A 55,314-nucleotide genomic window follows, 5' to 3' on the forward strand; every position below is an offset into this window, starting at 1 on the left:
CGCACTGCTGCCGGCCGCGCTCCGCGACGACAACCCGCTCGGCATCTTCCGCCAGCACGACGGCCAGCTCGCTCGCGACTAGACCTCGACTCGATCAGACCCGACAGAATCAGACCCGACAGAACAGAGACCCGCAATGATGCCTAACTCGACAATCGAGAGCGCCACCCGCACTTCGGGCCCAACCATCGAGTCGATGCGGGTGGTGCCGGTCGCCGGCCACGACAGCATGCTGCTCAACCTCAGCGGCGCCCATGGCCCGTTTTTCACCCGCAACATCGTGTTGCTGACCGATTCCGACGGCAACACCGGTGTCGGCGAGGTGCCCGGCGGCGAGCCGATCCGGCGCACTCTCGAGGACTCCCGGGAACTCGTGGTCGGCGCGGGCCTCGGCGACTACCTCAACACGCTGCGGCGCGTGCGCCTGCAGTTCAACGACCGTGATTCCGGCGGTCGGGGCGCGCAGACCTTCGACCTGCGCACGACCATCCACGTCGTCACCGCGCTCGAGGCCGCGCACCTGGACCTTCTTGGCCAGCACCTCGGCGTGCCCGTGGCCGCCCTGCTCGGCGAGGGCCAGCAGCGCGATGCCGTCGACACCCTCGGCTATCTTTTCTTCGTCGGCGACAAGCACCGCACCGACCTGCCCTACGTGGAGACCGCCCCGGGAACGGATGCCTGGTCCCAGGTTCGCCACGAAGCCGCCATGAACCCGGAGGGCGTCGTGCGCCTGGCCGAGGCCGCCTACGAGCGCTACGGTTTTCGCGACTTCAAGCTCAAGGGTGGCGTGCTGCCGGCCTGGGAGGAGGCCGAAGCCATCAAGGCCCTGGCCACCCGGTTTCCGGAGGCCCGCGTCACCCTCGACCCGAACGGCGGCTGGCTGCTCGAAACGGCCGTGGCCGTTGGCCGCTCGCTGCGCGGCGTGCTCGCCTACGCCGAAGACCCCGTCGGGGCCGAGGGGGTCTACTCCGGGCGCGAGATCATGGCCGAGTTCAAGCGGGCCACCGGCTTGCCCACCGCGACGAACATGATCGCGACGGACTGGCGGGAACTGGGCCACACCATCCGCTCGAATGCGGTGGACATTCCCCTGGCCGACCCGCATTTCTGGACGATGGCCGGGTCCGTGCGGGTGGCCCAGATGTGCAACGACTGGGGGCTTCAGTGGGGCTCGCACTCGAACAACCACTTCGACGTGTCCCTGGCCATGTTCACCCACGTGGCCGCGGCCGCGCCGGGAACCCCGACCGCGATCGACACGCACTGGATCTGGCAGGACGGCCAGAACCTCACCTCGAATCCGCTGCAGATCCAGGGCGGCCAGATCGCCGTGCCGACCGTGCCGGGCCTCGGCGTGACCATCGATGAGGAACGCCTGCAGGCCGCACACGAGCTGTACCTCAGCCAGGGCCTCGGCAGCCGGGACGACTCGGTGGCGATGCAGTACCTGATTCCCGGCTGGGGCTTCGACCCGAAGCGGCCCGCCCTCGACCGCTAGCCGAAGGCTTCGACGACCGGACGAAACTTCATCTTGGTCTCGGCCAGCTCGTGCTCCGGGGTCGAGTCGAGCACGATTCCGCACCCGGCGTAGGCGGTGACGTCACCGGTCGGGGTGACCTGCGCGCAGCGCAGCGCGATCGCCCATTCGCCGTCGCCGTCGGCGCCGACCCAGCCGACCGGCCCGGCATACCGGCCGCGGTCGAAGGGTTCGAGCTCGCGGATGAGGGCGAGCGCGGCGAGCGTCGGGGTTCCGGCGACGGCCGCCGTCGGGTGCATCGCCGCGATCAGGTCGAGCGAGGTCGACCCGTCGCTGAGCGTGCCCTCGAGGTCGGTCGCGAGATGCCACAGATTCGGTAATTTCACGGTGAAGGGGATCTCGCTCGTGGCGAGCACCGAGGTGTGCGGGCGCAGCGACTGCAGCACGCTCTGCACGGCGAACTCGTGCTCGTCTCCGTCTTTCGCGCTGGTGGCCAGGGCGAGGGCCGCCTCGAGGTCGGCGGCGGCATCCGTTCCCCGGCTGATCGTGCCGGCGAGAACGCGGGCGTTGACCTCGCCGTGGTCCACTCGAATCAGGGTCTCGGGGCTCGAGCCGACCAGGCCGTCGACCGCGTAGGTCCAGCAGTCCGGGTACCCCAGCGCGAGCTTGGTGATCGCCCGCCGCAGGTCGCTCTCAGCGGGCAGGTGCCCGGTCAGGTCGCGGGCCAGCACGACCTTGTTCAGGTCCTGCTGGGCGATGCGACGGATGCCCTCGGCTACCGCATCGGTGAATCCGGCGGTCGTGAGGGTGCCCGGTCGCAGCGAGATGCGGTACTCGTCGCCCGGCGGGCGCGCGGTCAGCGGAAGAGCCGGGGCCGCGCCGCCGGTGGGCCAGATGCGGGTCACCCAACACTGGCCGTCTTCGCGACCCACGATCACCTCCGGCACGATCAGCACGCTCTGTTGGGCGGAGGAATCATCGAAGGCGAAGGTGCCGAAGGCCAGCAGCCCGGTGCCCGTTCGGGCCAGCGGGTCGGTGACCGTCGCGTTCGCGACGACGGCGCGCCAGGCGGCCGCGGCATCCGTCATGCGGGTGGGGCCGGAAAACTCGAGGCGCAGGGCAGTGCCGATACCGGCGAGGCCCTGATTGCGGCGCATCCAGAGCAACGGTTGCCGTTGATCGAGCAGCGGAATGAGTTGGCGGACATCGGCAATCGGGGTGGTTTCGACCGTCAGGGCCTGCGCATTCACGTCAGTAGCCTACGCCCCGCGTGGGCCGGGGCCGGGGCCGCCGCCTGTGGGAGTGCCGGACGTGCGCCCCCGGGCGGCCGCCCGGGCCGCGGAACATCCTAGACTGGACGAGTGAATAGAGCAGACCTCAATAAACGGCCCGCCCAGGTGGCGGCGATGTTCGACGAGGTCGCCGCGCACTACGACCTCACCAACGCCCTGCTGTCCGCGGGCAACGCCTCGCTCTGGCGTATCGCCACGACGCGTGCCGTGGCCCCGCAGGCCGGTGAACGCATCCTCGACATCGCCGCCGGAACCGGCACCTCGAGCGCGGCGATCGCCAAGAGCGGCGCCCACGTCGTGGCCGCCGACTTCAGCGAGGGCATGATCAACGTCGGGCGCGAGCGTCAGGCAGGCAACGCCAACATTGAATTCGTGCAGGCGGATGCGACCGCGCTGCCCTTCGCCGACGGGGAATTCGATGCCGTCACGATCTCGTTCGGCCTGCGCAACGTGGTCGAGCCGAAAAAGGCGCTCGCCGAGTTCTACCGGGTCACCAAGCCCGGCGGCCGCGTGGTCATCTGCGAATTCTCGACCCCGCCGTTGACCCCGGTGCGGGTGGGCTATTTCGCCTACCTCAACCGCGTGATGCCCGCCGTGGTGCGCCTCGTCTCCTCGAACGCGGAGGCCTATGACTACCTCGGCGAGTCGATCGCGGCGTGGCCCCAGCAAACGATCCTGAGCGGATGGCTGCGGGACGCCGGCTACGACGCCGTCGCCTACCGCAACCTCACGCTCGGCATCGTGGCGCTTCACCGCGGCATCAAAGCGGCCGGCTAGGCCATCGGCGCCGTGTTTGCCCGGGTGCGGTCCATCCCCGTGCGCGTGTCGTCAGCTGCGTTCAACCACCAGCGACTCATCGGTAGGCTGACAGAGTGAAATCGAGACCACCCGTCGTGCGCCGCAGCCCGTCGATCACATCGCAGGCCGGCATTGCCGACCGCATCTTTTCGACGAAAAACGACCGCGGCCTCGCCGCGAACATCGACGCCGGAATCGTGCAGGTCGAGACCGGCCTCGTGGCCGAGTCCGTCTTCGCGAACGAGATCGCCAACGTCACCGGCCGCTACCTGCTGAACGCCGGCGGTAAACGCGTGCGCCCAATGCTCGCCCTGCTCACCGCGCACCTCGGCCGGGGCGTCGTGCCCGAGGTCATCACCGCCGCGACCGCCATCGAACTCACCCACCTCGCCTCGCTCTATCACGACGACGTGATGGACGACGCCGACAAACGTCGCGGCGTGCCGAGCGCCCAGATGGTGTGGGGCAATTCCGTCGCGATCCTCACCGGCGACCTGCTCTTCGCCCGCGCCAGCCAGCTGATGGCCCGTCTCGGCGAACGCGCCATCCGACTACAGGCGGTCACCTTCGAACGCCTCGTGCTCGGCCAGTTTCGCGAGACCGTCGGCCCCGCCGTCGGGGAAGACCCGGTCGAGCATTACATCCAGGTGCTCGCCGGCAAGACCGGCTCGCTCATCGCCGCCGCGGCCCAGGCCGGCGTCGTCTTCGGCGAGGCCCCGCCCGAGTACGAACAGCCCGTCGTCGACTTCGGCGAGAAGATCGGCGTCGCGTTCCAGCTCATCGACGACGTGCTCGACCTGTCGCCGCAGCCGCAGGAGACCGGCAAGGTGCCCGGCACCGACCTGCGCGCCGGCGTCGTCACCCTGCCCCTGCTGCGCCTGCGCGAACGCGCCGAAACGGATGCCGCCGCCCGCGACCTGCTCTCCCGTCTCGACCGCGACGTGATGAACACCGCCGGCACCGATCTCACCCCAGAGCTGGCCGAGGCCGCGGACTCCGCGATCACCGCGCTGCGCGAGCACCCGGTCACCGCGGAGACCCTCGCCGAGGCGCACGCCTGGGCGCGGGACGCGGTGGCCGCCCTCGATCCGCTGCCGCAGGCATCCGTCAAAAAGGCATTGACCCGCTTCGCCGAGACCATCGTCGAACGATCCAGCTAGACCCACGCTCCAGCCAGACCCGCTCCAGCCAGACCCATCCCGCTAGAACAGAGGTTCCCTTGACGAAGTTGCGATTGGCCATTGTCGGTGCGGGTCCGGCCGGAATCTATGCCGCCGACATCCTGCTCAAGGCGGAGCGCAAGTTCGAGGTCTCGATCGACCTCTTCGACCACCTGCCGGCCCCCTACGGGCTCGTGCGTTATGGGGTCGCTCCCGACCACCCCCGGATCAAGGGCATCATCACCGCCCTGCGTGACGTGCTCGACCGCGGCGACATTCGCGTGTTCGGCAACGTGCGGTTCGGCATCGACCTCACCATCGACGACCTCAAGAAGCACTACAACGCGGTCATCTTCGCGACCGGCGCCGTGCGCGACGCCGACCTGCTCATTCCCGGCGCCGACCTCGTGGGTTCCTACGGCGCCGCCGAGTTCGTCAGCTGGTTCGATGGGCACCCCGATTTTCCCCGCACCTGGCCGCTGGAAGCACGCGAAATCGCCGTCATCGGCAACGGCAACGTCGCCCTCGACGTGTCGCGCATGCTCATCAAGCACGCCGCCGACCTGCTTCCCACCGAGATCCCCGGCAACGTCTACGACGGCCTCGCCGCCTCGCCGGTGACCGACGTGCACGTCTTCGGGCGCCGCGGACCGACCTCGGTCAAATTCACCCCGCTCGAACTGCGCGAGATCGGCGAACTGAACGACGTCGACATCATCGTGCACGAGGAAGACTTCGACTACGACGATGCCGCCCGCGCCGCCGTCGCCGGCAACAAGCAGGTCTTCGTGATCGACAAGGTCATGACGGCTTGGCGGAAGCGTGAGGTTGGCGCCGCTTCCCGGCGCCTGCACCTGCACTTCTTTGCCAAGCCCCTCGAAATCCTCGACGACGGCCACGGGCGGGTCGGCGGTATCCGCTGGGAGCGCACCGCGCCCGACGGCGAGGGCGGCGTGGTGGGCACCGGTGAGATTCGCGAGCTGCCGATCCAGGCGCTGTACCGAGCGGTGGGCTACTTCGGCTCGCCCCTGCCGGGTGTTCCCTTCGATAAGAAGCGCGGCATCATTCCCAACCGCGAGGGCCAGGTGCTGCGCCGTGACCCCTCGGCCGGCAGCGGCGGCCTGTTCAACCAGCAGATGTACGGCGTCTACGCGACCGGCTGGATCAAGCGCGGCCCGGTCGGCCTGATCGGCCACACCAAGAGCGACGCGATGGAGACGATCAAGCACCTGATCAACGACGCCGGCAACTGGTGGCGGCCCGAAGCGCCCGAGGAGGACGCGATCGTGGCGCTGCTCGACTCCCGCGGCATCCGTTACACCGGCCTCGATGGCTGGCACAACCTCGACCAGCACGAACTCGCCCTTGGAGAAGCGGCCGGCCGGGTGCGGATCAAGGTCGTGCCGCGCGACGAAATGGTCGACATCTCCCTCGGCCGGTAGCGGCAGATGGCGTCGACGGATGCCCCGGCCGACCCGGCCGATGCGAGCTGGGGCCCCGACCTGCTCGGGGACGACTTCGAGAGCACCACGCTCGACCTCGAGGCCGACGCCGAGGGGCCCGTGGTGGCGACCCTGGTGCGGCACCGGCCGGGACGGCTGCGGCATCCGCTCTCACCGATCGGCCCGGCCACCGGAACCGACGTGCTGTACCTGCACGGCTGGTCCGACTACTTCTTCCAGGGTCATCTGGCCGAGTTCTGGCACTCCGTCGGGGCTCGCTTCTATGCCCTCGACCTGCGCAAGTATGGTCGCAGCCTGCGCGAGCACCAGACGCCCGGGTACATCACCGACTTCGCGACCTACGACGAAGAGATCGAAGCGGCGCTCACGCGGATGGGCCACGGCCGTGGCGGCGCCGACCGACCGTTTCGCCGACGCCTGGTCGTGATGGGGCATTCGACCGGTGGACTGATCTGGAGCCTGTGGGCCGCCCGGAATCCCGGCCGGGTCAATGCCGTCGTGCTGAACAGCCCCTGGCTGGAACTGCAGACGGGGGGAGCGGGGCGGGCATTCATCGCGCCGCTCGTGCAGCTCGGGGCGCGAATGCAGCCGCTCGGCAACCTGCCGCAGATCGACCTCGGGTTCTACTCGCGGTCGATCTCGAAGCTGACCGGCGGCGACTGGTCGTTCAACCCGCTCTGGCGGCCGGAACGGGGCTTTCCCGCGCACCGGGCCTGGTTCGGCGCCGTGATCGCCGGGCAGACCCTGGTGCAGGCGGGCCTCGCGATCGATGCTCCCGTGCTCACGCTGCTCTCGGCGCGCTCAACGATCCTTCTGCGGTGGACCGAGCAGATGCGCACGTCCGACAGCGTGCTGGTCGTCGATGATATCGCCCGGCAGGCCACCCACCTCGGCCCGAACCTGACCGTGGTGCGGCTGGAGGGCGCCGTGCACGACATCTTCCTCTCGCACGAGGCGGTGCGCGAGGAGGCCTACAGGCAACTGCGGCGCTGGCTCCGCGGCTACCTGTAGTTGCGCAGCCGGCGGATGCCGACGCCGGGCGCCTAGCGGAAGTTGACGAACTGCAGGGCGACGGCGAGGTCCTTGCCCTTGAGCAGCGCCATGACGGCCTGCAGGTCGTCGCGGCTCTTCGAGCTGACCCGCAGCTCGTCGCCCTGGATCTGGCTCTTGACGCCCTTGGGGCCCTCATCGCGAATGATCTTGCCGATCTTCTTCGCGTTCTCCTGGTCGATGCCGGCCTTCATGGTGGTCTCGATGCGGTACTCCTTGCCCGAGGCGAACGGCTCCCCGACCTCGAGGCTACGGAGAGAAATGCCGCGCTTGATGAGCTTCGCCTCGAAGACCTCGAGGATCGCCTTGACGCGCTCTTCGGTGTTCGCCTTCATGAGCACCTTCTCGCCGCTCATCGCGATCGACGCGCCCACATTCTTGAAGTCGTAGCGCTGCGCGACCTCCTTGTGAGCCTGGTTGAGGGCGTTGTCGACCTCCATCGGGTCGACCTTGCTTACGATGTCGAAAGTTGAATCTGCCATAGCTGCCATGGTACCGGGACCGGCCGGGAGCGACTTTCGCCCGGTTGATTCCCGGTTGATTTCACACTGGGAGCTTTGCCGGGTAATGTTAACCCGCGTGTCCGGTCAGGTGAATACATCTGGGCGGGAACGTCTGGCGAGTTACCCAAGCGGCCAAAGGGATCTGACTGTAAATCAGACGGCGTAGCCTTCGTGAGTTCGAACCTCGCACTCGCCACCAGCACGACAGCAGCAATAGGCGGACCTCTGGTCCGCCTATTGGCGTTAACCCCTATGTCGTAACCTGCATGTCGTAGCCTGCACAGATGACTGAATCGGCAGCACTGACTGAAATGCTCGGCCTCGCCCGCGAGACGGCACTGACCGCGGGAGCGCTCGCGAAACAGCGCCGCGCCGAAGGCGTCGAGATCGCCGCCAGCAAGTCCTCACCCGAAGACGTCGTGACGCAGGCCGACCGGGAAACCGAGCGGCTCATCCGTCGCCTGCTCGCCGAAGCCCGGCCGAACGACGGGTTCTACGGCGAGGAGTCGGAGGGGACGACCGGAACCAGCGGCCTGACCTGGGTCGTCGACCCGATCGACGGCACCGTCAACTATCTCTACGGCATCCCCCTGTATGCGGTGAGCATCGCCGTCGTCGAGGGGGAGCCGGACCCCGCCAGCTGGCGCACCCTCGCCGGCGCCGTGTACAACCCCGCCCTCGACGAGCTCTACACCGCCGCGGCCGGGCAGGGGGCCTTTCTCGGCGCCCGTCGCCTGCAGGTCAAGACGGATGTCCCGCTGGCCCTGGCCCTGGCCGGCACGGGATTCGGATACCAGGCTCCCCGGCGACAGTGGCAGGCCGACGTGGTGCGCGACCTCATCGGCGAGGTGCGGGACATCCGTCGCCTGGGTTCGGCCGCCCTCGACCTGTGCGGGGTGGCGGCCGGCCGGCTCGATATCTACTATGAGCGCGGGCTGCATCCGTGGGACCACGCCGCAGGCGCTCTGGTCGCCCGGGAAGCCGGGGCCCGGGTCGGCGGCTTCGGCGGCGACCGCGAGGGTGAAGACCTGCTGATTTCGGCCGATCCGGGCCTGTATTCGCGGTTTGAACCGGTACTGGCAAAAATCTTTGCCCGGCACGCGGCAACCGCGGTCTGACCGCTCAGGGGCTGGTCGGAGCGCATTTCTCAGTTTCCGAGAGACACCCCCTTTCGGGGGTCATTCGGTGCGCACGTCTGGCCTTCCGGGCCTCGCGCGTTAGTGTTGACTGAATCGTTCTTCTGGCAAGGCCCACGAGGAGCTCCATTCTCCCCTGTCCGCCACGCCGAAAGATTCCCTTTGACACATCGCGACCCAGCCCTGGACACTTCTGTGTCCGCTGAGCGTGATGCAACGTCCCCGGCGGTGCCCCTGGTGGCCCTGACCCGTCGTGAACTGCGTGAGCAGGAACGCCTCGCTAACGTAGCGACGGCGCTCACCGCCGAGGCAACCGGCGTCGTGGCGGCCGAGCTGGCCTCTCCCGACGTCGAAACGGCTGTACTTCCCGAGGGATCGTCGGCGAAGACGGCTGTCGATCCCGTCGCAGACCACACCCTGCTGGCCCCGGAGTCGACCGCCACCAGCTCCACCCCGATTCCGCTCCAGAGCCGCGCGGACCTGCGTGCTGACCGGGCTGACTCCCGGGCCGGGCGTCCTCGTCGCCAGCCGGCCGCCACCGCGCGCCTCGCCGACGTGGAAGCGCCGTTCGCGCCCACCCGCCGGTTCGTTCCCAGTGCGACGCCGCCCGCGGCATCCGCTCGCCCGGTGCGAGCCCCCGTGGCCCGCGCACGGCGCCTCGCCACCAAGGCCGTCACGGTCGCGGCTATGTCGTTCGTTGCCCTGATGGCCGTGGCCACGTCGCTGCCCGCCGAGGCGCTGCTGAGTTCCTCCGACGTGCAGACCGCGGTGCAGGCGTCGCAGCAGCCGACCGACTCCGAGCCGCTGCAGTCCCTCGACCTCGCCGGCGGCGACACCATCGTGCTCGAGCGTGACGGATACGCGTCCAGCACCATCGCCGATTCGGCCGCCGCGAGCGGAATCCGGATGGAAGACACCTTCACGAACAACCCGAATGGCACCATCCAGTGGCCCTTCGCCGTCGGTGTTCACATCGGGGACCAGTTCGGATACCGCAACTGCGCCGGCTGCTCGGTGAACCACGGTGGCCAGGACTTCAACCCAGGGCTCGGCGCGCCGATCCAGGCGATCAGCGATGGGGTCGTGAGCTTCGCCGAAGACGGCGAAGGCAGCCTCGGCGTGCACATGATCATCGACCACATGGTTGACGGCGAACTCGTTTCCAGTGTTTACGCGCACATGATCCACGGCTCGATGCTCTTCAAGGCCGGCGACGTCATCAAGGTCGGCCAGGTCATCGGCCAGACCGGCAGCACCGGCATGTCGACGGGCCCGCACCTGCACTTCGAGATCCGCCTCGGCGGCATCAATGGCGTCAAGGTCGACTCGCTGCAGTGGCTCTACGCCCACACCGACTAGGCACGTCCCCCGCGCTACGCCTGGGTCGTCGCATCAGCTTCTTTCGCTGGCATGCGGCCATTGTTGGCAACTGGCTCACGACATGCCAAAATATGCCCCTTGAGGCCCGTCAACCCCTGTGAGCCGCCTAAAAGCGGATGCGGCGGCATCCGCTGCCAGGTCCGGCGCCCGGCCAGGCGGCGATGGCACAGGGCCGCAGGGGCAGGCAGCTACTCGGCTGCGGGGGCCACCGGGCTGCGGCCGCGCACGAAGGCCTCGAGCAGGTTGCGCGGCAGTGGGAACGGCGGCAGCCCGGCGAAGTTGAGCATGTCGGCGTCGGCCGCGTCGCGGGGCGAGGTGTCGAGGGCGACGACCTGGTCGTGCAGAAATTCCATCTTCTCGTCGAGGCGATTGGATGCATCCGCGGCCTGCTTCAGGTCGTCGACGAGGGCGTCGGGCACCGCTCCGTCGTACTTGTAGAAGATCTTGTGTTCGAGGCTCGCCCAGAAGTCCATCGCGACGGTGCGAATCTGCACCTCCACGGTCACGGGCTGCACCCGGTCGCTCATGAACACCGGAATCGCGACGATCAAGTGCAGGCTCTTGTAGCCGTTCGCCTTCGGCGTCTGGATGTAGTCCTTCTCGAGCAGCACCGTGACGTCGCGCTGGTTGATCAACATGTCGCGCACGCGGTAGGTGTCCGAGATGAAGCTGCAGGTGATGCGGATGCCCGCAATGTCCTGGATGTTCTCCCGAATGCTCTCTAAGGCGAGCGGGTACCCCTTGCGCAGCGCCTTCTTCAGGATGCCCTCCGGCGACTTCAGCCGCGAACTGACGTGCTCGATCGGGCTGTAATCGTGGATCGACCCGAACTCCTCCTTGAGAATGTTGATCTTCGTCATCATCTCGTCGGTCGCGAACTTGTACGACATCATGAACCGCGTCAGCTCGTTCTTCAGCGCCCGCAGCTCGGCCACGTCCACCGTCGACGTCGCATCCGCGGCCGCCTCGGCGATCGCCTCGACCGCATTGCTCGCGGCGGTCACCGACATCGGGCCGGCGGGTGCCTCCACCCCGGCACCCGTGTCCCCGATCGTCCCCCCGACCGTGGTCACGCGGAACGCAGCCAGACCGTCGTATCGTTCGGCAGAATACGCTCGCCGTTCGGTCCCGTGAGAATCGGTCCGCTGGCCAGCAGCAGGTCGCCGGCGGGCAGGGCGACGGATGCCGCCCCCGCGTTGCCGATGACGGTCACGTCGCCGTTCACGAACGCGACGATCTCGGGGCCGAAGCCGCCCAGCCAGGCGACCGTTCCCGGCCCGAGCAGGTGCTCGCGGCGCAGGGCCAGGGCCAGTGTGTACAGCTCGAGGGTGGAGCCGGCCGTGCCGCGCTGCACGTCGCGGGCGAGGTGCGCCCACTCGGCGGGCTGGGGCAGCCAGCTGGCGCTCGTGGGGCCGAAACCGTAGGAGGGGGCGGCGGCTTCCCAGGGGAGGGGCACGCGGCATCCGTCACGGCCGTAGCGTTCGCCGTTGGTGCGGAACCAGGTCGGGTCTTCGCGGGCCTCGTCGGGCAGGTGGATGACCTCGGGCAGGCCGAGCTCCTCGCCCTGGTAGAGGTAGCTGGAGCCGGGGAGCGCGAGCATGAGCGTGCTCGCCGCACGGGCGCGGGCCAGGCCGAGCACGGGGTCGGGCAGGCCCAGCGACTTCGGGCCGATGCCGTGGCCCTGCAGGTTCTCGCCGGTCAGGGCGAGGCGGGAGGCGTGGCGCACCACGTCGTGGTTGGAGAGCACCCAGGTGCTCGGCGCTCCGACGTCGCCGAAGGCCTTGAGGGAGTCGTCGATGACCCGGCGCAGGGCCGGCGCGTTCCACGGGGTTTCGAGGTAAGCGAAGTTGAACGCCTGGTGCATCTCGTCGGGGCGCACCCATTCGGCCACCCGGGTGAGCGGATCGACCCAGGCCTCGGCGGCCAACACCCGGTCGCCGGGATACTCGGCGAGCACCTGGTGCCAGTCGCGATAGATCTCGTGCACGCCGTCCTGCGCCCAGTACGGCGGGGTCTCGGCCGGCGGGGCATCGATGCCGGGCTCGAGCGCCGTGGCGCCGCCGCCCATGCTGCCGCCATCGGCCGGCGGGGTGTAGTCCGGCAGGCCCGCGGCCTTGATCATACCGTGCGCTACGTCGACGCGGAAACCGTCGACGCCGCGGTCGAGCCAGAACCGCAGCACGTCGCGGAACTGCTGGCGCACCCACGGGTTCTCCCAGTGCAGGTCGGGCTGGGTGGTGTCGAAGAGGTGCAGGTACCACTGGCCGGGAGTGCCGTCGGCGTTCTCGGTGCGGGTCCAGGCGAGGCCGCCGAAAACGGACTCCCAGTTGTTCGGCGGCAGTTCGCCGGCCTCGCCCTTGCCGTCGCGAAAGATGTAGCGCTCGCGTTCGTGGCTGCCGGGCGCGGCCGCGAGGGCCTCCTGAAACCAGTCATGGTCGCTCGAGGAGTGGTTGGGCACGATGTCGACGATCACCCGGATGCCGAGATCGTGGGCGGTGCGTTGCATCTCGTCGAAGTCGTCGAGGGTGCCGAACAGCGGGTCGACGTCGCAGTAGTCGGCCACGTCGTAGCCGGCGTCGCGCTGCGGCGAGGTGTAGAACGGGCTCAGCCAGATCGCGTCGACGCCGAGTTCCTGCAGGGCGGGCAGCCGGCTCGTGATGCCGGCGAGGTCGCCCATACCGTCTCCGTTCGCGTCGGCGAAGGAGCGGGGGTAGATCTGGTAGATCACCGCGGTACGCCACCATTCCGATCCGGTCGGAACGGTCATGCTGTGGTCAACTGCGTCGGGGCCGGTCAACGTGGGGCCGGTCACACTGGTGCCTGTCATAGAAGAAGGGTACGTCAAGCACCTGCGCGTCCCTGCCGCATCACTCGCTCGTGTGCCCGTCGCGGGGCGTGTGCCGGGGGGCAGCGGATGCCGCGCGCGGCTCCACAAGGCCCGTGATCGCCTGGGCGGCGGCTAACAGGCCGTGCGTCTCGGCGTAGCGGGAGGCAAGCACCCGCGCCCGCCGACGAAACCGCGGGTCGCCGAGCACTCGGCGCACCGCGAGCGTGACGTCCTCCGCGCCCGGGTCGGCGCTGTGCAGGCAGACGCCGACGCCGGCCCACTCCACCCGGGCGCTCACCTCGACGGTCTCGTCGGTGCCGCCGGCGACGATCACCGGGATGCCGGCGGTCAGAGCCTGCTGGATGCCCAGATAGCCGCCCGTGGTGACGAGTACGTCGGCGCGGGGCAGCACCTCCGAGAAGGGCAGAAACCGTTCGAGCCGCAGGTTCTCGGGCCGGCGTGAGCGGGGCAGCACCGCTTCGGGATCGATGCTTCCCGTGCAGCCGATGACGAGGGCATTCTCGGCCGCGAGTCCGCGAATGGCCGGCAACAGCAGGCGGTGGCTTTCGCTGTCGTGCAGGCCCTGGGTGAGCACGATCACCGGGCGACCGGCATGTCGGGCGGCGGCCACGTCGCCCCACCACGCCGGGGTGCGCCAGCCGCGGCTGCGGCCCGGCAGCAGCGGGCCGGTGAACTGCAGATGGGGTGACAGATCGCCGCGCGGATATTCGAATTCGGGCACGGTCGCGGCCAGGTAGCGGCTGGCGAGTTCGACATTCCAGTTGAGAAAGAAACTGTGCCGCGGCGGCAGGCCGCAGGCGCGGCGCACGCCATTCGCGGCGGCCTGAACATCGGCGAGAAGAACGTGCTCGTAGCTCCAGTTCAGGGCACGATTGCGGGCGTGTCCCGCACCGGAGGCGGCCGGGGCGAGGCCGGTGCCCACCGGGGCGGTGTCGCTCGACGGGACGGCGAGCGGTGTGGTCGAGAACGCGACGCTCGGCAGTCCCAGCTTTTCGGCCAGGAACAGGCCGGCCAGAAACCCGTGTTCGACGACGACGACCTGCGGGCGCACGCGGTCGGCCAGCGCTTCGAGTTCGTGCAGCCAGCCGGGGATCGGGTCGAGGGAGACGTGCCGGTGCGCCCATTTCTGGGCGGCAACACCCGGTTTCGGGTTGGCGACCGCGTGCATCCGCGCAACGGATGCGTCGGAGTAATCGTGTGGGGGCGACATCGGCACCGCGATCGCCCCGGTCGAGGCCACCTCGGTGGCATACGTCGACCCGGTGTACCAGGTGACCTGATGGCCGTCGGCGACGAGGCGGCGGGCCAGGGGCAGGCCGGGGCGGACAGCGTTGGTGCGGGGCATGCTGCCGAATAAAATGCGCGTCATCAGTGACTCCCGATGGGACGGTTTTCGTCAATAGCGTGGGGCGCAAATCCGCGTGAAACTGGCGTCATTGCGGGGCACAAGGGGGCGCCGAGGGGAGCGCCCGGGGCTTGTCGGAGCCATGTTATCCGGCCTCGGTAACTGGATGGCCTCAACTGGTGATAATCTAGACAGGTTGCCAAAACTGGCGGCTGCTTCGCACGGTGAAGCGTCGCCCCCTTAGCTCATTGGTAGAGCACTTCCTTGGTAAGGAAGAGGTAGTGGGTCCGATTCCCACAGGGGGCTCAGGCTTGCAGCACTAAGCTGCTGACAGGTCGTGGCGGGGTAGCTCAGTTGGTTAGAGCACACGGCTCATAATCGTGGTGTCGCGGGTTCAATTCCCGCTCCCGCTACACAGTTCTCAGAGAAATACCCCGGACTTCTGCGAAGGTCCGGGGTATTTTTTTACCCAGCGGGGGCCGCGGCCGGCTCCACGTTCAGCGTGTCGGGCGGCCAGCCCGTGTTCTAGGCGACAGGCGAGAACCAGTACTGTCCGAGCCATTCCAGAAATTCTTCCGCCTGCCGGTTGGCGTGTGCAAGCTGGACCTTGCCGGTGCTTCCGTCGAAAATATCGTCATATCCGGCCAATTGGTCCAGCGCCATACTCGAGAGCGGTCGAAAGCCCATCGTCCACCCGGGAAACTGGCGCGACGTGATCTTCTCCTCACTCACCGTGTGGATGCTGCGGTGCCGCGGGTCTGCGCGGATCACGGCGAATCGATCGCGAACTTCGTCATCGGGGCCCTCGAGGATTTGTATGAATTTGCCCTCGTGATAGATGAGGGCGCCGGTGAGGTGATGCTCGTCGTTGTTCGCCCGTGCCTGCACGAGGATCGCGGCGATGTCTTCGTCCGACAGGGGGACCGCCGAAGCGCTCACATAGGCAATTGATAGCAGGGTGTCCTCCGGACGTGAAATATGTTTCATGTTCCTCCTCGGCGAAGCGACCGAACAGACCCCAACCGAGGGGCGCGGAGTACCCGCGACACGGGCAGCTATCGTTGAGAAGAGAAATTCGTGGTGTGGTGACAAGTAGGAGGCGACCCGGTGTGACCTCCACCACCGATCGCGCCTCGATGCGCACGCGCACCTTTCGCCGCCTGGCCCGTTCCGGCTACGCGGTCAACGGTCTGATTCACTTTCTGATCGGCACCATCGCCCTCACGGTCGCTTTCGGCGGCACGCCCGCCGCGGGCGCCGATCAGTCCGGCGCCCTGCGGGAAGTGGCAGGGTCACCGGGCGGCGGCCTCCTGATCTGGGCGGCCGTCGTGGGGCTGGGGGCGCTCGGTCTCTGGCAGGTGACCCAGGCCGGGCTGATCGTCGACCCGAATCCCCTCAAGAAGTGGGGCCGCCGCGCGTCAGAGGCCGGTAAGGGTATCGCTTACCTGGCGCTCGGGTTCACGGCCATGGCGGTTGCGCTCGGCGGCCGCACGAGCTCGTCCGAGTCGATCCAGGCCGTGAGCGCCTGGCTCCTGGAGAGCGACCTCGGTGTCCTGCTGCTCATCGCGATCGGCCTGACCGTGTTCGGCGGCGGCATCGGCTTCATCGTCATTGGGCTGCGCCGGGGATTCCGCAAATTCATCCGCGTGCCGGGCGGCCGCCGCGGCCTCTTCGTTCTGCGGCTCGGCCGGTCGGGCTATATCGTGAAGGGGTTGTCTCTTGGCATCATTGGATCCCTCCTCGTGGTCGCCGCGCTCACCAGCGATGCCGCCCAGGCGGGTGGCCTCGATGGAGCCCTCCGTACCCTCGGGCAGCTTCCGCACGGGGCCATCTACCTGACGATCGTCGGGCTGGGCCTGGCGCAGTATGGCCTGTTCCTGATGATCCGGGTGCGGCTGGCCCGCTTCTGAGCCGTGACGAAAACCGGAGGAGACCGTGAAAAAGTCCCCATTCATCCGGTTTTCGATGAGAACTGCTCAGTTCATCCGGTTTTCGTCACTCCGTCGAGCTGGCCGAGGTTGATGTTGTCGCGGAAGACGTTGTGCGGGTCGACCCGGCTCTTGACCGCCTGCAAGCGCTCGAGCGTTGCCGGGGGGAAAGTGAGCCTTAGCCGCCGGGCGTCGAGCTGGGTTTCGAAGCTCAGGTACGCGCCGACCGCGTGCCGTTCGAGCGGCGCCCAGGCCGAGTCGAGGGCCGCGTTGTTCGAGCCGAGGGCCACGACGGCGAAGTTGGCGCTGCGGCCGGCGTAGGCCGTCGCATCCGCTGCCACGTCACTGACCGCCCCGCCGACGGAGCGCACGCTGAGCACCCCAGCCGTCCCGGATTCGAGCAGCGCGGCAATGTTTTGCCCGACCTCCGCGGTGAAGTGGTCGATCAGGATCGACCGGCCCGCCGGTTGGCCCTGGCCGCGGTGAGGGTCGGTTGAGGCCATCATGGCGTCGGTGTAGCGCTGCAGGCGCACGTCCTGCCCGATCAGCGGGGCGATGTCGGCGAGCGGCTGCAGCGCCGAGAGGATCTCGCCCTCGTCGTCGGAGTCGACGAGCGCCATGACGAGGGCCTGGGAGGGGGAGCCGCGGCGCGACGAGCCCATCATGATGTTGGCGGTGAGACTGCGCGGGGCCGCCTCGACGGCGCGCCCGAAGCGCTCGAAGAAACCGGCGACATCCGTCGCGTCGAAGGTCAGCTGCGCGAACGCGACCAGGCCGACCGGGTCGGCGATGATCTCGAAGGCCGTCGCGATGCCGAGGGCAGAGCCCGCGCCGCGCATGGCCCAGAACAGCTCCGGGTCATGGTCGGCGTCGACCCGCACGACCTCGCCGTCGGCCAGCATCAGTTCGACGGCTTCGATATGGTCGATCGTCAGGCCGTTCTGGCGGGCGAGCCAGCCAATGCCGCCGGCCGTCGCCAGACCGCCGACGCCGACTCCGCCGTAGTCGCCGCTCGAGACCGCCCAGCCGTAGGGGGCCAGCGCGGTCGCGACATCAGACCAGCTGGCCCCCGGTCCGATACGCACCAGTCGCCGTTCTTCGTCGATCACCTCGATCGAGTCAAGGTGCCGCAGGTCGATGACGATGCCGCCGTCGTTGGTGCTGCGGCCGCTGATCCCATGGCCGCGGCTGCGCAGGGCGAGCACGGCATCCGGATGCTTCCGGGCAAATTCCAGGGCCTCGGCTACCTCAGCGACGCTGGTCGGCTGCAGCACCACGGCGGGGGAGCCGCCGCGCAGATAGGTGGAGCGCACGTCGCGGTAGCCGGCGTCGCCGGGTTCGATCGCGGCCAGGTTCGCCGGAATGTCGTCGTAGGAGATTCCCGGGCGGCGGTGCGCGAGTGTCGCGGTGCTGCGTGCCGCGGGGCTGGCGGGGCTCGTGCCGCCGCGCTCGGCCGTGACGAGTTCGCGCACCGCGGGGGCGACGTTCTCGATGAAGCCCTGCAGCGTGCGCGGGTCGTCGCTCGCGAGAATGAACAGGCTGACCTGTTCAGTGAGCACCAGGCCCGACAGCTCCTCCGCCCAGTCCGCCGGATCGCGGCCGGGAACCGGCATGACGTTCAGCAGTCGGCGCACCTCGCTCGGGTCGCGGCCGGCGCCGACCGCGGCATCGTCGATGATCTTGTTCGCCTCGGTGAGCGTGGGGTCGCGCAGGTACGGCTGGCTGGGCAGCCAGCCGTCGGCCAGTCTCCCGGTGAGCGCGAGCATTTTCGGCTTGAGGGCGCCGACGATGATCGGAATCGGATGCTCCGGCGCCGGACCTCGTTGGGCCCCGGCCACGCGGTGGTACCGGCCGTCGACGGTCACGCCGCCGGGGGCATCCGTCTGCCAGATGCCGCGGATGATGGTGATGGCCTCCTCGAGCGCGGTGATGCCCTGCCCCGGGGTCAGCCGGGCGCCGCCCATCGACGCGATCGCGTCCCAGAACGCCCCGGCACCGAGGCCGAGATCGAAGCGGCCGTTCGAGAGCAGGTCGAGGCTGGCCGCGGCGCGCGCCACGACGGCCGGCGGGCGCAGCGGCAGGTTCAGCACGTTCGGCGCGATGCGGATGCGTTCGGTTTTCGCGGCGACGTAGGACATCAGCGTCCAGGTGTCGAGAAACGACGCCTGGTACGGATGATCCTGAAACGTCACCAGGTCGTAGCCGAGGCGCTCCACCAGGGTCGACAGTTCGACGACGGCTCCGGGCTGAGCGGCCGTCGGCGTGAGGAAAGCACCGAACTCGAGGGGGTGGTTCATCAGGCAGCCGCGAGGCGGGCGGCACGTCGGGCGGCCAGGCTCTGGCCGTGGCGCACGGCCTGGGCCTCGGCGAGGGTCTTGAGCTCGTTGGCGATCTCGGTGAACTGGTCGAGGGCTGGGTTCACGCCGACGAGGGTGAACTCGCGGGTGACGACCTCGAGGTCGAGCTGCCAGACGTCTTCGAGGATGCGGCGCATCCAACCGGTGGCGTGGTCCCAGCCCTCGCGGGGTGTGCCGGCGGAGTAGTTGCCGCCCTGCACGGTGACCAGCACGGCCGGCTGGCCCGCCGTTGCGGGAGTCGTTCCCGAGGCCATACGCGGGTCGGTCAGCACGAGGTCGACGTAGGTCTTGAAGTGCTGCGAGACGCCGAAGTTGTAGAGCGGAACGGCGAACAGCAACGCGTCGGCATCCGCTAACTCATCGGTCAGTGTGCTGGCCAGGGCCGTTGCGGCCTGCTGCTCGGGCGTGCGCTCGGCCGCCGGGGTCATCGACGCGGAGACGGCGTTCGACCAGGAGGTGGCGGGGATCGGGTCGGTACCCACGTGGCGGCGCACGGTCGAGGTGAGCGGATGCTCGGCACGCCACTCGGCTTCGACGAGGTCGCCCAGGGCGCGACTCGACGAGCCTTCGGTGCGCATGCTGGCGTCTAAACGGAACAGGGACATGACTCTCCTCGGTACTCGCCGGACCGTCGACCCGGGCTTTAGTTACCATCAGTAACTCTGAAGATAACTCTGTACGATGAGAGCCTGTAACCGCAAACGATGCCCTGTTACCCCACGGTAACCGATGGAGGCCCGCATGGATCAGGACGCCCGTTTCGAGGCGCTGCAGGACCGTCTGAGCGCATCACACCCGACCATGAGCCAGCTCTGCACGAGCGATTCTCCCGACCTGTTCCGGTCGCTGCTGTCGCGTATCGGCGACAAATGGACCCTGATCGTGATCGGGGTGCTGGGGGAGGAGCGCAAGCGCTTCACCGAGCTGGTCGACTTCATCCCGGGCATTTCCCGGCGGATGCTGACGGTCACCCTCCGAGCGCTCGAGCGCGACGGGCTGGTGTCGCGAACCGTCTATGCCGAGGTTCCGCCTCGTGTGGAGTACGAGGTCACCCCGCTCGGCCGTTCGCTGCAGGCGGTGGCCCTCACCCTCGGTGACTGGGTCAGTGAGCACCAGCACACGATCGCGCACCATCGCCGGGAGTTCGACGCGGCCACCGCGCCCTGAGCGGCGTGCCGGCGGGAGGATGAATTGCCGAGGTGTCGTCGCCGGGAGGATGAATCGGCCGGTTTTGCCGATCGCATCCTCCTTTCGCGGCGGGCTAGCGGCCGAAGAGGCGCGACAGGAACGAGCCGGACGACACGGGCGCCGGGTGGTTTCCGGGGCAGCGCTCGTTGCGCGGCACGTTGCGCATGACCTGGTCGACGTGCTGGCCGCAGCCGGCCCAGGTGGTCTTCTGGCAGGTCTTGCAGGTGACGGCTCTACACATGGGGATTGCCTTTCGGTGACGCGGTTGGTGGAGGGTGGCGAATAGAGAGGGGTCAGGACTGCGCGGCGACCTTGGCGCGCACATCGTCCATGTCGAGGGCCTGCACACCCGTGACGAGCTCCTCGAGGGTCGCGGCATTCAGCGCGCCGGGTTGGGAGAACACCAACACCCCGTCGCGGAAGGCCATCAGGGTTGGAATCGAGCGGATGCCCGCGGCCGACGACAGCCCCTGCTCGGCTTCGGTGTCGACCTTGCCGAACACCACATCGGGGTGTTTGTCGGAGGCGGCGCTGAACGTGGGTGCGAAGGAGCGGCACGGGCCGCACCAGGCGGCCCAGAAGTCGACGAGCACGATGCCGCCGGCGTTGACGGCCGCGCTGAAAGTGGTTTCGGTGAGATCAGTGGTTGCCATAGGGGAACTGTATACCCCTTGGGGTATACAGTTCAAGTTCCGAGGGTGATTCTCAGATACCCCGGTGGGTACTCTTCTGCACGAGTCCCCAGGTGACCACGATGGCGACGAGAACGAGGGCGGCAGCCCCCAGGCCCGAGTACCCCAGGAGCACGAGGATCGGCCCGGCAACCGCGCCGCCGAGCGCGCCGGCGGCGTTCATGGAGAGGTCGGAGAAGCCCTGCAGTGATGAGCGGTCCTCGATGTCGACGGCCTCCGAGATGAGCGCCGAGCCGGCGACGACGGATGCCGACCAGCCGAGTCCCAGCAGGATCAGGCTCACCGTCAGAACCGGCTGGGAGCCGTCGCCGAGCCACGCGGTGAGCAGCGCGGCGAGGAGCATCCCCTGGCCCAGCAGAATGGTCGGCAGGCGACCGAAGCGGTCCGAGAGCCAGCCGAAGACGGGGGAGAGGGCGTACATGCCGGCCACGTGCAGGCTGATCGTCAGCCCCACAATGGTCAGGCTGGCGCCATGGTCGCGCAGGTGCACCGGTGCCATCGACATCAGGGCGACCATCGTCATGTGGCTGAGCGCGACGGTGACGACGGCGAAACGGGCCAGCCCATTGGCGCGCAGAATCGTGAGGCCGCCGTGGGCGCGCCGGGCGCCGACCTGGCCCGCGCGGGCGGCGAGGGCGGTGAGCAGCGGGTCCGGCCGCAGCCCGAAGGAATAGACGAAGGCCGCGGCGACCGTGGCCGCGAGGGAGAAGGCGAAGGCGCCGGTCATGGCGGGCAGCCCCAGGGCGGCGCCGAGCGCCTCGCCGGGGCCGAACAGGTTGGGCCCGAGCACCGCCCCGATCGTGGTCGACCAGACGACGAGCGAGAGGTCCCGGGCACGAAACCGCGTGCTGGCCAGATCGGTCGCGGCGAAGCGGGCCTGCAGGTTCGTGGCCGATCCGGCGCCGAGCAGCATCAGGGCCAGCAGTAACAGCGGGAAGACGCCGATCGCCGCCGCGACGATCGCCAGCACCGCGCCGGCGCCGGCGATGAGCGACCCGGAGGCCAGCGAGATGCGCCGGCCCCGGCGCTGCGCGAGACGGGCCAGCGGAACGGCCACGACGGCCGCCCCGAGGGTGCTCATGGTCGCCGCCATGCCCGACCAGGCGCTCGACCCCGAGAGCTCGGCAGCGAGCAGCGCCCCGAGCGACAGGGTCGCGCCCATGCCGATGCCGCCGAGGATCTGCCCGGCGACGAGCACTCGCACGACCCGCTTTTGCAGGGTGGAGTGCGCGTCGGCGGGCCGGGCGCGGGCGACGGATGCGGCATCCGTCGTCATCGTCGGCCTCGGGTCGAGCAGGACAAGCGATCGGCGATCATGTGTCTCCAGTGGTGCTAGTGGCTGCTCTTGGCCAGCCGGTACATGGTGAAGTTGAGCATCAGAAAGCGCAGCAGTTGCACTCCGAGATTACTGCGCCGGGCGAGTTCGGCGGCGCCCGGAAGTGGGGCTCGGTCGATGCGGTCCTGGGTGGTGGTCATCGTGTTCTCCGTCGGTAGAAGGGGTGGGGTGGGGCGTGCGGTCATTCCGGGATCAGGTACCAGAACGGATAGGCCTTGGCCTTGTAGAGGAACATCGTGTGCAGCACCCGTTTGACCCAGTGCGCGGCCAGGCCGATCTCACCGGTCGTGGTGCGCGGGTCGCGTCCGTTGGTGTCGGGGTACCGGGCGTTGTCCGGCACGATCGGCGACATCGACATCGCCGCGGCGGTGCCCCGGCGCAGGCCGGTTCCGGTGGATGCGATGCAGGCGGCGGCCATTTCGCCCATCGACGCGTGGTGGGTCGGGGCGAGGGCGCCCTTCAGGATCATGTCGGCGATCGTCATCGCGACAACCTTGCCCATCGCGCCCGAGGGCATGCCGGTGCGCGGCGGGGCGGGCGCGACGGCGAGGCCGCCGGGCGTGGCGTAGGGGCGGGAGATGGCGTGCGGCGGCGCGAAGGCGATTCCGACGCCGAACATGTTGGCGTAGGTCGGGTTCTGGTAGGTTTTCGGCCAGTCCTCGGCGGTCCACTCGTCGAACGGCTTGGCCGTGTAGTCGGCGTCGACGCGCATGAAGCCGCTCGGCGCGAAGATCGTGTCGGTGATCTCGGCACCGGTGCGGTCGAAGGCTTTCAGGCCCACCCCGCGGAACGGCGGCAGCAGCATGGCGAAGTCGAATTTCTGGGTGTTCTCGGTGCCGTCGATCTGCGTGTAGTTGATGACGCCGGGATCAATCCGGGTCACCGCGGCCTGGGTGATGGCCTTCATTCGGCGCTCGCGAAAGAGCGATTCCATCCAGGCCTCGCTCGTCACGCGGGCACCTCCGGAGTTGAAGGTCATGCCGCCGACGCCGAAGTCGCCGAGCTCGTGCTCGTTGGTGAGGTAGATGACCTCGGCCTTGTCGCGCACGCCGGCGCCCTGCAGCTCCTGCTCCACGTTGAAGGCGTATTCGAAGGCGGCGCCCTCACAGGTGCAGGTGCCGTGGCCGACACCCACCACGAGGGTCTGCGGGATTCCCGCTTTCAGGGTCGTGATGACCTCGGCCAGGCGCTTCGCCGCGCCGACGGCGTGGCTCGGCGTGCAGACCGAGACAGTGTTGCCTGCGTCCGGCCCGAGGCCGGGTGTCGCGGCGAAGTTCAGCTGGGGCCCGGTCGCGTTGATCAGGTAGTCGTAGCCGAGGCGTTCGGTCGTGCCAACCCGGGTGGGGTCGGTGTAGACGATCTCGACCTGCCCGCGCGGGTTGTGGGCGTCGCCGTCGGGGTAGAGGGCCACGGCCTTGGCCTGGTGAAACTCGATTCTCTTGCGGCGATAGATGGGGGCGAGGGGAAACACCACCTTGTCGGCGCCCATCTTGCCGACTCCGACCCAGATGTTCGAGGGAATCCAATTCCACTTCGAGCCCGGGGAGACCACGATCACCTCGTGATCCCGGCCCAAACGCTTCTTCAAGTACAGGGCCGCGGTGTGGCCGGATACCCCTGCTCCCAATACGACGACACGTGCCATGTCAACCTCTTATCTTGTGCGGCTGCGACCGTGCAGCTGCGCTTCTGAGGCGACCCTACTCCTATACCCAATGGGGTATCTACCACGACGGATGCCGTTTTCTGCTATACCTCATAGGGTATTCATTTCCCGACATGAACAGGAGTCACAATGTGTAGTCCAATTCGGTGCAGCAAGTGCGCAAAGGTCACCTGGGTTGGCTGCGGCCAGCACGTCGACGAGGTCATGGCGGACTTCGCACTCAGCCAGCAGTGCACCTGCGTCGAGCCCGGACGGTAGCTGGTTCAGGGGCGTGCGGGACGCCGTGGAGTCCTGCGGGACTCGCATTTCCTGGAGTTTGTCAGTATGTTAGAACAATAGTCATCCGGCATCGGTGGCTACCGACTGACATCACCGAGGAGATTCCGTGCCACTGGTTCGTATCGACGTCAACGTGGGCCGCAGCCCCGAACAGCTCGGCGGCATCAGCGCCGCCATTCACGGCGCGATCCTCGCCGTCTACGGCATTCCCGAGCGTGATCTGTTCCACATCCTCACCGAGCATCCCCTGGGCCAGTTGCGCGCGCAGGACGCCGGTCTCGGCTTCGAGCGCACCGACGGCGTTGTCATGATTCAGATCTTCACCCAGGGCGGGCGTGACCAAGCGGCCAAGAGCGCCCTCTTCGACCGCATCTCGAGCGAACTGGCCGCGGTCAGCGTCGACGGAGCGGATGTCTTCATCGGCTACGTCGAGAACGGCCCCGGCGACTGGTCCTTCGGCTTCGGCCGTGCCCAGTACGTCACCGGGGAAATCGCGGTCCCCGCCTCCTGACCTCGCCTCTCGACGCGCCCGTTCTTGCCGGGGTCCAGCGAGCGCACTCCCGTCCCGCTGGTTGAGCCGCGCCCGTTCTTGCCGGGGTCGAGCGAGCGCACTCCCGTCCCGCTGGTTGAGCCGCGCCCGTTCTTGGCGCGGTCGAAACCAAGTGAGCCGACCTCCGGATCGCGGGAGGGCCGTTAGTGCTCGTGCACCGGCAGCAGCTCGGGCCGCTTGGCCGTGCGGCCGTCGCCGCTCGAACGTCCGGTCAGTCGGCGGCCGATCCAGGGCAGCACGTGGGTGCGATAGTAGTGTTCGCCCTGCACGCGCGCCGCGACCGGGGCAGCGGATGTGTCGGCGCCGGCGCCCGAAGAAATCGCCGGGTCCCAGTCGGCGGGAACGGGCACGTCGAGTGCCCGCAGTACGTTCTCGGCGACGCGGGTGTGGCCGCGGGCATTCAGGTGCAGCCGGTCGGACGACCAGTACTCGGGCTTGGCCAGGGTGATGTCTCGCCAGTTGTCGACGAAGGTGACGCCGGGGCCCGTGAACGTGGCGCGGCAGGCATCCGCCAGGCGATCGCCGCGGCGCTGGATCAGCGCGCCCATCGGCAGGTGCCGGGTGGGGTCTCCGCCGGTCAGCATCAGAACGTGGGCACCCTGCGCGGTGGCACGCTGCACGACCGTGTCGAGCAGGGCCACGATCGCGGCGTTCTCGACCCGCGGGCGCATGACGTCGTTTCCGCCGCCGCAGATCGACAGCAGCGTGGGCGCAAGGGCGAGCGCCGGCTCGAGCTGCTGCGACACGATCGGGCCGAGCAGCTTGCCGCGGATGGCGAGGTTCGCGTAGCGCACGCCGGGCGCGGCATCCGCGGCGCCCGCATCCGCTCTCGCGGAGGGGATGGCGGCCGCGAGGGCGAGGGCGACGAGGTCGGCCCAGCCGCGCTGGGTGCCGTCGGGGAGGTCGTCGCCGACGCCCTCGGTGAAGCTGTCGCCGAGGGCGACGTATCTGTCAAACCTGCCGTCCTGCATCCGTTCCCCTGACGATTGCGTGCGCGGTTGTTCCGAGCTATTCCTTCGGCAGGCCGAGGCGCTTCGCGATGGCGTCGCGGGCCTGCTGGGCCGCGCGGCGCACCTCTTTGTCGGGGTCGCGCAGGCGCACGGCGATGGTGTCGAAGTTCTCGGGCGTGCCCTGGGCGGCGAGTGCGTGCAGCGCCGCAGCGCGCACGCGCGGGGTCTCGTCGGTGGTCAGGCGCACGAGCTTGGGCACGGTCTGCAGATCGCGCAGCAGCACGACCTTGGCGCACATCTCGCGCACGCGCCAGGACTCGTTGTTCAGGCCGACCACGATGTAGGGCGCGGCGGCTTCGCTCCAGATGTGCAGGAATGCGCGGGCGCCCCACAGCTCGGGCCAGTACAGCGCGGGCGCGCCATCGAGAATGCCGAGGGCGTGGCGTCCGCCGGCGTACATGAGAAAGTCCTTGCCGGCGTTCTTGCCGCGCAGCAGGGCGATGGAGTTGTCGACGACGACGGTCTCGCCGTAGTGCGCGACGGCGGCGTGCAGGCGCTCAGCCGTGGGCAGGTCGATCGGAAGGTCGGGGTGCGGAGTCAGTTTGTTATGCATAGCAGTACCAAACTACCGCGCGGGCCTGTGAAGCCCGCTGTTCAGGCGATAACTCGCGGCCTGCGGTAGCGAAAGGAGGACGATTTGACCCGATGTCGGCACCGGGAGGACGATTTGGGCCTCTGCGAGGGCACGATCCTCCTTTCGCGACGGGTCAGACGGCGAGGGGGCGCGCGGCGGGCGCGAGCTCGAGTTCGAAGCCGAAGGCGCTGTCGTAGATGCCGTAGTTTCCGATGTCGGCATAGCCGAGGCCGCGGTACAGGGCCAGGGCCTCGGGCTGGGCGTAGCCGGTTTCGAGGCGTACCCGCAGGTAGCCGAGCTCGACCGCGATCGCTTCGAGGGCGTGCAGCACCGTGCTGGCGTGGCCCTGGCGGCGGAAATCGGGGTTGGTCCACATGCGCTTGACCTCGGCGGTTCCGGGCGCATAACAGCGGATGCCGCCCCCGGCCACCGAGATCCCCTCGTGCACCAGCACCACGAAGGCCCCGACGGGAGGGTCGAACTCTTCGGCGGCGACGTCATAGGCCGAGTCGCCGGAGCCGTCGCCATAGCGGGCGTCGTACTCTCGGTGCAGGTCGGCGAGCAGGGGGACAACTTCGGGGTCGCTCAGACGAACGCGTACGATTTTCACTCGGGATAGTCTGCCGTATGCGGCTGGGAGAACGGTGGTGGGGCATCCGTCACCGTCGCAGTCACCGCGTAAACTGGCGCGGTGTCAGTAAACCCCGAACTTCAGGGGCGGGTCTTCCCGCCGGTGCCGCCGTATCTCGTGGGCCGGGAGAAGGTGCGCGAGTTCTCGCGGGCCGTCTTCGCGACCAACCCGATCAACTTCGATGCGGATGCCGCCCGCGCGGCCGGCCACGCCGACGTCGTGGCCCCGCCGACCTTCGCCGTCGTGGTGCAGGAGGCGACCCTCGCGCAGCTGCTCGCCGAACCCGACGCCGGCATCGACTTCACCCGGGTGGTGCACGGCGACCAGCGTTTCACCTACAGCCGCCCCATCGTCGCTGGCGACGAGCTCACCGCGACCCTGTCAGTGTCGAGCATCAAGACCCTCGGCGGCCACGCCATGGTCACCGCCGAGTCCCGCGTGGTCGATGCGACCGGCGCGCACGTCGTGACCGCGATATCCACTCTTGTTGTTCGGGGAGACGAATGAGCCAGACCGTGACGACCCCGAACTTGTCCACGCTGACCGTCGGCGAGGTCGTCGCCAGCCGGGAATTCGCGCTGACCCGGGATTCCCTCGTTCGCTACGCAGGGGCATCCGGTGACTTCAACCCGATCCACTACCGCGACGAGGTCGCCGTGTCAGTCGGCCTGCCCGGTGTGCTCGCCCACGGCATGCTGACCATGGGGCTGGCGGTGCAGCCGGTCGTCGACTGGGCCGGCGACCCCGCCCGTGTTGTGGACTACCAGGTGCGTTTCACCCGCCCCGTGCTCGTCGACGGCGTGACCGGCGCACTCGTCACCGTCACCGCGAAGGTCGGCGCTCTCAACGCCGAGGCGCAGATCGTGCGGATCGACCTCACGGTCACCTTCAACGAGCAGACCGTCCTCGGCAAGGCGCAGGCCCGTGTGAGCCTGGCTGTGGCCCCCGTCAGCGTGGTGGCGTAGCCCGATGCCGATGATCGAACCCGTTGCGCTGAGCACGCTCACCACCTTTCGCGTCGGCGGCGTTCCGGCCGCGATGGTCGCCTCGCAGACCGAGCAGGAGCTCGTCGATGAGGCCCTCGTGGTCTGGAGCCTCGACGAAGACTGGATGCTGCTCGCCGGCGGCTCCAACACCGTCGCCGGCGACGAGGGTTTCGAGGGAACCGTGATCCGCATCGTGACGCGCGGCATCGAACGCCTCGATGCCACCCAGACAGCGGATGCGTCGGCGCCCGACACCGTGCTGCTGCGCGTGCAGGCCGGCGAGCCCTGGGATGAGCTCGTTGCCTACACGGTCGCCCAGGGCTGGGCCGGCATCGAAGCGCTCTCCGGCATCCCGGGCAGCTGCGGCGCCGCGCCCGTGCAGAACATCGGCGCTTACGGCCAGGAGCTGGCCGACAGCCTCGTCGCGATCAGCTTTCTCGACTACGAGACGGGCGAGGTGGTGCGCCTGACAGCGGATGCCCTCGGCCTCGACTACCGCACGTCGGCGCTGAAGCGCGGCCTGCGCGGCATCGTGCTGGCAATCGAGCTGGAGCTTCACGACACCGAGCGGGAGGCATCCGTCGTGGGTGCCGTGCTCGGGCAGCCGATTCACTATGGGCAGCTGGCCGGGGCGCTCGGCGTGCAGGTCGGGGACCGGGTGGCGCTGTCGACGGTGCGCGAGACCGTGCTCGCACTGCGAGCCGCCAAGGGCATGGTGCTCGATGCGGCCGACTCCGACACCTGGAGCGCCGGGTCGTTCTTCACGAACCCGATCGTCTCCGAGAACTTTGCCCGCTCGCTGCCGACCGCGCTGCCGCGCTGGCCGCTCGCGGTCGAGGTGCCCGACCGGGTCATCCCGCTCGACGATTACTTCGGCGTCGGGCCGGTTCCGGGAATCGACCAGGTGCAGCTCGTGAAGCTGAGCGCCGCGTGGCTGATCGAGAACGCCGGCATTCGCCGCGGGTTCTCACTGCCGGGCTCGCAGGCCGCGGTGTCGAGCAAGCACACGCTCGCCCTCACCAACCGGGGCGGGGCATCCGCCGAGCAGATCGCGGAGCTCGCCCGCTACGTGCTGGGCCGGGTGCAGGCCGATTTCGGCATCAACCTGCAGCCCGAGCCTGTCCTGGTAGGCCTGACCCTGTAGCTCCGGAGGCGGCGATGGGGCGATCTGTGACACCTCGTGAGCGAGGTGTCACAGAGTGGTTGCGGGTTGCGGGTTGCGGGTTGCGGGTTGCGGGTTGCGCCGGGCCGTTCGCGGCCGTGCCGCCTGCCAGACGCCGGGCAAGGGGCCATTTTTGGCTTTTCGCTCACGAGAAGCCAGAAACCGCCCCATGAGGCGAAGAGCCACGACGCGAAACGCCAAAATCTGCCCCTTGGGTTCGAGGTAGGACCAATCAGTCGGTGCGGCGGGTGGCGGCGGCGATGCCCGCGATCACGAGCACGAGGCCCACGCCGATCACGGCGGCGAGCAGCCACAGGGTCGGGTCGAGCGTGCCCGGGAACAGGGTCCACGCGGCCATGAACACCGCGAACCCGAGCAGCAGGGCTCCCCAGAGGATCGTCGCGAAGCGCGGCCGATGGCGAGCGGATGCCGCAGGCTGCTCCCACGCGAAGGGTGCGGCGGGCGGCGTGGCCGCGGCGGGCGCTGTGGCCGGTGCCTCTGCGCTGGTGGTCGCCGTCGCGGTTGTTTCGGTGGCGGCCGAGGCCGCCGCCGGGGGAGTGAGCGTCGGCGTGGATGAGCCGGTCGGGCCGGTCGGGCCGGTCTCACGCGCGAATAGCTCGGGAAGTACCAGCGTGGGTCCGGTCAGTGGCCGGGTCTCGGTGGAGTCCGTCGACGGTGCCTCCGTAGAGGGTGTCTCCGCGGACTGTTCCGGGGCGGTGTCGGGAGTCGGGCGAGCCGGGTTTGGAGTGTTGGTGGGGTTGGACATGACGGCTCCTAGCGGGCTTCGATGACGTCGACCTGGCCGATGAGCGACCAGACGCGGATGACGGGAATGGGAACGTCGTACTCGGCGTCATCCGCTGAGAATGTGCGGGAATCGTGCAGGAACACGCCACCGCGGTCGACGGTGTCCGCGTCGGCGGACCCAGAGCCGAAATTAGCGCCCGCGGCGTAGTCGACGGCTCCGATGAAGGTGTTGGTCTCGACCCGGATGGCGGTGTTGCTCGGCAGTTCGAGCTGGGTGACGCCGAGGCCGACCCAGACGTCGATGACGCGGCCCGCGACGTCGTCGGCATTGCGGGTGTCGGCGAGGGCGCGCAGGTCGACGGTGGCCTCACCGGCGATCATCGCGTAGCCGGGCACGGTTTCGTTCCCGAAGTCGGTCGACGAGCCGGTGGCCTCGGCGCGCCAGCCGGAGCCGCCGAAGGCCGAGAACTGGGTGCCGGCCGGAATCACACCGACGACGAGCAGGGCGACCGCGGCGAGAAAGGCGAAGCCGCCCATGGCGCCGCTGACCCGGCCGCGAATGCCCGACACGATGATGCCGAGGGCGAGCACTCCGAGGCCGACTGCGAGCCCGATCACGAGCGCGTCCGGTGACCAGGTGCCGCCGGAGAAGACGACCGCGGTCGTGGCGGCGGCGAGCAGGGCGATGCCGAGCACGATGGCGGTGAAGCCGGCGCCCGGGTTGCGGCGGCGGTAGCGGGCCGCTTCCTTCAGCCGGCGGGCCTCGCGCTGGGCACTGTGCTTTTCGGTCAGGGCGTCCCAGGAGCTTCTATCGGTGATGGGCGGGGTCGCCGTAGCGCCCGGTGCGGCGTACGCCGAACCGACAGAGGACGATCCGCCATAGCCGGAGGAGGTCGTGCCGGTGCCCGCACTGCTCGTCGGCGCTGCGTCTGCGGGGGCGAAACTGCTCGCGGTCGGGCGGGCCGGGGCATCCGCTGCCGAAGGACCCGACGGCGCACCGGGCGTCGCGGGGGGCTGCGGCGCGGAGCCGTAGCCCGAGGCGGGCGGCGTGGGTCCGGGCCGGAAGGTGGAGGCGGGCAGGTGGCGCAGCAGAACGACCACGAGCCAGATGACGCCGGCCGTGAGCAGCAGGGCCCAGCCGACCGAGAACGTCGTGGCGAGCCAGTCCGGAAGACCCCAGGCACCGGGCATGCCGTTCCACCAGAATCCGCGGAAGGCCGGCACGATGGTGAAGAACAGCAGGGCGCCAATGGCGATCATCGCCGGTTCGAAGCGCTTGCGAAAGGCCTCTTCGAGGTAGATGCGACCCTCGGAGTTGGGGATGAGTGCCCAGCCGATGGCGTACGCGAACACGAGCGGGCCGCCGAGAATCGCGATGACGATGGCGATGCCGCGCACGATCAGCGGGTCGAGCCCGGTGCGGGCGGCGATGCTGCCGCAGACACCGGCGATCCAGCGGTCGGAGCCGCGCGTGAGGCCGGAGGCTCGGATCCAGTCGAAGAATCGGGCGAGTTGGTAGCTCGCGCTGCCGGTGCGGTTGGTGTTGCCGCTGCTGGGCGGCGGCGGGGTGCCTGCAGGATCGTACGGTGTCTCGGTCATGGTTCAAGCTTCCCAGCGGGCACGGCGCACGGCCATGGGGGATCACCCTGACTGAACCCTGAGATCGCGCGCGAAGCCCGGTGAATAGGTCAGCGTGTCGGCGGGTCGTGCTTGGATAAGACCATGAGAACAGAGCGGATGCTGCGCCCCCGACTCCGCCTGATCGGCGGCGTCTGCGCGGGGTTCGCCGAGCACACCGGGCTGCCGGTCAACGCCGTGCGTACTGCGGCGCTGCTGCTCACCGTGTGCGGCGGCGCCGGGGCGTTGCTCTACGCCTGGCTGTGGGTGACCGTGCCGAGTGCCCCGGCAGAGTCGGGCCGCTTCGCGACACCGCTGCCTAAGGCAAGCCTGGCCCGCCCGGCCCGAGCGGCGGGCGCCTCGGATGGCCAGTTCCGGTCGGGGCCCGGCGCGGGTTGGGCAGGAAAGGCAGCCGGCGCGGGCTCGGAGGCGACTGCCCCGAAACTCGGCAATGCCATCCTCGAAGGCGCCTCGGCGGGCACTGCGGTGGGCGCCAACCCCCGCGCCGCCCCGATTACCGAAATCTTGCTCGGGGTGGCCCTGCTGACCGCCGGCATCACCCTCGTGGCGAGCCGGCTGGGGGCCAACATACCGCTCGCCGTCGTCGTGCCGGGCATCGTCGTGCTCGCCGGAGCCGCCCTGGCCTGGCGGCAGTTTGCCGACATCCGCAGCGGCGAGGCGCAGCAGGCATCCGCCCGGCTGGTGCGTGCCCTCGGCGCCCTCGTGCTCGTCGTCGTCGGCATTCTCTTGTTCTTCGTCACCGGCAGCGCGCCGAACGTGTGGACGGTGGTGGCGGCATCCATCGCCGTGCTGCTCGGTGTTGCGGTGGTGATCGCGCCGTGGCTGCTGCGACTGGCCCGCGACCTCGCCGACGAGCGTGCGGCCCGGGAACGCGAGTCCGAGCGCGCCGAAATCGCCGCCCACCTGCACGATTCAGTGCTGCAGACCCTCGCCCTGATCCAACAGAAGGCGGGACCGCACAGCGACGCCGCCCGGCTGGCCCGGGCGCAGGAGCGCGAGCTGCGCGAGTGGCTGTTCGCCGACACGCCGACCGGGGTGAGCGACACCGTCGACCTCGCAACCGAAGTGCGCCGGGTGTCGAGCCTGATCGAGGCCGACTTTGCGGTGCACTTCGAGTTGGTTGCGGTCGGACCGAGCGTGGCCGACGCCCCGGAGGCCCTCGTCGCGGCAGCCCGCGAGGCGATGCTCAACGCGGCCCGGCATGCCGGCGGCAGCGTCTCGATCTATCTCGAGTCGCGACCGAGCGGCATTGAACTCAGCGTTTCCGACCGCGGCCCGGGGTTTCTGATTGACGAGATTCCCGCCGACCGTCACGGCGTGCGGGAATCGATCCTCGCGCGCATGACCCGGGCCGGCGGCAATGCCCTGCTGCGACCCGGGCCCGGCGGGGTGGGTACCGAGGTTGTTCTGACCCTGCCTGCCGCCACAATCGCGGCGCCCGGAACGGCTGCACCCGGCACTCCCGCCGAGCACACGATCGAAACGAGAACCACATGACCGAGGCCACAGCGAATGTCGGGGCCGCGGCATCCGTCGCCCTGCCGGTTCTGATCGTCGATGACCACTCCATCTTCCGTTCGGGGCTGCGCGCCGACCTCGACGCCGGGCTGCACGTGCTCGGCGAGGCGGCAACCGTGGATGAGGCGATCGCGCTCGTGATCGAACTACAACCGCGGGTGGTGCTGCTCGACGTGCACCTGCCCGGCGGGCAGGGCGGTGGGGGCGCTGAGGTTATTCGGGTGGCCGCGCCGAGCGCGCCGCACACCCTCTTTCTGGCATTGAGCGTGTCGGACGCCGCCGACGACGTGGTGAGCGTCATTCGTGCCGGCGCCCGCGGCTACATCACCAAGAGCGCCTCCGGGGCCGAGGTCAGTGACGCGGCCCGACGAGTGGCCGATGGTGACGCCGTGTTCTCGCCGAAACTGGCCGGCTTCGTGCTCGATGCCTTCGGTGCCGTGGCAGGGGAGACCGCCGACACCCTCGAGGAACTCGACCGGCTCTCGGCCCGGGAAACGGAGGTCATGCGCCTCATCGCCCGCGGCTATTCGTACAAGGAGGTCGCCGGCAGCCTGTTCATCTCGATCAAGACCGTGGAGACCCACGTCTCCTCGGTGCTGCGCAAGCTGCAGCTCTCCAATCGCCACGAACTCACGGCCTGGGCGCTCGCCCGCAAGCTGCTCTGAGGTACGCGGGCCAGGCTGAATGGTCCCGGTAAAGAAAACTGGAAAGTTCTTTTTTCGTTCGGCTGGTTGAGGCTCGATTTCGGCCCGTGGTCGGGGCGGGTATGTCAGAGGTGCAGTGTTGACTAATGCTCATGAAGATTCCCGAGGATGTACCCGAGGAGGAGCCTGATGATGAGGAGACTGACGATGAGGAGTGCCCGTCTGGCAACGTTCGGCTGCTCGCGCAGACGGTCGAAGCTAGAGACGTTCGAAACTAGAGACGGTCGAGACGGTCGAGCAACTTCTGCATCGCCGTCATCGCGCCACCCAGTACGGCGGGGATGCCGCCGCCGGGGTGAACCGACGCGCCCACCCGCCAGAGCCACGGTCGGGCACGGCTCGTGTAACCCGGCCGGTGGAACGGCCCGCTCTGCCAGAGTGGGTTCGTCGCGCCGTACAGCGCGCCACCGGTCGACCCCCAATCCGAGAAGTACTGCGGATCGAGCACAACATGGTCCCGAAACAGTTCACTGATGGGGCGATCGAGTCCCACGGCCGCGCTCACCCGCGCGATCTCCGCCGCCACCCAGGGGCTCTCGAGGGTGTACTCCCGGCCGTCGGCGGGTGCGGTGAGCAGCACCGCCACGGTGGCCAGGTCATTGGGGTATACCTCATGGGGCCGGTAGTAGTTGAGAAAGGCCATCGTCTGCTCCGGCGGCACCCCCGCGTCAAGGCTGCGGTGCAGCGCCGCCGGATCGTCGGGCAGCACGACGGAATGAGTGGCGATGCCGGCGGGAAGCGGCGCGGCCAGAGTTGCGTAAATTGCCACCCCCGAGCAGGAGAGCGGGCGCGGCCGAGCCGCCGGCAATCCGAGCAGCCCGTCGATCACGCCGCGATCGAGTCCACTCACGATGACGTCGGCCGGGTAGGTGGCCGACTCCGTGACGACCCGCCCCTGGGCGACGGATATGACCGGCTCACCCAGGTGAACCTGGGCGCCGGCGTGCAGAGCGAGCCGGTGTAGGGCCCGCGGCAGCTCGTTCACGCCGCCTTCGGGCACCCAGACCCCGTCGGTGGCCATGATGGCCGGCATGCTCGCGTAGAGGGCGAGGGTCTGCCGGGGTGAGACGCCCGCGTTGAGGGTGTGGATGGCGATGACCTCGCGCAGGCCGTCGGGCATCCAGGTCAGGCCGTCGAGAAAGCTCCGGGTGGTCAGCCGGGTGCCGTAGCGACGAAATACGCCGCGCACGGCGGGGAGTGATGCCGGATCGGCCGGGTTGGTCATGAGCATGCTCGAGACGAGGGCGCCCAGGCCGCCGTGTTCCCGTTCGAACCGAGCCCAGGCGGAGTGCCACGGATGCCCCGCCGGTACCGGCAGGGTGACGCTGTCACCGCGATAGAAGTATCGACCCACTTCGGGCAAGCGTTGCAGGGTCACCCCGGCCACAGCGGCAGCCTCACGGGGCGCCGACCCGCGGGCGCCTAGCGCGTCGTATCGGGCCAGCAGCTCGTTCCAGACCGGCGGGAACGTGACCAGGGCCGGTCCGGTGTCCACCCGCTGCCCGCCGATCTCGAGCCGGCGGCTCTTGCCGCCGACCCACTCAGCGCCTTCCAGCACGGTCACCGAGTGTCCGGCTCGGCTCAGGAGCGCGGCGGCCGTGAGCCCGCCCAGGCCTGCTCCGAGCACGACGATGCGTTGTGGCTTCGTGCGCGTGGCCATGCGGGTCATCGGTAGACTCCTAGCAGAATTGCGGCTACGACCTGGGTTCCGGCAACGGAACCAGCCACGTAGGGGAACGCGATCGAGTAGCGATACAGACGTCGGGCTGTGGCCGGGGTGGGGTCCCTGCCCAGCGAGAACACGAGCCAACCCGCGATGAGCGTGTTCACGACGGCGACCGGCCAGCTCACGAACGCGAATCCGATGCTGGACAACGTCCACCAGACGCCGCTCCACACCGTGGCGCCACGGGCACCCAGGGAGACGGCCGTGGTGTGGATGCCGACGGCTTCATCTTCGTCGATGTCCTGAACCGCGTCGTAGGTGTGTTTGGCCACGCTCCAGGCCATCAACCCGATCACGGCCGGCCAGATCGGGGTCTCGCCGAGCGCGAGCGGCACAAAGGCCAGGGGGAACGCGTAGGCGGCGTTGCTGAGTGAATCCAGGTAGCGCCGGGCCTTGAACCGTAGTGGAGGCGCGGAATAGAAGATGAAGATGACCGCATAGGCGACGATCCAGGCCAGCGCGGCCGGCGGCAGGAAGAGAAAATACACGAGGAACGGCACGTTGGTCAGCACGACTCCCAGCAAAATGCTGCGCGTCTCCGAACCCAGGATGCGGGCACCCTCCAGGCCGCCCTTGCGCGCGTTGCCGGCATCCGTGTCCTGGTCGAAGATGTCGTTGATGCCGTAGATGAGCAGGTTGAACGGCAGCGTCAGCCAGAGCAGTATGGGCACCGCTTCCCAGCGCCACAGGTCCCCGATCAGCCACATGCCGATCACAGCGGTTCCGATCGTGTTCACCCAGAGCACCGGTCGTGAGATCTGGACAAGGCGCGCGAGCATTTTCTTACTCTATCGGCGTGCGCGGGAGGGATTCTTCAGAGCAAACCGATCTCCATCGCCCGGGTCACGGCGCGGGTGCGATCATTCACGTCGAGCTTCTCGAAGATGTGCACGAGATGGGTCTTCACCGTTGCCTCGCCGATGAAAAGAGTGCGGGCAATGGTGGGGTTGCTGTCGCCGCCGGCGACGAGACGCAGCACCTCGAGTTCGCGAGCCGTCAGGCGGCACGGCGTGGCCACAGCCGCTCGCAGCCCCTGTTCGCGCAGGCGCTGCACGAGTGTCGCGGCGATCGACGGTGCGAGCACGGTCTGACCGCCGGCGACCGAGCGCACCCCCTCGAGAATCTCGGCCTGCGGGGCCGCCTTCAGCAGGTAGCCGCTCGCACCGGACTCGATCGCACCGAGAATCTGGTCGTCGCTCTCATAGGTGGTCAATATCAGAACGCGGATGCTGCCGGCCACGGCCAGGATCCGCGCGGTCGCCGCGGCGCCGTCGAGCAGCGGCATGCGCAGGTCCATCAGCACCAGGTCGGGCACGAGCGTCACGGCCAGCCGCACGGCCTCCTCCCCGTCGGCGGCCTCGCCGACCACTTCGATGTCATCGGCGAGCGCGAGCAGCGCCACGATTCCGCTGCGCACGATGGGGTGGTCGTCGGCGACGAGGACCCGGATCATGAAACGTGCGCTTCGAGGGAGGCTCGGACATCCCGCGCCGCGTCAGGCCCTGTGGATACGCTGACCCGCAACAGGGTCCCGCCGCTGTCGCCGGTGCGCACCTCCAGGCTGCCGCCGACCAGCGCGAGGCGGTCACGCATGCCCGACAGCCCAAAGCCGGTCTCGCGTGCCGCGGAGTAGTCCCCGAGGCCGCGGCCGTTGTCGGTGACGTTCAGAGTGACGAGGTCTTCGGTGCGGGTCAGGGTGACGGATGCGGCGCTTGCCCGCGAGTGCTTGCGCACGTTGGCGAGTCCCTCCTGGGCGCAGCGCAGCAGTACCACCTCGAGTTCGCGGTCGATGCCGCTGACGTGCGCGGCGGCATCCACCCGGATGCCGGTCTCGCGTTCGAAACGTTCCGCCAGCCGGCCGAGGGCGTCGCCGAGGCTGGAGTCGCCGACCCGGACGGGCGACATCGCGGCAACGAGGGTGCGGGCCTCGGTGAGGGCGTCGCGGGCGTAGCTTTCGATCAGGTCGACGCTGGCCCCGGCCACGGCGGTGTCCGCGGCGACGCCGGCCAGCTCGATCCGGGTGCGCTGGGCGAGCATGACCAGACTGGTGAGGCTCTGGGCGATGGTGTCGTGCATCTCGCGGGCCAGGCGCTCACGTTCACTCGTGGCGCCCGCCGAGCGGTGCAGGGCGGCCAGTTCACCCTGGGCCGCGGTCAGTTCGGCGACGAGGGCGCGCTGCTGTTCACCGGCAACGCTGATGTGGCTGATCCAGAAACCCAGCGCGAGCGAGAATGCGAACGCGAGCATCTCGATGATGCCCGCCTGCAGCGCGGCGTCGAGGGTTCCGCCGAGGCTCGCGGTGAGGCTGGCGAACATCGTGAGGGTGAGCACCGCGTTCCAGATCACTGCCGAGGTGATCGTCGGTGCGAGCACCCAGAGCAGCGGAAAGGCCAGCGACTGCAGCGTCGCCATGCTGGGAGAGAAAGCGGTGGCGACACCACAGCCGACGACGACGACCACCCTCAGCGACAGCGCGGCACCCGCATGCCCGGGCCGGGCATCAGGTGGGAGCTCGCAGATGCCGCGGCGACCGAACCCGGCGTAAAACACGCCGATGGCCGCGAGAGTCCACAGCGCGCCGGTGCGGGCGGCATCCGTCAGGGCTGAATCGGCAACGGCCACGAGGGCCATCAGGGTCAGCGCCCCCGCGAATGCCACGTCCCACCATCGTTGTGCCGTCATGTCCTCACCTTCCCAGAGATTCGAGGCAGGTCCCGGCGAGAGCGGATGACGAGTCGGTCTGAGCGGCCCACAACGACGACCCGACCGCTCTCGCGGGACACTGCGAATGGCATGGTCAGGCGTCGCGGCGGATCCAGCGGAAGGTGACCCGGCTGAGCACCAGGCCCACCACGAGCCACAGGCCGAGGGCGACCGCCACCGCGACCAGGTCCCAGGCGCCGTTCTGCTCGGCGGCCGCGAAGCTGTCGGGCAGAAAGACGGAGCGCATGCCCTGCGCCATCCACTTCAGCGGAAAGACGCTCGCGAGGTTCTGCATCCAGTCAGGCAGGGTCGTGAACTGCAGGTAGACGCCGGAGATGAATTGCAGCACCAGCACGATCGGGGCCACGACGGCCGTGGCGCTCTTACCCGAGCGCGGCAGCGCCGAGAGTGCGATGCCGACGAAGGCACTGGTGATCACGCCGAACACGAACACCCAGGCGAAGGTGGCCCACTTCTCGGGATCACTGGGCAGTTCGATGCTGAAGAGCACCCGCGCGACGAGCAGTAAGAGCGCGGCCTGCAGCGTGGCGGTCACGAACACCTGGCCGATCTTGCCGAGGAAATAACTCAACGGCGAGAGCGGAGTGCCGCCGAGGCGCTTGAGGGTGCCGTCGCTCTTCTCTCCGGCGATGTCCACGGCGAGGTTCTGCACCCCGGAGAGCAACATGCCAGCCGCGAGCATGCCCGGCAGGTAGTAAGCCCCCACGCTGACGCCGCCCACACCGTTGTCGTCTCCACCAATGTTGCCCGCCGCACTGAACGCGGCGGTGAAGATGCCGAGCATGATGAACGGAAAAAAGAACGTGAAAAGCAGGGTATCCGGCGAGCGGAAGTACAGGCGGGTCTCGTAGCGGATGCGAGAGATGCCCAGCCGCACAGTGGTTCCGGGTCCCGGCACGCGAACGGTTGTCGTGGTCGGCCGCGGTCTCGCGGCGCTCGTCGTGGTCATGCCCGCATCTCCTTCTGGATCAGTCCCGCGGTAGTCGGAACGTCGGTGGCCGGGATTTTCGCTTCGTCGTCGCGCACCAGGCCGAGGTAGACGTCTTCCAGACTCGGCCGAATGATCTCCAGTTCGTCGGGCTCGGCACCATCGGCGGCGGCGACCAGGTCGGCGACGAGCCGGGCCGGGGAATCCGTTCGTTGCTCGCGTGGCCGACCCGATGCATCACGCCAGCGCACGAGCGGCACGCGGGCGTCGGCGCCGCCGAGCTCGTCGATGGGCCCGATCTCGATCAGCCGGCCGCCGGCGATGATCCCGGCGCGGTCGCCGAGCTGCGCGGCCTCGTCGAGGTAGTGCGTGGTGAGCAGGATCGTGGTGCCCTCGCCCTTGAGAGTGCGGATCAGATCCCAGAACTGGTGCCGCGCTTCCGGGTCGAAGCCGGTTGTCGGTTCGTCCAGGAAGAGCAGTTCGGGGCGACCGATGATGCCGAGCGCGACATCCACCCGCCGGCGCTGCCCGCCGGAAAGTTTGCTGATGCGGGTCCTGGCCTTCCCGCGCAGGCCGGCGGCGTCGATCACCTCGTCGATGTCGCGTGGGTTGGGGTAGAAACCGGCGAAGTGGCGGAGCTGCTCAGTGACGGTTGCGTTGCCGGTCTCGGCGCTGGTCTGGAGCACGATGCCGAGCCGGGCCTTCCAGTCGAGGCCGCCCCGGTGCGGGTCGACTCCGAGCACGCTCACCTCGCCGGAATCGCGGCCTCGGTAGCCCTCGAGGATCTCGATCGTGGTGCTCTTGCCGGCGCCGTTCGGGCCGAGCAGCGCGAAGGTCTCACCGGCGGCAATGGAGAAGCTGATGCCGCGCACGGCCTCGAAATTTCCGTAGGACTTGCGGAGGTCCTGCACGCGCACAACAGGGCCTGTGTTCGTCAGAGCGTTGGGTGTCATAGGTCCAGAATCCCACCGCAACCCGCCCGCGACTAGCCGTCTACCGGACGACTATGGCATCCCCCGATCGATGGATGCCCCTGCAGTCGGGTGTCAGGAGGCGAAGAGGCGCTGCAGGCGTCCGATGCCCTCGAGCAGCAAGGCGTCACCCAGGGCGTACGACAAGCGCAGGAACCCGCTCGGCCCGAAGGCCTCGCCGGGAACGACGGCGACCTCGGCCTGGTCGAGGATCAGGTCGGCCAGTTCGAGCGAGGTCGTGGGGGTGACGCCGCCCCACGTGCGGCCGAGCAGGCCGGTCACATCGGGGTAGACGTAGAACGCGCCCTGCGGGGTCGGGGTGGTGATGCCATCGATCTTGTTGAGTTCGGTGACCATCAGGTGCCGGCGGCGGTCGAAGGCCTCGCGGAACGCGACCGAGGCGTCTTGCGGGCCGTTGAGGGCGGCGATGCCGGCGCGCTGGGAGATGTTCGAGACGTTCGAGGTCAGGTGTGACTGCAGGTTCGACGCGGCTTTCATCGCGTCGAGCGGGCCGACCATCCAGCCCAGGCGCCAGCCGGTCATGGCGTAGGTCTTGGCGACGCCGTTCACAAGGATGGTGCGGTCGGCCAGGGCGGGGACGGCCTCGACGATCGAGGTCGCTCCGCTCGACGGGGCATAGGTCAGGTTCTGGTAGATCTCGTCGGAGATGACCCAGAGGCCGTGCTTCTCGGCCCAGAGGCCGATGTCGCGGGTCTGCTCGGGCGAGTAAACAGCGCCGGTCGGGTTTGACGGGCTGACGAAGAGCAGAACCTTGCTGCGCGGGGTACGCGCGGCCTCGAGCTGTTCAACGGTGACGAGGTAGCCCTGGTCGCTGCCGGCGAAGACGTTCACCGGCACGCCGCCGGCCAGGGTGATGGCCTCGGGATACGTCGTCCAGTAGGGAGTCGGCACGATGACCTCGTCGCCCGGGTCGAGCAGGGTCTGGAATGCCTGATAGACGGCCTGCTTGCCGCCGTTGGTGATGACCACCTGGTTCGCGGTGACGGCGAGCTTGCTGTCGCGCAGAGTCTTGGCGACCACGGCCTCGCGCATTTCGGGCAGTCCGGCCGCCGGCGTATACCGGTAATTCTTCGGGTCCTGCACGGCCGCCGCCGCGGCATCCACGATGTGCTGCGGGGTCAGAAAGTCGGGTTCGCCGGCCGCGAAGCTGATCACGGGGCGCCCCGCCGCCTGCAGGGCCTTGGCCTTTCCGTCGACTTTAAGGGTCGCCGACTCCGCAATGGAGCCGATCCGGGTAGAAATCCGCTTGAGTTCGTGTGCCACGCTACGAGCATACGACGCAGGCCAGCGGATGCCTACGGGCCACTCCCGCAGTCCGCCGCGGTTGCCCCTCAGCTTGCCCCTCAGCTTTACATGGTCCACCCCGGTGACCTAGACTGGCTGAAGGTAGTTGAAGTCTGCCAAACTTTTTTGCGCCCTTTTCACTGGGGTGCGGCAAGGGCGATGGATTTCTCTCCATAGGGTGGTGGCTCAATTGGTAGAGCAGCGGTCTCCAAAACCGCAGGTTGCAGGTTCGAGTCCTGTCCGCCCTGCAAGCCGGTGGTAATTCTGTCGGCCCAGGAAAGGTGTAACTGGTGGCCCGAAAAGTTGTCGACGAACCCAGTGAGGAAGTCGTCGCGAACGCGAAGATTGCCCGCGACGCCAAACGTGGACCCTTCGCTCGGCTGTCCCTGTTCTTCAAGCAGGTCATCGCTGAACTGAAGAAGGTCGTCACCCCGACCCGCAAAGAGCTCTTCAGCTACACCGGCGTCGTGCTGGTCTTCGTGGTCATCATGATGGCCATCGTGTCGGCATTCGACTGGGTGTTCGCCCTCGTCGTGACGTATGTGTTCGGAACGCCGAGCTAATACTGCCCTTGTTGCAGCTGCTCCGCCCCGAACCCGACCAACACCGAACGATAGACAAGGATTGAATTTTAGTGACTGAGACGAAGCACGACGATGTCGACTGGGCAACCGCTGCCGAGCAGTCCTCCGAAGAGGACGAAGCGCAGGAGGGCAACACCCTCGCTGCCGCCGAAGACTCCGTAGAGGCCTCAGAAGAAGCCGCCCTGCACGTCATCGACGAGTCCGCCGGTGTTGAGGTCAACCTCGACGCCGCCCTCGACGCGCTCGCCGAGTCCACCGATCCCGAAGCCGACGCGATCGTCGACGACGCCCTCGACATCGACTCCGCCGCCGAGGCGGACGCCTCCGTCGAAGCCGTCACCGATGAAGAAGAGACCGACGAAGAAGACGCCGCAGTCGAAGGCTCCGCTGACGCCGAGCCCGCTGAGGTTGACCCCTACGCTGCGTTCCGCACCGAACTGCGCATGATGCCCGGCAAGTGGTTCGTCATCCACTCCTACGCCGGCTTCGAGCGTCGTGTGAAGTCGAACATCGAGAACCGCAAGCAGTCGCTCGGCATGGAAGATTTCATCTACCAGTGCGAGGTCCCGATGGAAGATGTCGTCGAGATCAAGAACGGCCAACGCAAGATGGTCACCCGCGTACGCATCCCCGGCTACGTGCTCGTGCGCATGGACCTCAACGAGGACAGCTGGTCGGTTGTGCGTCACACCCCCGGTGTCACGGGCTTCGTGGGCAACGCCCACAACCCCACCCCGCTGCGCTTCGAAGAATCCTTCGGAATGCTCAAGGGCCTCGTCGAGATCGCCGAAGCTCCGGTCAGCAAGTCCGGCACCCCCGGCAAGAGCGCCCAGCGCGTCATTGCCGCGGAGATCGACTACGAAATCGGCGAGACCATCACGATCAAGGAAGGCTCCTTCGCGGGCCTGCCCGGCACGATCAACGAGATCAAGCCGGAGAGCGGCAAGCTCATCGTGCTCGTCTCGCTCTTCGAGCGCGAAACCCCGGTCGAGCTCAGCTTCGACCAGGTCACCAAGCTTTAGCCGATAGATGACGGATGCCCCACACCGGGGCATCCGTTTTCTGCGGTTTTTCGAACCACCGGGGCCCATCCGGGCCACCGGGAGAGCAGCTCGCCTGCTCGAACATCACAACGTAAGGAAGAACAATGGCACCGAAGAAGAAGGTTACCGGTCTGATCAAGCTTCAGATCAAGGCCGGCGCCGCGAACCCCGCACCCCCCATCGGCCCGGCCCTCGGCCAGCACGGTGTGAACATCATGGAGTTCTGCAAGGCGTACAACGCAGCGACCGAAGCCCAGCGCGGCAACGTCATCCCCGTCGAGATCACCGTCTACGACGACCGCTCCTTCACCTTCATTCTGAAGACCCCGCCCGCCGCGGAGCTCATCAAGAAGGCCGCCGGAGTCGCCAAGGGCAGCGGAACCCCGCACACCGTCAAGGTTGCCAAGCTCTCGCAGGCCCAGGTTCGCGAAATCGCCGAGCTGAAGATGGTTGACCTCAACGCCAACGACATCGACGCCGCCGCGAAGATCATCGCAGGAACCGCCCGCTCCATGGGCGTTACGGTCGAGGCTTAATCTCGGCATCCCCCGGGTGACAACAAGTCACTCGTTAGCAGTTCGTGGAAGAGCCTGCCAGGTTCACGAAAACCACATTCCCAGTACAGGAGATTCACCATGGCAACAAAGTCAAAGGCCTACCGCGCCTCTGCCGAGAAAATCGGCGAAGACACCTTCTACACCCCCGCAGCAGCCGTCGCGCTCGCCAAGGACACCGGCTCCGCCAAGTTCAACTCGACCGTTGAGGTCGCCCTGCGCCTCGGCGTCGACCCCCGCAAGGCAGACCAGATGGTTCGTGGAACCGTCATCCTGCCCCACGGCACCGGCCGCACCGCCCGCGTCATCGTCTTCGCAACCGGCCCCGCCGCCGAAGCCGCTATCGCAGCCGGCGCCGACGAGGTTGGTGGCGACGAGCTCATCGAGAAGGTAGCCGCCGGTTACACCTCGTTCGACTCCGCCGTTTCGACCCCCGAGCTCATGGGTAAGGTCGGTCGTCTCGGAAAGGTCCTCGGCCCGCGTGGCCTCATGCCGAACCCGAAGACCGGAACCGTGACGCCCGACGTCGCCAAGGCCGTGTCCGACATCAAGGGCGGAAAGATCGAATTCCGCGTCGACAAGCACTCCAACGTGCACTTCGTCGTGGGCAAGGCCTCGTTCTCCGTTGAGCAGCTCAACGAGAACATCTCCGCCGCCCTCGAAGAGGTCGTTCGATTGAAGCCGAGCTCCTCCAAGGGCCGTTACATCACCAAGGGCGTCGTCTCGACGACCTTCGGCCCGGGCATCCAGCTCGACGTCAACAGCATCTAATCTCGCTGTAAACACAAAGAAGGGCCCGTCTTCGGACGGGCCCTTCTTCTTTTGCGTTCGCCGCGGCTCAATCGCCGGGTGTGGATGTCGCTGGTTGAGCCTGCGCGCGAAGCGCGCTGGTCGAAACCGGGCGAGCCGATCTTCGGTCTGAGGATCGGCTTGCGTGGTTTCGACCGCTCCTTCGTCGCGGCTCAACCGGCGGGTGGTGGAGGATCCCGCCGGTTGAGCCTGCGCGCGCAGCGTGCTGGTCGAAACCGGGCGAGACGATCCTCAGACGCGGGGCCTCAGCCGATGTAGCTCATCACGTGCTTGAGGCGGGTGTAGTCCTCGAGGCCGTACATCGAGAGGTCCTTGCCGTACCCGGAGTGCTTGAAACCGCCGTGGGGCATCTCGGCGACCAGCGGAATGTGCGTGTTGATCCAGACGCAGCCGAAGTCGAGATTCTTCGCCATCCGCATCGCGGTGCCGTGATTACTCGTCCAGACGGATGACGCCAGCCCGTACTGCACATCGTTCGCCCAGGTCAGGGCCTGCGCCTCGTCGGTGAACTTCTGCGCCGTGATCACCGGGCCGAAGATCTCGTTCTGCACCGCGGCATCCGTCTGGCGCAGGTTGGACACGATCGTCGCCTCGTGAAAGTAACCGCGGCTGCCCTGGCGGTGGCCGCCGAGCGCCAGCGTGGCGTGGTCGGGCAGCCCGGCGACGACGGCCTCGACCCGGGCGAGCTGGTCGGCGCTCGAGAGTGCGCCGTAGAGAATGTCGTCATCGAGGGGCGCGCCGGTGCGCGCGTTGTCCCGCGAATAGGCGGCGAGGGCCGCGACGAACTCGTCGTGGACGCCCTCCTGCACGAGAATGCGGGTGGCGGCGGTGCAGTCCTGGCCGCCGTTGTAGAACGCGGCGGCGCTGATGCCGGCCACGGCCTGCTCGATGTCGGCGTCGTTGAAGACGATGACCGGGGCCTTGCCGCCGAGCTCGAGGTGAACCCGCTTCACGTCGAGGGCGGCCGCGCCAGCGACCTCCATGCCGGCGCGCACCGAACCGGTGATCGACACGAGCTGCGGCACCCGGTTGGTGACCAGCGCACGGCCGGTCGTGCGGTCACCGGTGACAACGTTGAAGGCCCCGGCGGGAAGGAATTCGGCGGCGATCTCGGCCATCAGCAGGGTCGAGACCGGGGTGGAGTCTGACGGCTTCAGCACGACGGTGTTGCCCGCCGCGAGGGCCGGCGCAATCTTCCACATCGCCATCATCATCGGATAGTTCCACGGCGTCACCTGGCCGACGACGCCGATCGGTTCGCGGCGCACGAATGAGGTGTGGTCCTTCATGTACTCGCCGCCGGACTTGCCCTCGAGCAGGCGGGCGGCGCCGGCGAAGAAACGCAGCTGGTCGACCATCATGTCGACCTCTTCGGCGACAAGGTTCGGGCGGGGCTTGCCGGTGTTCTCGCTCTCGACGTCGGCAAGTTCCTCCGAGCGGTCTTCGAGGGCATCGGCGAATTTCAACAGCGCGAGCTGACGTTCCCCGGGGGTGGTCTCACCCCAGGTCTCGAAAGCGGCGGCCGCTGCCGAGTAAGCGGATGCGACATCCGTTTCACTGGAAATCGGGCTGCGGGCGTAGACCTCTTCGGTGGCCGGATTGATGATGTCGAGCTGTTCGCTCGCATCGGACGACACGTACTCGCCGTTCACGAAGTTCTGGAGTTCACGGATTCCCATAACTGACCTTTCGAGGCATCGTTGACCACTGAAGACTGTAGGCCGACGATACCCCAGATGAGCCCTCGAGATGTGGCCGCCAAGCCGGCACGGAACCGGCCTCGGATGGGGGGAGTCGGGCGTGGCTTACCGAAACAATCTCGCAACAGGTCGGCAGTACGCTCGCATCATGGTTGACCTGTTCGCCGGTTACGGCGCCACTGCACGAGATCGATCCAGGCGCGGCGCGCCCACGGCGTGGGATGAGATGTTCCCCGACCCGACGTCGCTGACGCCCCTGGAAACCCGCGCCGCGTACAAGGATGTCTTCGGGGCGCTCGCCCGCATGACCCAGGAAGATCTGCGCGGACGAGCGGATGCCCTCGCGAGCTCCTATCTGGCCCAGGGCGTCACCTTCGACTTCGCCGGCGAAGAGCGGCCATTTCCGCTGGACGCCGTGCCGCGCGTCATCGAGCAGCAGGAGTGGATCGGCGTCGAAGCCGGCATCAAGCAGCGGGTGCTCGCCCTCGAAGCATTCCTCGATGACATCTACGGACCGCAGGCCGCGGTGCGCGACGGCGTGATCCCGGCCGCGCTGATCAGCTCCTCGAAGCACTTTCACCGGCAGGCCGCCGGCATCGTCTCGGCCAACAACGTGCGCATCCAGGTCTCGGGTATCGACCTGATCCGCGACGAGAAGGGTGCCTGGCGGGTGCTCGAAGACAACGTGCGGGTGCCCAGCGGCGTCAGCTACGTCATCTCGAACCGTCGGGTGATGGCCCAGACGCTGCCGGAGCTGTTCTCGTCGATGCGGATCCGCCCGGTTGGGGACTACCCCAACAAACTGCTGCAGGCCCTGCGCGCCTGTGCGCCGGCCGGCGGCGACGACCCCAACATCGTCGTGCTCACCCCCGGCATCTACAACTCCGCCTACTTCGAGCACACCCTGCTCGCCCGGTTGATGGGCGTCGAACTCGTCGAGGGGCGCGACCTGTTCTGCTCGGGCGGCAAGGTGTGGATGCGCACCACGGCCGGCCCGACCCGGGTCGACGTGATCTATCGCCGGGTCGACGACGAGTTTTTGGACCCACTGCAGTTTCGGGCCGACTCGCAGCTCGGCTCGCCGGGCATCATGCTCGCCGCCCGGCTCGGCAACGTCACGATCGCCAACGCGGTGGGCAACGGCGTCGCCGACGACAAGCTCGTCTACACCTACCTTCCCGACCTCATCAAGTACTACCTCGGGCAGGAGGCGATTCTGCCCAACGTCGACACCTGGCGCCTCGAAGATCCGGGCGCCCTCGAAGAGGTGCTCGACCGGCTAGACGAGCTCGTCGTCAAGCCCGTCGACGGCTCCGGGGGCAAGGGGCTCGTCGTCGGCCCCGCAGCATCGAAGGGCGAGCTCGCCGCACTGCGCGCCCAGCTGATCAAGGACCCGCGCGGCTGGATCGCCCAGCCCGTGGTGCAGCTGTCCACGATCCCGACGCTCGTCGACGAGGGCCTGAGGCCTCGCCACGCCGACCTGCGACCCTTCGCGGTCAATGATGGCAGCGACGTCTGGGTGCTGCCGGGCGGCCTGACCCGGGTGGCCCTGCCCGAGGGTGAACTCGTCGTGAACTCCAGCCAGGGCGGCGGCTCCAAGGACACCTGGGTGCTCGGCCTGGAACGCGACTTCGTCACGGGATCGGACATGGATGCCGCCCACGATATCGCCGGGCTCGTGGCCGAGCAGGCCGCGAACACTCACGGCACGCCGACGCAGTCGATCCCGGTGATCGGCCAGACCGTCGACCACTCGCCCGAGGACCGGCCGAAAGACCGCGACCAGCAGGAACAGCAACAGCAACAGCAGTCTCAGCAGCAACCCGCCCAGCACGTCACCCCGGAGGTCAGCGCATGCTGAGTCGCATCGCCGAAAGCCTGTTCTGGATCGGACGCTACATCGAGCGCAGCGACGGAACCGCACGCATCCTCGATGTGCACCTGCAGTTGCTGCTCGAAGACCCGTGGATCGAGGAGAACCTGGCCTGCCGCTCGCTGCTGCAGCTGATGGGCTCCGAGGTGCCGCTGCAGGAGGGCCTCACCCGGCAGGATGTGCTCGCGAGCCTCGCGATCGATCGCACCAACGCCGCATCCATCGCCTTTTCGCTGGAATCGGCGCGGGAGAACGCCCGCCGGGCGCGGGAGATCGTGCCCACGGAACTGTGGGAGTGCCTCAATACAACCAAGGTGCGGATGCCGCGCCGGGTGGCCCTCGAGAAGACGCACGACTACTTCGCCTGGGTGCGTGAGCGCGCCGCCCTCGCCGTGGGGATCGTCGAGTCCGGCTCGAGCCGCGACGAGGCCTGGCATTTCTTCACCCTCGGCCGCAGCCTGGAACAGGCCGACATGACCGCGCGACTGCTCTCCACCCGCTCGCTCACCCTGGCCAGCGGGCCATCGTGGACGACGATCCTGCGCTCCTGTGGCGCGTACGAGTCGTACCTCCGCACCTACCGCGGGGTGCCGTCGGCGCACAATGCGGCCGAGTACCTGCTGCTGGATCGCCTGTTTCCGCGCTCGATCCTCTACTCGGTGTCCCGCGCCGAGCAGTGCCTGCGCGAGATGGAACCGCGCACCGACCGCATCGGTGTGAGCGACCGGGCCCAGCGCATCCTGGGCAGGATTCGCAGCCAGCTCGAGTACCGGCCGGTCGCGGACGTGCTCGTGGAACTGCCCGCCCAGATGGAGGTGGTGCAGAAAGCCATCAGCACCGCCTCGGAAGCCATCGCGGAGCGCTATTTTCCGACCCACGCGACCCCGACCTGGACGGGAGAAGCCTCGTGAACCGCCTGCGCGTGCGCCACACCACCGGATATCGCTACAAGGGCGAGGTCGCGGCGTCGTACAACGAGGCGCGGATGCTGCCGGTCAGCTCCGCCGACCAGTTCGTGCTGCACTCCCACCTCGATATCTCCCCGGTGTCGAGCAGCCACACCTACCTCGACTACTGGGGCACGCGGGTGTCGTCGTTCGAGGTGCTCGTGCCGCACGAGGAGTTGACCCTGAGCGCGAACAGCCTCGTGGAGGTGCGGCCGCGGGCGCACCACACCGAGCCGTTGCCGTGGGACGCCCTCGCCGCGATGACGGCACGGTCGACGAGTTCGGTCGAACACACCTGGCAGACCAAACTGACCGATCCGACGACGGATGTCGCGGAGCTCGCCGCCGAGATCGCCGGCACGCACTCGAATCCCACGGATGCAGCGTTCGAGATCTGCTCCGAGATCGGCGACCGCATGCAGTACGTGCAGGGCGTCACCGGGGTGCACTCGACCGCCAAGGATGCCTGGACCGACAAACGCGGCGTCTGCCAGGACATCACCCACATCGCGCTCGGCGCGCTGCGTTCGGTCGGCATTCCGGCGCGCTACGTGTCGGGGTACCTGCACCCGAAACCGTCGGCCGAGATCGGCGAGACCGTGACGGGGGAGTCGCACGCCTGGGTCGAGTGGTATTGCGGCGACTGGCGCGGCTTCGACCCCACCAACCTGATCGATATCGGCGACCGGCACGTGGGGGTCGGCCGTGGCCGCGACTACAACGACGTCGCCCCGCTGCGCGGGGTCTACGCCGGGTCGTCGGGGTCTCAGCTGTTTGTGAAGGTCGAGATCACCCGGGAGGGCTAGCGATCACGGCACCCGCTGGAGCCGCTGGACCCGCTGGGCCCGCTGGGCCCGCCGGTCCCGCCGGTCCCGCCGGTCCCGCTGGTCCCGCTGGTCCCGCTGGTTGAGCCTGCGCGCGCAGCGCGCTGGTCGAAACCTAGCGAGCCGAACCTCGGACTGTAGGTCGGCTTGCGGGGTTTCGACCGCTCCACAAGCGGGCCTGCCGCCGGATTGAGCCTGCCGAAATCTCAACCAGCGGTGGTGACCGGTCAGTGCGGGGCGTGGGCCTCGAGAAACTGGTAGACCTCGGTCTGGTCGACACCCGGGAACGTGCCCGTCGGCAACGCGGCCAGCAGGCTCGTCGGAGTGCGGGCCGCCGGCCAGGACTGGCCGGCCCAACGGTCGGCGAGGTCACCGGGGGCGCGGCGACAGCAGGAGTCGTCGGGGCACTTCGATACTTCGCGGTGCACCGTCTCGCGGCCGCGGAACCACTTCACGTGGTCGAACGGCACGCCCACGCTCACCGAGTACTCGCCTTCCTTGGCCTTCTCGACCCGCGCGGTGCACCAGAACGTGCCGGTGGGGGTGTCGGTGTACTGGTACCAGGCGCTGAATCGGTCGGGTACGTCGAACACCGTGCGGGCCGTCCAGCTGCGGCAGACCGTGGTGCCCTCGACCGCGCCGAGCGCGTCACTCGGAAACCGCACCGAGTCGTTCTCGTAGGCCTTGATGATCGTGCCTGACTCGTGCACCTTCATGAAGTGCACCGGAATGTCCAGCCGCGCGGTCGCGAGATTCGTGAAGCGGTGCGCGGCGGTCTCATAGGACACCGCGAAGGCGTCGCGCAGGTCCTCCATCGAGATGCGGCGCAGGGATTTCGCCTCGGTGAGCATGCGCACGGCGTCGCGTTCGGGCAGCAGGATGGCCGCGGTCAGGTAATTCGTCTCGACTCGCTGGCGCAGAAATTCCGCGTAATTTTCGGGCTCTTTGTGTGCGCAGAGGTGGCTCGCGAAAGCCTGAACGATGGGGGAGCGGGAATCCCGCGACGATGACCGCTCGGTCGGCAGGTAGATGCGGCCGTTGCGCTTGTCGGTCACCGTGCGCGTCGAGTGTGGCAAATCGTTCACGTAATGCAGCGAGTAGCCGAGGTGGTCGGCCATGTCCGCAATGTCCTGCTGCGACACCGGGCCGCCGGAGTGCCCGACCGCGGTCAGCAGTTCGAGCGCCTGGGCTTCGAGCTCCGGAAAGTAATTGTCCTGTTCGCGCATGATGCCGCGTAGCTGGGCGTTGGCGCGGCGCGCCTCTTCCGGGGTAGCCACCCGCTCCCGATGCAGGCGGTCGATCTCATTGTGCAGGCTCAGGATCGTCTGCAGGGTATCGTCGCTCTGGCCCTTGCTGACACGGATGCGGGGCAGGCCGAGCGCCTCGAAGACGGGCCCGCGCACGGCACGCTCTACCGCGATCTCGAGCGCGGCGCGCGGAGAGGAGACCTCGGTGGTGAGCAGCTCGTCGAGCGTCGTGCCGAGTGCGAGTGCGATGGTGCGCAGCATTGACAGGCGCGGTTCGCGCTTGCCGTTCTCGATCATGGAGACCTGGGAGGGCGCGCGATCGATGGCGGCGGCGAGAGCGTCGAGGGTCATGCGACGTTCGGTGCGCAGCTCGCGGATGCGCCGCCCGAGGGTGAGCGCGTCGAGGGCCGGTTCGTCCGCGGGCACGGACAGGGCAGCGAGAGCGGTGGGATCTGCGGTGATCATGACTCGATCTTCATCATGACTCAGTGTGGCATGAGAATTCGTTGAAGTGGCAAAAGTTTCGCGGATCAGAAGAACTGGGTTGTTTCTGTCTGGGATTGGCCGGCGTGTCGCTTCCGCTGCCGCCATGGTTAGAACACAGGCAATCAACTACGACCCAACACCCCCGGGCCTACCTACTACTTTCCAAGGAGAAAACCATGACCCCCACCAGCCCGGCGACCATTGACCGCCCCGCACAGACCGCGCCGAAGACCGTGAAGACCACGACCGGCAGCTTCGCCACGATCCGTCCCCACCTCGACGTGACCGGCCCGCTCGGTGCCCGTTACGACGAAATCCTCACCCCGGAGGCCCTCGAGTTCCTCGCCGAACTGCACGAGCGCTTCGCCGGCACCCGCCACGACCTGCTCGCCACCCGTCTGAAGAACCGCGTGAACGCCGCCAACGGCCGCGACCCGAAGTTCCTCGGCGAGACCGCGGGCATCCGTTCTGACCCGAACTGGACCGTCGCCGGCGCCGGCCCCGGCCTCGAAGACCGCCGCGTGGAAATCACCGGCCCGACCGACCGCAAGATGGCCATCAATGCCCTGAACTCAGGCGCCAAGGTGTGGCTCGCCGACCAGGAAGACGCCACCAGCCCGACCTGGGCCAACGTCATCGAAGGCCAGATCTCGCTCTTCGACGCCGTGCGCGGCCAGCTCGACTTCACGAGCCCCGAGGGCAAGCACTACACGGTGACCGGCGACGCCAACGGCAAGACGCCCACCATCGTGATGCGCCCCCGCGGCTGGCACCTGGTGGAGAAGAACGTGACCTTCGTCGACCGCGCCAACCGCCGCATGGCCGCGTCGGGCAGCATCATCGACTTCGGCCTCTACTTCTTCCACAACGCGAAGCGTCAGATCGAGAACGGCCACGGCCCGTACTTCTACCTGCCGAAGCTCGAAAGCCACCAGGAAGCCCGCCTGTGGAACGACATCTTCACGTACTCCGAAGAGCGCCTCGGCATCGACCACGGCACCATCCGCGCGACCGTGCTGATCGAGACGATCCACGCCGCCTTCGAGATGGAGGAGATCCTCTACGAACTGCGCGACCACTGCGCCGGCCTGAACGCCGGCCGCTGGGACTACATCTTCTCGATCATCAAGACCTTCCGTGCCCGCGGCCGCCGCTTCGTTTTCCCGGACCGCAAGGAAATCACCATGACGGTGCCGTTCATGCGGGCCTACACCGAGCTGCTCGTGGCGACCTGCCACCGTCGCGGTGCCTACGCGATCGGTGGGATGAGCGCCTTCATCCCCAACCGTCGTGACCCCGAGGTGACCGAACGCGCCCTCGCGCAGGTGTCGGCCGACAAGAAGCGCGAAGCCGGCGACGGTTTCGACGGCACCTGGGTGGCTCACCCCGACCTGATCGAGACCGCGCAGGCCGAGTTCGACGCCGTGCTGGGCGAACGCCCGAACCAGCTCGAGCGCCTGCGCCCCGAGGTTAGCGTGACCGCCGCTCAGCTGCTCGACATCTCCACCGTCGGCGGCCAGATCACCGAGGCCGGCGTGCGCGGCAACGTGCTCATCGCGCTGCGCTACATCGAGTCCTGGCTGCGCGGCACGGGCGCCGCAGCGATCGACAACCTGATGGAGGACGCGGCCACCGCCGAGATCTCCCGCTCACAGCTCTGGCAGTGGATCCACGAGAACTCGGTCACCGCCGAGGGCCGTCGGATCGATCTCCCCTGGGTGGAGCAGGTGCTCGCCGAGGTGGTGGCCGGTCTTGACCGAACCCCGACCGACCGGTTCGACGACGCGCTCGAGGTGCTGCGCGACGCGGCCCTCTCGCCGGAGTTCCCGACGTTCCTCACCGTGGGTGCGTACGCTCGCTTCTTCTAGTCAGGCAGCTGAGCCGGTTGACGCCCCGCCGCCTGGTCCGCTTTCGCGGGTCAGGCGGTGGGGCGTTTCAGTTCCGCGTAGGCGGCGAGGGCCGCGCGGCGGGTCTCGCCCAGATCCACGAGCGGGGCAGGGTAGGCATCCGTTGCCCATTCCGGAATGTTCTGCCGGATATATTCCTCGTTCGGATCGAACTTTTTGGCCTGCAGTTCGGGGTTGAAGACCCGAAAGTACGGGGCAGCGTCGGCGCCGGACCCGGCCACCCACTGCCATCCGAAGGGGTTGCTGGCCGAGTCGGCGTCGACTAGGCAATCCCAGAACCATTGCTCGCCCTGGCGCCAGTCGATCAGGAGATTCTTGATCAGGAATGAAGCCGTGACCATACGTACGCGGTTGTGCATACTTCCGGTGCGCCACAGTTCGCGCATGCCGGCGTCGACGAGGGCGAAGCCGGTTCGGCCGTGCTTCCATGCTTCGAGCGCCCGCTCGTCGAGAGGCGGCCAGGGGAAAGCGTCATAGTCCCGCCGCAGGTTGACAGTGGCGAGGTCGGGGGCGTGAAAGAGCACGTGCCACGCGAACTCCCGCCAGCCGAGCTCAGTGAGAAAACGGATGCCGCTCGCCGCGTCGGCTCCCGTGGCCGTGCGCTGCACCTGCTGGGTGGCGTGCCAGACCTGGTACGGGCTGATCTCGCCCCAGCGCAGGTGCGGAGACAAACGCGAGGTCGCCTCTTCGGCCGGGGCATCGCGCTCGCTGGCGTAGCGGGGGAGGGTGTCGCGCAAAAACGTGGTGAGGGACTCGTGGGCGGCGTCTTCGCCGGGAACCCACGCGGCTCGCAGGCCACCGGCCCAGTCGGGGCGGGTCGGCAGCAGGGCCCACGATGCGAGGTCGTCGGAGTCGAGGGATGCTGACCGCCCCTCGAGAGATTGCGGCGCCGGGTACGGTTGCCGCGGAGGTGGCGCGGCGTTGCAGGCCCGCCAGAACGGGGTGAACACCGAATATGAGCCGCCGGCTCCGGTACTGATCGTCCACGGCTCGAACAGCAGCGACCCGGCGAAGCTGTGGGCGAGTACCCCGTTTTCGCGCAGACCCGCCTTGATCTCGGTGTCGACCGCACGTTCAGCGCCGCCGTAGCGCCGGTTCCAGAGCACGGCTTCGGCGTCGACGGATGCCGCGAGCTCGGCGATGATCGGCCCGGCGGCTCCCCGGCGCAGCACGAGAGGCACGCCCAGACGCGCGAGGGACTCGGCGAGGGCGGTCAGGCTGCCGTGCAGCCACCAGTGCGCCGCTGCGCCGAGCGGCCGAATACCGGGGGACTCTTCATCCAGGACATAAACGGCGACGATCGGGGCACCATGCTCGGCCGCGGCGTGCAGTGCCGGGTGGTCGGCGAGGCGCAGGTCATCGCGAAACCAGACTATCGATGGGCGTGTGGTCAAGCGTGGCCTCCAGTGTCACATCCAGTGTCTCGCATGGGTCTGACAGTTCGCTACGGAGACTAGACGTGTCTGTCTAGGGAGAACTCGCTTCACAATGAGTGAAGGGAGCCTAACGAGTCCAGCTTAAATTTAATGCCATTTGACGGCGTAATAACTGATGTAGCACCCTGAACCGGGCGAGAGGATTGGATACTGCAGGTACTGAATGTGACCTTTACTGGGGGCCTTGGGTGGACAGACAACTCTGTCTGTCCGTTCTAGAGTCAGATCAACGGATCGGAAACAGTCGAGGACCATCAGGCCAGTCGGAGTTCAGTCCGCAAGAGCTCGATACCCCGGACCCGGTGTCGCGAAAGGAATTCTCATGAACACCCTCCTCAAGGGCAGCATTGCCGGAGTCGCCGGTATCGCCCTCCTCCTCGGCGGAGCCGGTACCTTCGCCCTGTGGAACTCATCCGCAACAGTCGACGGCGGCACCATCGTCGCCGGTGAGCTGGACGTCGAAGCCGCGGCGGCTGGAGTCTGGACGGTCAATGGGGCCGCGACCATGGCTACGCTGGATGACTTCGTGGCCGTCCCTGGTGACACTATGGTCTTCACCCAGACGCTCAACATCACCGCCTCTGGCGACAACCTGGTCGCCACCCTCGAACTCGATCCCGCCTCGATCGGTGCGAGCACGGTGGGCAACGACGCGGATGATGCGCTCGCCCTCTATCTCCAAAAAGGGGCTGTGCTGGCGGCAGACGGCACCGGCATCGGCGTCGTGTCCGCGGACAATGTGACCACCATCACCGCTGGCGCCACGGGCGTCACGGAGGCAGTCGACGTCACGGTGACGATTGATTTTCCGCAGAATGCGGTTGCCGGTTT

The 55,314-nt window shown here is 68.1% G+C and carries 54 protein-coding genes and 4 tRNA genes (2 of these 58 only partly in view); 30 read left to right on the forward strand and 28 right to left on the reverse strand.

The genetic code is table 11. The features are described 5' to 3' along the window. Together D6T64_RS19795 and D6T64_RS19800 are read left to right on the forward strand one after the other, a co-directional pair. On the forward strand, positions 1-82 hold the final stretch of the coding sequence (locus tag D6T64_RS19795) for an aldehyde dehydrogenase (NADP(+)) (protein WP_119976398.1). 1,532 nt of this gene lie to the left of the window's left edge; the window shows 82 of its 1,614 coding nt (coding positions 1,533-1,614); its start codon lies beyond the left edge, outside the window; the stop codon is at positions 80-82. A 54-nt stretch (positions 83-136) separates the two neighbouring features. Further along, on the forward strand, positions 137-1,498 hold the full coding sequence (locus tag D6T64_RS19800) for an enolase C-terminal domain-like protein (protein ID WP_267900501.1): 1,362 nt from the start codon (positions 137-139) through the stop codon (positions 1,496-1,498). Here the strand turns inward: D6T64_RS19800 and D6T64_RS19805 are convergent. Beyond that, positions 1,495-2,727: an isochorismate synthase gene (locus D6T64_RS19805; RefSeq protein WP_233551449.1), complete on the reverse strand. Its 1,233-nt coding sequence runs from the start codon at positions 2,725-2,727 to the stop codon at positions 1,495-1,497. The genes D6T64_RS19800 and D6T64_RS19805 overlap by 4 nt on opposite strands. Before the next feature lie 111 nt (positions 2,728-2,838). Here D6T64_RS19805 and D6T64_RS19810 point away from each other — a divergent pair, with 111 nt between their 5' ends. The 4 genes from D6T64_RS19810 (at position 2,839) to D6T64_RS19825 (ending at position 7,201) form a co-directional block, all read left to right on the forward strand. After that, positions 2,839-3,546: a class I SAM-dependent methyltransferase gene (locus tag D6T64_RS19810; RefSeq protein WP_233551450.1), complete on the forward strand. Its 708-nt coding sequence runs from the start codon at positions 2,839-2,841 to the stop codon at positions 3,544-3,546. A gap of 95 nt (positions 3,547-3,641) precedes the next feature. Beyond that, complete coding sequence (locus tag D6T64_RS19815; RefSeq protein WP_233551451.1) at positions 3,642-4,727, forward strand: polyprenyl synthetase family protein; 1,086 nt, start codon at positions 3,642-3,644, stop codon at positions 4,725-4,727. Positions 4,728-4,786: 59 nt separating this feature from the next. Further along, a complete protein-coding gene (locus D6T64_RS19820) occupies positions 4,787-6,169 on the forward strand; it encodes an FAD-dependent oxidoreductase (RefSeq protein ID WP_119976400.1) in 1,383 nt (460 codons plus the stop codon). A gap of 6 nt (positions 6,170-6,175) precedes the next feature. Then, positions 6,176-7,201 (forward strand): alpha/beta hydrolase, encoded by a 1,026-nt coding sequence (locus D6T64_RS19825; protein ID WP_119976401.1) that lies wholly within the window; start codon positions 6,176-6,178, stop codon positions 7,199-7,201. 32 nt (positions 7,202-7,233) lie between these two features. Here the strand turns inward: D6T64_RS19825 and D6T64_RS19830 are convergent, their stop codons facing one another. Continuing rightward, positions 7,234-7,722: a YajQ family cyclic di-GMP-binding protein gene (locus D6T64_RS19830; RefSeq protein ID WP_119976402.1), complete on the reverse strand. Its 489-nt coding sequence runs from the start codon at positions 7,720-7,722 to the stop codon at positions 7,234-7,236. A gap of 135 nt (positions 7,723-7,857) precedes the next feature. Between D6T64_RS19830 and D6T64_RS19835 the strand changes: the two genes are divergently transcribed. From D6T64_RS19835 to D6T64_RS19845, 3 genes are all read left to right on the forward strand, one after another. Then, positions 7,858-7,942: transfer RNA gene (locus D6T64_RS19835), tRNA-Tyr, on the forward strand. Between the two features lie 85 nt (positions 7,943-8,027). After that, positions 8,028-8,861, forward strand: a complete 834-nt coding sequence (locus D6T64_RS19840) for an inositol monophosphatase family protein (protein ID WP_119976403.1) — start codon at positions 8,028-8,030, stop codon at positions 8,859-8,861. Between the two features lie 213 nt (positions 8,862-9,074). Further along, the gene (locus D6T64_RS19845) at positions 9,075-10,238 is read left to right on the forward strand and encodes a M23 family metallopeptidase (RefSeq protein ID WP_119976404.1); all 1,164 of its coding nucleotides are present in this window, start codon (positions 9,075-9,077) and stop codon (positions 10,236-10,238) included. Between the two features lie 209 nt (positions 10,239-10,447). On the opposite strand, the gene D6T64_RS19850 is transcribed toward D6T64_RS19845, so the two are convergent. The 3 genes from D6T64_RS19850 to D6T64_RS19860 all read right to left on the reverse strand — a co-directional run bounded on the left by D6T64_RS19850 (position 10,448) and on the right by D6T64_RS19860 (position 14,476). Continuing rightward, positions 10,448-11,332 (reverse strand): GTP pyrophosphokinase, encoded by an 885-nt coding sequence (locus D6T64_RS19850; protein WP_325049816.1) that lies wholly within the window; start codon positions 11,330-11,332, stop codon positions 10,448-10,450. Then, complete coding sequence (locus tag D6T64_RS19855; RefSeq protein WP_119976526.1) at positions 11,329-13,026, reverse strand: glycoside hydrolase family 13 protein; 1,698 nt, start codon at positions 13,024-13,026, stop codon at positions 11,329-11,331. Before D6T64_RS19855 ends, D6T64_RS19850 begins: the two co-directional genes overlap by 4 nt. Before the next feature lie 100 nt (positions 13,027-13,126). Continuing rightward, positions 13,127-14,476 carry a glycosyltransferase gene (locus tag D6T64_RS19860; RefSeq protein WP_119976405.1) on the reverse strand — a complete coding sequence of 450 codons (1,350 nt, stop codon included), beginning with the start codon at positions 14,474-14,476 and terminating at the stop codon, positions 13,127-13,129. Positions 14,477-14,686: 210 nt separating this feature from the next. Here D6T64_RS19860 and D6T64_RS19865 point away from each other — a divergent pair. Together D6T64_RS19865 and D6T64_RS19870 are read left to right on the forward strand one after the other, a co-directional pair. Beyond that, positions 14,687-14,758 (forward strand) — tRNA-Thr (locus D6T64_RS19865). A gap of 33 nt (positions 14,759-14,791) precedes the next feature. Continuing rightward, a tRNA-Met gene (locus D6T64_RS19870) sits at positions 14,792-14,865 on the forward strand. Between the two features lie 112 nt (positions 14,866-14,977). Here the strand turns inward: D6T64_RS19870 and D6T64_RS19875 are convergent. Continuing rightward, positions 14,978-15,439, reverse strand: a complete 462-nt coding sequence (locus D6T64_RS19875; RefSeq protein ID WP_119976406.1) for a BLUF domain-containing protein — start codon at positions 15,437-15,439, stop codon at positions 14,978-14,980. Positions 15,440-15,561: 122 nt separating this feature from the next. Between D6T64_RS19875 and D6T64_RS19880 the strand changes: the two genes are divergently transcribed. Continuing rightward, a complete protein-coding gene (locus tag D6T64_RS19880) occupies positions 15,562-16,362 on the forward strand; it encodes a DUF1206 domain-containing protein (RefSeq protein ID WP_233551452.1) in 801 nt (266 codons plus the stop codon). 71 nt (positions 16,363-16,433) lie between these two features. On the opposite strand, the gene D6T64_RS19885 is transcribed toward D6T64_RS19880, so the two are convergent. Both D6T64_RS19885 and D6T64_RS19890 read right to left on the reverse strand, forming a co-directional pair. Then, complete coding sequence (locus tag D6T64_RS19885; protein ID WP_119976407.1) at positions 16,434-18,677, reverse strand: LLM class flavin-dependent oxidoreductase; 2,244 nt, start codon at positions 18,675-18,677, stop codon at positions 16,434-16,436. After that, entirely contained in the window at positions 18,677-19,342 is a 666-nt protein-coding gene (locus D6T64_RS19890; RefSeq protein ID WP_119976408.1) for an FMN-dependent NADH-azoreductase, read from the reverse strand. Before D6T64_RS19890 ends, D6T64_RS19885 begins: the two co-directional genes overlap by 1 nt. A gap of 136 nt (positions 19,343-19,478) precedes the next feature. Here D6T64_RS19890 and D6T64_RS19895 point away from each other — a divergent pair, with 136 nt between their 5' ends. Beyond that, a complete protein-coding gene (locus tag D6T64_RS19895; RefSeq protein ID WP_325049817.1) occupies positions 19,479-19,904 on the forward strand; it encodes a winged helix-turn-helix transcriptional regulator in 426 nt (141 codons plus the stop codon). A gap of 94 nt (positions 19,905-19,998) precedes the next feature. On the opposite strand, the gene D6T64_RS19900 is transcribed toward D6T64_RS19895, so the two are convergent. From D6T64_RS19900 to D6T64_RS19915, 5 genes are read right to left on the reverse strand one after another with little or no spacing between them, the layout of a single operon-like run. Then, positions 19,999-20,166 carry a hypothetical protein gene (locus tag D6T64_RS19900; RefSeq protein ID WP_119976409.1) on the reverse strand — a complete coding sequence of 56 codons (168 nt, stop codon included), beginning with the start codon at positions 20,164-20,166 and terminating at the stop codon, positions 19,999-20,001. 52 nt (positions 20,167-20,218) lie between these two features. Then, positions 20,219-20,578, reverse strand: a complete 360-nt coding sequence (locus tag D6T64_RS19905) for a thioredoxin family protein (RefSeq protein ID WP_119976410.1) — start codon at positions 20,576-20,578, stop codon at positions 20,219-20,221. A gap of 52 nt (positions 20,579-20,630) precedes the next feature. Continuing rightward, entirely contained in the window at positions 20,631-21,893 is a 1,263-nt protein-coding gene (locus tag D6T64_RS19910; protein WP_119976411.1) for an MFS transporter, read from the reverse strand. 56 nt (positions 21,894-21,949) lie between these two features. After that, positions 21,950-22,093: a hypothetical protein gene (locus D6T64_RS22730; RefSeq protein ID WP_158594927.1), complete on the reverse strand. Its 144-nt coding sequence runs from the start codon at positions 22,091-22,093 to the stop codon at positions 21,950-21,952. Between the two features lie 41 nt (positions 22,094-22,134). After that, positions 22,135-23,598 carry an NAD(P)/FAD-dependent oxidoreductase gene (locus D6T64_RS19915; protein WP_119976412.1) on the reverse strand — a complete coding sequence of 488 codons (1,464 nt, stop codon included), beginning with the start codon at positions 23,596-23,598 and terminating at the stop codon, positions 22,135-22,137. 406 nt (positions 23,599-24,004) lie between these two features. Between D6T64_RS19915 and D6T64_RS19920 the strand changes: the two genes are divergently transcribed. Then, the gene (locus D6T64_RS19920; RefSeq protein ID WP_119976413.1) at positions 24,005-24,409 is read left to right on the forward strand and encodes a tautomerase family protein; all 405 of its coding nucleotides are present in this window, start codon (positions 24,005-24,007) and stop codon (positions 24,407-24,409) included. Positions 24,410-24,591: 182 nt separating this feature from the next. Here D6T64_RS19920 and D6T64_RS19925 read toward each other — a convergent pair whose 3' ends face one another. The 3 genes from D6T64_RS19925 to D6T64_RS19935 all read right to left on the reverse strand — a co-directional run bounded on the left by D6T64_RS19925 (position 24,592) and on the right by D6T64_RS19935 (position 26,642). Then, on the reverse strand, positions 24,592-25,419 hold the full coding sequence (locus D6T64_RS19925; RefSeq protein ID WP_119976414.1) for an SGNH/GDSL hydrolase family protein: 828 nt from the start codon (positions 25,417-25,419) through the stop codon (positions 24,592-24,594). A 37-nt stretch (positions 25,420-25,456) separates the two neighbouring features. Continuing rightward, positions 25,457-26,011 (reverse strand): HEAT repeat domain-containing protein, encoded by a 555-nt coding sequence (locus D6T64_RS19930; protein ID WP_119976415.1) that lies wholly within the window; start codon positions 26,009-26,011, stop codon positions 25,457-25,459. A gap of 154 nt (positions 26,012-26,165) precedes the next feature. Next, positions 26,166-26,642: a GNAT family N-acetyltransferase gene (locus tag D6T64_RS19935; protein WP_119976416.1), complete on the reverse strand. Its 477-nt coding sequence runs from the start codon at positions 26,640-26,642 to the stop codon at positions 26,166-26,168. 81 nt (positions 26,643-26,723) lie between these two features. Between D6T64_RS19935 and D6T64_RS19940 the strand changes: the two genes are divergently transcribed. The 3 genes from D6T64_RS19940 to D6T64_RS19950 are packed head-to-tail and all read left to right on the forward strand — an operon-like array spanning position 26,724 to position 28,793. Continuing rightward, on the forward strand, positions 26,724-27,170 hold the full coding sequence (locus D6T64_RS19940; protein ID WP_119976417.1) for an FAS1-like dehydratase domain-containing protein: 447 nt from the start codon (positions 26,724-26,726) through the stop codon (positions 27,168-27,170). Further along, positions 27,167-27,628 (forward strand): MaoC family dehydratase, encoded by a 462-nt coding sequence (locus tag D6T64_RS19945; protein ID WP_199719240.1) that lies wholly within the window; start codon positions 27,167-27,169, stop codon positions 27,626-27,628. The genes D6T64_RS19940 and D6T64_RS19945 overlap by 4 nt, the downstream gene beginning before the upstream one ends. Before the next feature lie 4 nt (positions 27,629-27,632). Then, the gene (locus D6T64_RS19950; protein WP_377010898.1) at positions 27,633-28,793 is read left to right on the forward strand and encodes a UDP-N-acetylmuramate dehydrogenase; all 1,161 of its coding nucleotides are present in this window, start codon (positions 27,633-27,635) and stop codon (positions 28,791-28,793) included. Between the two features lie 250 nt (positions 28,794-29,043). On the opposite strand, the gene D6T64_RS19955 is transcribed toward D6T64_RS19950, so the two are convergent. After that, entirely contained in the window at positions 29,044-29,577 is a 534-nt protein-coding gene (locus D6T64_RS19955; RefSeq protein WP_119976418.1) for a hypothetical protein, read from the reverse strand. An 8-nt stretch (positions 29,578-29,585) separates the two neighbouring features. Beyond that, positions 29,586-31,157, reverse strand: coding sequence for a PspC domain-containing protein (locus tag D6T64_RS19960; RefSeq protein ID WP_119976419.1), 1,572 nt, complete (start codon positions 31,155-31,157; stop codon positions 29,586-29,588). A gap of 123 nt (positions 31,158-31,280) precedes the next feature. Between D6T64_RS19960 and D6T64_RS19965 the strand changes: the two genes are divergently transcribed. The 3 genes from D6T64_RS19965 to D6T64_RS23470 all read left to right on the forward strand — a co-directional run bounded on the left by D6T64_RS19965 (position 31,281) and on the right by D6T64_RS23470 (position 33,636). Continuing rightward, positions 31,281-32,693 (forward strand): ATP-binding protein, encoded by a 1,413-nt coding sequence (locus D6T64_RS19965; RefSeq protein ID WP_119976420.1) that lies wholly within the window; start codon positions 31,281-31,283, stop codon positions 32,691-32,693. Then, positions 32,690-33,379 (forward strand): LuxR C-terminal-related transcriptional regulator, encoded by a 690-nt coding sequence (locus D6T64_RS19970; RefSeq protein ID WP_119976421.1) that lies wholly within the window; start codon positions 32,690-32,692, stop codon positions 33,377-33,379. The genes D6T64_RS19965 and D6T64_RS19970 overlap by 4 nt, the downstream gene beginning before the upstream one ends. A gap of 131 nt (positions 33,380-33,510) precedes the next feature. Next, positions 33,511-33,636 carry a hypothetical protein gene (locus D6T64_RS23470; protein ID WP_267900502.1) on the forward strand — a complete coding sequence of 42 codons (126 nt, stop codon included), beginning with the start codon at positions 33,511-33,513 and terminating at the stop codon, positions 33,634-33,636. Here the strand turns inward: D6T64_RS23470 and D6T64_RS19975 are convergent. The 7 genes from D6T64_RS19975 to D6T64_RS20005 form a co-directional block, all read right to left on the reverse strand. Continuing rightward, positions 33,633-35,087, reverse strand: a complete 1,455-nt coding sequence (locus D6T64_RS19975; RefSeq protein ID WP_233551453.1) for a phytoene desaturase family protein — start codon at positions 35,085-35,087, stop codon at positions 33,633-33,635. The genes D6T64_RS23470 and D6T64_RS19975 overlap by 4 nt on opposite strands. Beyond that, complete coding sequence (locus D6T64_RS19980; RefSeq protein WP_119976422.1) at positions 35,084-35,923, reverse strand: UbiA family prenyltransferase; 840 nt, start codon at positions 35,921-35,923, stop codon at positions 35,084-35,086. The genes D6T64_RS19975 and D6T64_RS19980 overlap by 4 nt, the downstream gene beginning before the upstream one ends. Positions 35,924-35,958: 35 nt before the next feature. Further along, on the reverse strand, positions 35,959-36,597 hold the full coding sequence (locus tag D6T64_RS19985; protein ID WP_119976423.1) for a response regulator: 639 nt from the start codon (positions 36,595-36,597) through the stop codon (positions 35,959-35,961). After that, positions 36,594-37,826 (reverse strand): sensor histidine kinase, encoded by a 1,233-nt coding sequence (locus D6T64_RS19990; RefSeq protein WP_119976424.1) that lies wholly within the window; start codon positions 37,824-37,826, stop codon positions 36,594-36,596. Before D6T64_RS19990 ends, D6T64_RS19985 begins: the two co-directional genes overlap by 4 nt. Positions 37,827-37,941: 115 nt before the next feature. After that, the gene (locus D6T64_RS19995) at positions 37,942-38,817 is read right to left on the reverse strand and encodes an ABC transporter permease (RefSeq protein WP_119976425.1); all 876 of its coding nucleotides are present in this window, start codon (positions 38,815-38,817) and stop codon (positions 37,942-37,944) included. Further along, complete coding sequence (locus D6T64_RS20000; RefSeq protein ID WP_119976426.1) at positions 38,814-39,749, reverse strand: ABC transporter ATP-binding protein; 936 nt, start codon at positions 39,747-39,749, stop codon at positions 38,814-38,816. The genes D6T64_RS19995 and D6T64_RS20000 overlap by 4 nt, the downstream gene beginning before the upstream one ends. 93 nt (positions 39,750-39,842) lie before the next feature. Then, complete coding sequence (locus D6T64_RS20005) at positions 39,843-41,051, reverse strand: pyridoxal phosphate-dependent aminotransferase (protein ID WP_119976427.1); 1,209 nt, start codon at positions 41,049-41,051, stop codon at positions 39,843-39,845. A gap of 196 nt (positions 41,052-41,247) precedes the next feature. Here D6T64_RS20005 and D6T64_RS20010 point away from each other — a divergent pair. From D6T64_RS20010 to rplA, 5 genes are all read left to right on the forward strand, one after another. Next, positions 41,248-41,320 (forward strand) — tRNA-Trp (locus D6T64_RS20010). Positions 41,321-41,362: 42 nt separating this feature from the next. After that, positions 41,363-41,635, forward strand: coding sequence for a preprotein translocase subunit SecE (gene secE / locus D6T64_RS20015; RefSeq protein WP_119976428.1), 273 nt, complete (start codon positions 41,363-41,365; stop codon positions 41,633-41,635). A gap of 71 nt (positions 41,636-41,706) precedes the next feature. Beyond that, entirely contained in the window at positions 41,707-42,678 is a 972-nt protein-coding gene (nusG, locus tag D6T64_RS20020; RefSeq protein ID WP_119976429.1) for a transcription termination/antitermination protein NusG, read from the forward strand. Positions 42,679-42,803: 125 nt separating this feature from the next. After that, complete coding sequence (rplK, locus tag D6T64_RS20025; protein WP_119976430.1) at positions 42,804-43,235, forward strand: 50S ribosomal protein L11; 432 nt, start codon at positions 42,804-42,806, stop codon at positions 43,233-43,235. A gap of 99 nt (positions 43,236-43,334) precedes the next feature. Then, positions 43,335-44,024, forward strand: a complete 690-nt coding sequence (gene rplA, locus D6T64_RS20030) for a 50S ribosomal protein L1 (RefSeq protein ID WP_119976431.1) — start codon at positions 43,335-43,337, stop codon at positions 44,022-44,024. Between the two features lie 284 nt (positions 44,025-44,308). Here the strand turns inward: rplA and D6T64_RS20035 are convergent, their stop codons facing one another. Then, positions 44,309-45,742 (reverse strand): aminobutyraldehyde dehydrogenase, encoded by a 1,434-nt coding sequence (locus D6T64_RS20035; protein ID WP_119976432.1) that lies wholly within the window; start codon positions 45,740-45,742, stop codon positions 44,309-44,311. A 169-nt stretch (positions 45,743-45,911) separates the two neighbouring features. On the opposite strand from D6T64_RS20035, the gene D6T64_RS20040 reads away from it, so the two are divergent. From D6T64_RS20040 to D6T64_RS20050, 3 genes are read left to right on the forward strand one after another with little or no spacing between them, the layout of a single operon-like run. Continuing rightward, positions 45,912-47,624, forward strand: a complete 1,713-nt coding sequence (locus D6T64_RS20040; protein ID WP_119976433.1) for a circularly permuted type 2 ATP-grasp protein — start codon at positions 45,912-45,914, stop codon at positions 47,622-47,624. Next, positions 47,618-48,547, forward strand: coding sequence for an alpha-E domain-containing protein (locus D6T64_RS20045; RefSeq protein ID WP_119976434.1), 930 nt, complete (start codon positions 47,618-47,620; stop codon positions 48,545-48,547). Before D6T64_RS20040 ends, D6T64_RS20045 begins: the two co-directional genes overlap by 7 nt. After that, positions 48,544-49,389, forward strand: coding sequence for a transglutaminase family protein (locus D6T64_RS20050; protein WP_119976435.1), 846 nt, complete (start codon positions 48,544-48,546; stop codon positions 49,387-49,389). The genes D6T64_RS20045 and D6T64_RS20050 overlap by 4 nt, the downstream gene beginning before the upstream one ends. 245 nt (positions 49,390-49,634) lie before the next feature. On the opposite strand, the gene D6T64_RS20060 is transcribed toward D6T64_RS20050, so the two are convergent. Beyond that, positions 49,635-51,119 (reverse strand): helix-turn-helix transcriptional regulator, encoded by a 1,485-nt coding sequence (locus D6T64_RS20060; RefSeq protein ID WP_119976436.1) that lies wholly within the window; start codon positions 51,117-51,119, stop codon positions 49,635-49,637. Between the two features lie 197 nt (positions 51,120-51,316). Between D6T64_RS20060 and aceB the strand changes: the two genes are divergently transcribed. Beyond that, positions 51,317-53,008: a malate synthase A gene (gene aceB, locus D6T64_RS20065; protein ID WP_119976437.1), complete on the forward strand. Its 1,692-nt coding sequence runs from the start codon at positions 51,317-51,319 to the stop codon at positions 53,006-53,008. 50 nt (positions 53,009-53,058) lie between these two features. Here the strand turns inward: aceB and D6T64_RS20070 are convergent, their stop codons facing one another. Further along, complete coding sequence (locus D6T64_RS20070; RefSeq protein WP_119976438.1) at positions 53,059-54,441, reverse strand: cryptochrome/photolyase family protein; 1,383 nt, start codon at positions 54,439-54,441, stop codon at positions 53,059-53,061. A 364-nt stretch (positions 54,442-54,805) separates the two neighbouring features. Here D6T64_RS20070 and D6T64_RS20075 point away from each other — a divergent pair, with 364 nt between their 5' ends. Next, positions 54,806-55,314, forward strand: the 5' portion of a protein-coding gene (locus tag D6T64_RS20075; protein ID WP_119976439.1) for an alternate-type signal peptide domain-containing protein. Its footprint extends 67 nt past the window's final position; the window shows 509 of its 576 coding nt (coding positions 1-509); it begins with the start codon at positions 54,806-54,808; its stop codon lies off the right edge, out of view.

It is taken from the genome of Cryobacterium melibiosiphilum (assembly GCF_003602235.1).
GTDB lineage: Bacteria > Actinomycetota > Actinomycetes > Actinomycetales > Microbacteriaceae > Cryobacterium > Cryobacterium melibiosiphilum.

What these genes read in the sequence shown, in the direction of transcription:
- D6T64_RS19800 (WP_267900501.1), top strand. Translation starts at nt 137, where the DNA reads ATGATGCCTAACTCGACAATCGAGAGCGCCACCCGCACTTCGGGCCCA.
- D6T64_RS19825 (WP_119976401.1), top strand. Translation starts at nt 6,176, where the DNA reads ATGGCGTCGACGGATGCCCCGGCCGACCCGGCCGATGCGAGCTGGGGC.
- D6T64_RS19830 (WP_119976402.1), bottom strand. Translation starts at nt 7,722, where the DNA reads ATGGCAGATTCAACTTTCGACATCGTAAGCAAGGTCGACCCGATGGAG.
- D6T64_RS19840 (WP_119976403.1), top strand. Translation starts at nt 8,028, where the DNA reads ATGACTGAATCGGCAGCACTGACTGAAATGCTCGGCCTCGCCCGCGAG.
- D6T64_RS19855 (WP_119976526.1), bottom strand. Translation starts at nt 13,026, where the DNA reads ATGACCGTTCCGACCGGATCGGAATGGTGGCGTACCGCGGTGATCTAC.
- D6T64_RS19860 (WP_119976405.1), bottom strand. Translation starts at nt 14,476, where the DNA reads ATGACGCGCATTTTATTCGGCAGCATGCCCCGCACCAACGCTGTCCGC.
- D6T64_RS19875 (WP_119976406.1), bottom strand. Translation starts at nt 15,439, where the DNA reads ATGAAACATATTTCACGTCCGGAGGACACCCTGCTATCAATTGCCTAT.
- D6T64_RS19885 (WP_119976407.1), bottom strand. Translation starts at nt 18,677, where the DNA reads ATGAACCACCCCCTCGAGTTCGGTGCTTTCCTCACGCCGACGGCCGCT.
- D6T64_RS19890 (WP_119976408.1), bottom strand. Translation starts at nt 19,342, where the DNA reads ATGTCCCTGTTCCGTTTAGACGCCAGCATGCGCACCGAAGGCTCGTCG.
- D6T64_RS19895 (WP_325049817.1), top strand. Translation starts at nt 19,479, where the DNA reads ATGGATCAGGACGCCCGTTTCGAGGCGCTGCAGGACCGTCTGAGCGCA.
- D6T64_RS19900 (WP_119976409.1), bottom strand. Translation starts at nt 20,166, where the DNA reads ATGTGTAGAGCCGTCACCTGCAAGACCTGCCAGAAGACCACCTGGGCC.
- D6T64_RS19905 (WP_119976410.1), bottom strand. Translation starts at nt 20,578, where the DNA reads ATGGCAACCACTGATCTCACCGAAACCACTTTCAGCGCGGCCGTCAAC.
- D6T64_RS19910 (WP_119976411.1), bottom strand. Translation starts at nt 21,893, where the DNA reads ATGACGACGGATGCCGCATCCGTCGCCCGCGCCCGGCCCGCCGACGCG.
- D6T64_RS22730 (WP_158594927.1), bottom strand. Translation starts at nt 22,093, where the DNA reads ATGACCACCACCCAGGACCGCATCGACCGAGCCCCACTTCCGGGCGCC.
- D6T64_RS19915 (WP_119976412.1), bottom strand. Translation starts at nt 23,598, where the DNA reads ATGGCACGTGTCGTCGTATTGGGAGCAGGGGTATCCGGCCACACCGCG.
- D6T64_RS19925 (WP_119976414.1), bottom strand. Translation starts at nt 25,419, where the DNA reads ATGCAGGACGGCAGGTTTGACAGATACGTCGCCCTCGGCGACAGCTTC.
- D6T64_RS19930 (WP_119976415.1), bottom strand. Translation starts at nt 26,011, where the DNA reads ATGCATAACAAACTGACTCCGCACCCCGACCTTCCGATCGACCTGCCC.
- D6T64_RS19945 (WP_199719240.1), top strand. Translation starts at nt 27,167, where the DNA reads ATGAGCCAGACCGTGACGACCCCGAACTTGTCCACGCTGACCGTCGGC.
- D6T64_RS19950 (WP_377010898.1), top strand. Translation starts at nt 27,633, where the DNA reads ATGCCGATGATCGAACCCGTTGCGCTGAGCACGCTCACCACCTTTCGC.
- D6T64_RS19955 (WP_119976418.1), bottom strand. Translation starts at nt 29,577, where the DNA reads ATGTCCAACCCCACCAACACTCCAAACCCGGCTCGCCCGACTCCCGAC.
- D6T64_RS19960 (WP_119976419.1), bottom strand. Translation starts at nt 31,157, where the DNA reads ATGACCGAGACACCGTACGATCCTGCAGGCACCCCGCCGCCGCCCAGC.
- D6T64_RS19965 (WP_119976420.1), top strand. Translation starts at nt 31,281, where the DNA reads ATGAGAACAGAGCGGATGCTGCGCCCCCGACTCCGCCTGATCGGCGGC.
- D6T64_RS19970 (WP_119976421.1), top strand. Translation starts at nt 32,690, where the DNA reads ATGACCGAGGCCACAGCGAATGTCGGGGCCGCGGCATCCGTCGCCCTG.
- D6T64_RS23470 (WP_267900502.1), top strand. Translation starts at nt 33,511, where the DNA reads ATGAAGATTCCCGAGGATGTACCCGAGGAGGAGCCTGATGATGAGGAG.
- D6T64_RS19975 (WP_233551453.1), bottom strand. Translation starts at nt 35,087, where the DNA reads ATGACCCGCATGGCCACGCGCACGAAGCCACAACGCATCGTCGTGCTC.
- D6T64_RS19980 (WP_119976422.1), bottom strand. Translation starts at nt 35,923, where the DNA reads ATGCTCGCGCGCCTTGTCCAGATCTCACGACCGGTGCTCTGGGTGAAC.
- D6T64_RS19985 (WP_119976423.1), bottom strand. Translation starts at nt 36,597, where the DNA reads ATGATCCGGGTCCTCGTCGCCGACGACCACCCCATCGTGCGCAGCGGA.
- D6T64_RS19990 (WP_119976424.1), bottom strand. Translation starts at nt 37,826, where the DNA reads ATGACGGCACAACGATGGTGGGACGTGGCATTCGCGGGGGCGCTGACC.
- D6T64_RS19995 (WP_119976425.1), bottom strand. Translation starts at nt 38,817, where the DNA reads ATGACCACGACGAGCGCCGCGAGACCGCGGCCGACCACGACAACCGTT.
- D6T64_RS20000 (WP_119976426.1), bottom strand. Translation starts at nt 39,749, where the DNA reads ATGACACCCAACGCTCTGACGAACACAGGCCCTGTTGTGCGCGTGCAG.
- rplK (WP_119976430.1), top strand. Translation starts at nt 42,804, where the DNA reads ATGGCACCGAAGAAGAAGGTTACCGGTCTGATCAAGCTTCAGATCAAG.
- rplA (WP_119976431.1), top strand. Translation starts at nt 43,335, where the DNA reads ATGGCAACAAAGTCAAAGGCCTACCGCGCCTCTGCCGAGAAAATCGGC.
- D6T64_RS20035 (WP_119976432.1), bottom strand. Translation starts at nt 45,742, where the DNA reads ATGGGAATCCGTGAACTCCAGAACTTCGTGAACGGCGAGTACGTGTCG.
- D6T64_RS20040 (WP_119976433.1), top strand. Translation starts at nt 45,912, where the DNA reads ATGGTTGACCTGTTCGCCGGTTACGGCGCCACTGCACGAGATCGATCC.
- D6T64_RS20045 (WP_119976434.1), top strand. Translation starts at nt 47,618, where the DNA reads ATGCTGAGTCGCATCGCCGAAAGCCTGTTCTGGATCGGACGCTACATC.
- D6T64_RS20060 (WP_119976436.1), bottom strand. Translation starts at nt 51,119, where the DNA reads ATGATCACCGCAGATCCCACCGCTCTCGCTGCCCTGTCCGTGCCCGCG.
- aceB (WP_119976437.1), top strand. Translation starts at nt 51,317, where the DNA reads ATGACCCCCACCAGCCCGGCGACCATTGACCGCCCCGCACAGACCGCG.